Below are 57,229 nucleotides of genomic sequence, written 5' to 3' on the forward strand. Positions count from 1 at the left end.
TTTCCGCCGCGTCCCGACGTCACTTCCCGGCGCTTCCCGGCAGGGGCGGCAGATTGGCGGCGAGGCGCGTCACGCGATCGGCGAAGTCGAGGATGGTCGTGCGCTGCTGACGCAAGTCCACGGCGACGTTGACGTTCGTGGCGGCGATGCGGCTTTGCAAGGCGCGCAAGTCGCTCGTCTGCCGATCGGCGGGCACGCGGGCGAGGGTCGCGGCGGCGTTTTGCAAGTTCGTGTTCGCCGTACCGAAGTTGCGGCGATCGAGATCGGCGGCGCTTTGGTACAAGCTCGCCCGCGTGGACTGCACGAGGGCCACCACGCGAGCGTCGTCACGCTGCTTCGTCGTGTCGTTCAAGTTCGAGCGCAACCCCGCCACGGGTCCCTGACCGACGTACCAACCCGCCCCGAACAGCACCACGCCGAGCACGAGGGCGAGCAGCAGACGCATCGGAAGACCGTTGGTACGCCGAGGTTCGGTCGAGCTTGGGTCGGTCATGATGGCACTCTACCGAGCGAGGCACGACCTTGCCTACGGTGGGAATCTATTTGGAAGCTTCAGCTCTCGATCGGGGCTCGGAACGCGAGCCTTTCGGCCAGCCTTCGCGTTGCCGCGCGCGATCTCCGTCCGCCTCCTCCGTCTGGTCGTGAAACAGGATTTGCCGTGTCGGAAAGGGAAGATCGATGCCCTCGGCGGTGAGCGCGTCCTTGAGAGCGTGCAGCACCTTGTCCTGGGACGCCAGCGCGTCACGTCGCTTCGGCGGATCGACCCACCAGCGCACGCGCAAGTTGACGGTGGTCCCGTCGAGTCCCACGACGAGCACTTCGGGCTTCGGATCGCTCTGCACGCCTTCGACGCCCGCCATCGTCCGCAAGATGACTTCCTTGGCGTGCGCGATGTCGTCGCCGTACCCGATCCCGACGTCGTACTGCACGCGCCTCACCGGGTACGCGGTGTTCACCGTGACACGCTGCGTGAACAGGTCCGAGTTCGGAATGACGACCTTGCGGTTGTCGTAGGTGCGCAGGATCGTCGCGCGAATCTGAATGTCCTCGACGGTGCCTTCCGAATCGCCCGTGACGATCTGGTCGCCAATGCGAAACGGACGCGTCAGCAAGATCAGCAGACCCGCGAGCAGATTTTGGAAGATGTCTCGAAACGCGAAGCCGATGGCCACGCCGCCCACGCCCAGCAAGCCCAGCAAGTCGCCGGGCCCGACGCTCGGAAACACGATCGTGATGGCGACGAGGATGCCCAAGACGAGGACGGTGCCCGACGCGAGCCGTCCGAGGACCTTGGCGAGGTTTCTCCCGTGCTCGCGCCCTCTCAGCATGCCCTCCACGCCCGACCGCACGAGACGCGCCACGAGCCAGAAGAGCAGCAGCACCACGAGGGCGATCACGATGTTCGGCAGCGACGCGATAAGGCTGTTGCCGATGTTCGTGAGGCGCCGAACGGCCACCCCGATGTCCGCGTTCACGCTTCCAGGGTGGCCGTTTCGAAGTGACGCCGAGTTGAGGCGAATGTCAAGCGAACTTGAAGTTCAGGCGATCTTCAACGAACGGTGAGCGCGCCGAGGCACATCTCGTCCTCGGTCCCTTCTCCCCAGATGACGTACCGCTGCGGTTGCACGCGCGTGTTGTCCCACGTGCAGGTGAGACGCACGGTGTCGCCGACTTGCAGTTTGACGGGCGTCTTGTAGAAGTAGTTGCCTTGCCAGTGGAAGTCCCACGCGGGAATGTCGAGCAGCACCTTCTCGGTCGGCTTGCCGGGATTGAGGATCAGCTTGATGGCCTTGCCGCGCGTGTGCATGTGCAAGATCGCGCCGAGCGCCTCGCGATTGACGCTCACGGTGCGGTCGCACGAGCTCGTGACGTTGTTCGCCGGCTGCTTGGCGAGGTCCTCGGCGTTCGCTCCGCACGACACCAGCAATCCCTGTGACAAGTTCAGCGCGCCCTGCCCGCCCTTGCGAACCGCCGCCCGCAGCGCCTCGCGGCGCGTGCACGCGGCCGACTTGTCGGTCGCGTCGCAGGGAATCTCGACGGGGCCCGCCAAGACGAACAAGCGCAAACGGTCGAGGGCGGCGCCTTCGGGCGCGAGCTGCAACTTCACGGCGGAACGGTCGGGCTTGTCGCCCGCGGCGAGATTGTAGTGCACCTGCATCACGACGAGCCCCCCGGCGGGCATCAAGACGCCCGTGCCGTTCGGGAAGACGGTGGGAACCGTGCCGGGCGTCCACGTTCCGATCACGCCCGCGAGGCCTGCCGTGCCGCCCACCTCGGGGCCACCGAAGCACGTCCAGCCGTCACGACCGTCCTGCCCGTTCTTCGCGAGGGCTTCCTCGCGGACGTCGGCGCTCACTTGATACAAGATGACGTGATGCACTTGCGCGCCGACGTTCGGCAGGATGTCGTAGCCGGTCACGAAGCGATCCTTCTTCAATCCCGGGTCGAGGACGAAGCAGCGGTAGTCGTCGGTGAGCTTCTCGTCGGGCGCGTACGCCTTGGGCATGGTGAGGGTCATGTCGGCGCGTACCGCCACGACGTTGGGCTTCGGAACGGCCGCCGCCTTCGCGGGGTCACCGAGGGGCGCTCCCGCCTTTGCCCACGCCACGAGCGTGCCGATTTGGCGGGGCGTGAGGCGCCGTTCGTTTTGCAGGGGCGGCGAATCGGGGCCCGGCATCCACGGCGGCATGTGACCGCTCGACACGGCGGCGGCGATGTCGGGCGCCATGCGCTTGGCGAGATCCGCGTCACGCAAGCTGAACGGCGCGATGCCTCCGGGCATATGGCAGCCCGCGCAGTTCGCTTCCAGGATCGGGCGAACGTCGCCGTGGTACGTCGGCGTGGACGAGGGCAGGACCATCGGAAGCGTCTTCGTCGACTCGGGCGTGTTCATGCCGTGCGAATCGTGCGACGCGGGCGGGGTCGAGGAGCCTCCCTGCGCGAGCACGATTCCGACGCCGAGCGCGGCGGTCGCCGCGACGGCCGCGAGAATGGCTTTCTTCATGAAGTCATTGTGCGCGCACCTCGTCGCCAGTGGATGAACGCGCGGCGGAAATCTCGGGCTCCTTGGAGTACAGTGACGGCGACATGAAAACGCCGCGCGTTCCGAGAGTCAGCACCTTTTCGATCGTCGCCCGCGATCCTGCCAGCGGGGACTTCGGCATCGCCGTCGCCAGCAAGTTCCTCGCCGTTGGCGCCGTCGTTCCGGGCGCGCGCGCGAACGTCGGCGCGGTCGCCACGCAGTCGTACGCGAACTTGCGCTTCGTGCCTCAAGGGCTCGACCTGCTCGCGGCGGGCGCGTCTCCGCAAAGCGTCCTGGAGACGTTCCGGCGCACCGACCCCGATCTCCACACGCGTCAGTTCGGCCTCGTGGACGCCCTCGGAGAGGCGCTGACCTTCACGGGCGGCGGTTGCCATGATTGGGCGGGCGGCCTCACGGGCGACGGAGTCGCCGTGCAAGGCAACCTTCTCGCGGGCGAGGGCGTCGTGTCCGACATGCTTCGCGCGTATCAGGAAGGCGAGGCGGCGAGCTTTCCGCGCCGTCTGCTCGCCGCCCTGAAAGCCGGGGACGGCGCGGGCGGCGATCGGCGCGGGCGTCAGTCGGCGGCTCTGCTGGTGGTGGGCGCGGGCAAAGGGTACGGCGGCACCTCGGACGTCGCCGTGGACTTGCGCGTCGACGACCATGGCGATCCTGTCACGGAACTCGCGCGCCTCATGGGCGTTCACGAGTTGCTGTTCACGCGCCCGACGAGCACGCGCGCCCTGACCTCCGAAGACATCTCTTGGCTGCAAGGCGTCCTGAGAACCCACGGCCTGCGTGGAGGTGAACCGAGCGGCGAATGGGACGAGGAGACGCAGGCAGGCTTGCGGACCTTGTACGGCGCCGAGAACCTCGAGGAGCGCTTCGTGGAGGGACCTCACGTGGACGCCGAGGCTTGGGCGTACTTCCGCTCGCGGTATTGAACGCGGCCGTCGAAGGCGAAGTTGTCCGCGTCGCGGCGTTCGTGCGGCGGGTGAGTTCGGCGAACTTCGTGGTCGTTCCCGCTTGACGTCTTCGTTGGCACTAAGCTGAAGGCATGCGGCTTTCGAGTACGGACGTGTACGCGTTTCAAGCGCTCGGCTATTTGGGACTGCAAGACCTGGAGCGTTGGGTGAGCAGCGACGAGGTGAGCGAGAAGACGGGCGTGGCCAGGCCGTATCTGGTACGCATCCTGGCCGCGCTGAGCGCCAAGGGCATCGTGAAGAGCAAGAAGGGCATCGGCGGCGGATACAAGCTCGCCCGCAAGCCCAGGCTGATCTCCTTGTGCGAAGTCGTTCGGGCCGTGGACGGGCCCGTCGCGCCTTTGTCGTGCATTTCGCTCAATTGGCACGAGGATTGCGTGGAGCAGGATCGATGCCACGCACGCAACACGGTGTACGTGAGGATGAGGGACGCCATGCTGGCGGTGCTGCAAGAGTTCAGCGTGGAGGATTTGGTGATCGACGCCCGGCAAGGAGTGAGTTACGGGTATTGCCTGGAGCATTTGTTGCGTCCGAACGTGTGAGGCAAAAACGGGCGCCTCGGGTGCCGCAGCATCGCCGAGGTGAGCGGAAAGAGCCGCCTTCTCCCCGCCGAGCAGGAGGCTCGCCGTCGCGGCAAGGCGGCGCACTCCTCGAGACTCAGAGGTTCGATCCGCTTGAAACCCAGCGTCCATTGGCTCTCGTCAACGCCCTGAATCCGAGCGGCCGCCCGGCTTGACGGCTCGCGGGACGGTCGGTTGGTCTCCTCTCTTGGGTGATGCTTCGGCGGGCCGGGCGACTCCTCGAAGGGTCTAGACCTATTATTGACAAATCATGTCTCTTATTACAGCATAGGGGGCAACCCGCTTCGCGGGACCCATTCGATTCTTTCAGCGCACCTTTCATCGGTGCGAAGGTCAACTCTTGCCATCGGAGGCCCCATGTCGAACATCGAAGCTCTCAAGAAGGAAACGCCGCCGTTCGAGATCCTCGACGACATCTACCGCTGGGCGGCGGCGGGCGAAGTCGATTCCGAAAAGCTCGACTTGGCCAAGTGGTACGGCGTGTACCCTCAACGTCCCGCCGAGGACGGCTACCTCATGTTGCGCGTCAAGATTCCCAGCGGCGGTTACGACGCGCGCATCCTGCGCGTGCTGGCGGGCATCTCCGAGGACTTCGCGCGCGGAACGCTCGACGTGTCGGACCGCCAAGCGTTCCAATTCCACTGGCTGCGCATCCAAGACGTTCCCGAGATCTTCTCGCGCCTCGAAGCGGTCGGCTTGCACTCGAAGGGCGCGTGCGGCGACACGGTACGCGCCGTGATCGCCTCTCCGCTCGCAGGCCTCGACGCCCGTGAAGTCATCGACGTGCGAGGCGTGTCCGAGCAACTTCACCATCACTTCAGCGGCAACCCCGAGTTCGGTGACTTGCCGCGCAAGTTCAAGGTCAGCGTGACGGGCGTGCCGACCCTCGAAGGCATCCACCTCGTCAACGACATCGGCTTCCTCGCGCACGAAGTGAACGGTGAAGTCGGGTTCGACGTGTGGGTCGGCGGCGGCCTCGGCGCGGTCGCGCACCTCGCCGAGCGCCTCGGGGTGTTCGTGAAGGAGGACGAGGTGCTGGAAGTCGCGCGAGCGATCACGGCCGCGTACCGCGACCACGGATACCGTCAAAACCGCAAGAAGTCGCGCCTGAAGTACCTCATCGTCGACATGGGCGTGGAGCAGTTTCGCGAGGTCGTCGAGACGCAGTACCTCGGGCGCAAGATGGCGGACGGCCCGAGCGCGCCCGTGGCTCGCTTCGGTGGCAACGACGTGCTCGGCGTGCATCCCCAGAAGGACGGACGCTTCTACGTGGTCGTCGCGACGACGGTGGGACGCATCGATCCTTCGAAGGCGCGTCGACTCTCCGACCTCGCCGAGCGTTACGGTGACGGCGAGCTTCGCAACACGCCCTTTCAAAACATCCTGATTCCCAACGTCAAGGGCGAGGACGTCGATGCCTTGAGCGCCGAGCTGGCCGAGCTGAACCTCGCGCCGAAAGTCAGCATTCGCGGCACGACGATCGCGTGCACCGGCATCCAGTTCTGCCGTCTCGCCCTCACGGAGACGAAGTCGCGCACGGCAGCCCTCGTGGACTACCTGGAGCTGAAGTTCCAAGACCTCGACGTGCCGTTCACGATCAACATCACGGGCTGCTCGAACGCCTGCACGCGCTACCAAGTCGCCGACCTCGGGTTCATGGGCGCGCAGCACAGCGGCGAGGAAGTGTACAACGTGCACCTCGCCGGAAGCCTCGGCGAAGCGCAGCGCGTCGGCATCAAGCTCAAAGGTCGCGTGAAGGCGACGGAACTGCACTTGTACACCGAGCGCGTCCTCGCGGATTTCCGCGCGCACCGTCTGCTCGACGAGTCCTTCGTGCAGTTCGTGGACCGCGTTGGCAGCGAGCGCTTCTTGCCCGACGTCGTTCTCGGAGCGGTCCTCGCGTGAGCGACGCGTCGGGGCGAGTCGTGTGGCTCACGGGCCTCTCGGGCGCGGGCAAGACGACCCTCGCCCGCGCCGTGGAGCGCGAGTTGATGACGCGCGGCGTGCCGGTGGAGGTGCTCGACGGAGACGCCGTGCGCGAACACTTGTCCAAAGGTCTCTCGTTCACCCGCGAGGACCGCGACACCAACGTGCGGCGCATCGCGTTCGTGGCGGGCCTTCTCGCGAAGCACGGCGTGACGGTGCTCGTGAGCGCCATCAGTCCTTACCGCGACACGAGAGACGCCGTGCTCGCCGAGCTTCCGAACGCCGTGGAGGTGTTCGTGGACGCGCCGCTCGACGTGGTGACCGCGCGGGACGTGAAGGGCTTGTACGAAAAGGCCTTGCGCGGCGAGATTTCGCACTTCACGGGAGTCAGCGATCCGTACGAGGCGCCGCTCGCTCCGTCGGTGCACGTCAAGACCCACGAAGTGACGGTCGAGGAAGGCGTGGCGCTCGTCGTGGAGTCGCTGGGAGTCGAGCGTGAGCTTGCCGTCGTTTGAAGCGGGTACGTCTCCGCTGGAGGTGATCGCCTGGGCGCTCGAAACGCATCCCGACCTCGTCATGCCGAGCGCGTTCAACCTCAACGGCGTCGTCCTGATCGACTTGGCCGCGCGCGTCGGCTTTCGAGGCGAGGTGCTGTTCGTCGACACGGGCTATCACTTTCCCGAGACGCTGGCGACGCGCGACCGCCTCGCCGAGCGTTACGCGTCGCTCGACTTCGTGACCTTGAGCGCGGACCTTCCCGACGACCGGCTGTTTTTGACGGACGTGGACGGTTGCTGCGCGGCGCGCAAAGTGGCGCCGCTTCAAGCGTACCTCGCCGAGAAGCGTCCGAGCGCCTTGCTGAACGCCCGGAGCCGCGAGCAGACGACGGACCGCGCCGAGATTCCCTTCGTGGAGGAAGGTGCTCGGCGCAAGATCAATCCGCTCGCGCACATGACGCGAACGACGCTCGAGCAGTACGCGCGGCACCATGACCTGCCCGTGAATCCCTTGTACTGGGACGGCTTCTTGTCGGTCGGATGCGCGCCGTGTACGCGAGCGGTTCGCCCCGGCGAGGACGCGCGGGCGGGTCGCTGGGCGGGCCAGGGCAAGACCGAGTGCGGCCTGTGGGTCGGAGAGCAAGCTCTTTGAGCGTGAAGAAAGGACATTCGCTTTGACGTTGATCGCCGATTCGTTGCCGCGCCCCTTGGGCGGCTCGCTCGTATGGCGCGTCGGGGGCTTGGATGCCGCCGAACTCGCGGAACTTCCTCGGTTGGAACTCGGCGCGCGTAACCTCGCCGACCTCGAACTCATCGCGACGGGCGTGTACTCGCCCCTCACCGGCTTCATGGGTGAGGCCGACTACTTGGGCGTCATCGAGCGCATGCGTCTCGCCAGCGGCGTGCCGTGGAGCGTGCCGATCACCCTCGGCGTGAATCGCGAGGACGCGCGGCGGTACCGTGGTCGGGTCGCCCTCACGCGCGCAGGCGAAATCGTGGGCGTGCTGGACGTGCGCGAGCAGTACAGCGCCCGCAAGAGCGTCGAGGCGCGCGAAGTGTACCGAACGCAAGACGAGGCGCATCCCGGCGTGGCCGCGTTGTACGCACAAGGCGACGTCAACCTCGCGGGCGACGTGACCTTGCTGCGGCTCGACCGCGGGCCGTTTCCGTCGCATCATCACACGCCGAGGGAAACGCGGGACGCGTTCGCGGCGCGAGGTTGGCGCACCGTCGTCGCGTTTCAAACCCGCAACCCCATCCACCGCGCTCACGAGTACCTGCACAAAGTCGCGTTGGAGCAGGTGGACGGCCTCTTTTTGCATCCGCTCGTCGGCGAGACGAAGTCGGACGACGTTCCCGCGCGGGTGCGCATGAAAGCGTACGAAGCGCTGTTGGAGCACTACTACCCGGGCACGCGAACGCTGTTGAGCGTGTACCCGGCGGCGATGAGGTACGCGGGGCCGCGCGAGGCGGTGCTGCACGCGCTGTCTCGGCGCAACTACGGCGTGACGCACTTCATCGTGGGACGCGACCACGCGGGCGTCGGCAATTACTACGGAACGTACGACGCGCAAGAGATCTTCTCGGCGTTTTCGCGCGAGGAGCTCGACGTGGAGATCTTGAAGTTCGAGCACACCTTCTACTGCCGTAAGTGCACGCAGCTCGTGTCGCCACGTACCTGCCCGCACGACCACGGACATCACCTCGTGCTGAGCGGCACGAAGGTGCGAGAGTTGCTCCGTTCCGGAGCGTCCCTGCCCTCCGAGTTCACGCGGCCCGAAGTGGCCGAGGTCCTCCGCGCGGCGTACACCGAGAAGTGAGCGCATTCACCGAATCCTTCGTCGTCCGTCCTTATTGTTGACAAGTTAGATCACCTTTGGTGATCCACGGAAAGTACACCATGAAAAAAATTCTTAAAGTCACGACCTTGCTGCTGAGCGCCGCCCTCCTGGGCGCGAGCACCACGAACGCCCAAACCGCCCGCGTGGTTCGCATCGGCATCTTCCCGAACGTCACGCACGCCGCCGGGCTCGTCGCCATCGAGCGCGGCCTGTTTCAAAAAGAGCTCGGCAATGTGAAGCTCGAAGTGCGCGAATTCGCGAACGGTTCGCAAATCAACGAGGCGTTCGCCGCGAACGCCATCGACTTCGCGTACGTCGGCCCCGGCCCGGCCATGAACGGCTTTCTGCGCGGCCTGCCGATCAAGGTCATCGCGGGCGCGGCGGGCGGCGGCGCGGTTTTGGTGTCGCGCGGTGACGTCAAGATCGTGGGCGGCGTCAAGGGCCTCGCGAGCAAGAAGGTCGCTGTTCCGACGCGCGGCTCCACGCAAGACATCTCGCTGCGTCACCTGCTGAAGGAAAACGGCCTCGCGCCGACCGACTTCGGCGGCAACGTCACCATCGTTCCGATCGATCCCGCCAACATGCCCGCCGCCTTCGCGAGCAAGCAAGTCGACGCGGCCCTCGTGCAAGAACCGTGGGGCGCCGTCCTCGAAGCGCAAGGCGCCAAGCTCGTCTTGAACGAAAAGCGCATCTGGAAGGGCGGCGACTACACCACGACCGTCCTCGTCGGCAACACGAAGTTCATGGACGCCAACCCCGAGATTACCAAGGACATCTTGCGCGGTCACCTCGCGGGCATCGCGTTCATCAAGAAGAGCAACGCCGCCGCGCAAAAAAGCATCAGCGACGAGATCGCCGCCATCACGCGCCAACGCCCTGACCGTGACGTGCTCTTCAAGGCGCTCGCGCGCACGAAAGTCACGTGGGAAATCGACCTCAAGACGCTGGCCGAATACGCCCAGCTCAACAAGGAAGCGGGCTTCGCGCGGGACATCCCCGATCTCGACAAGTTCGTGGACCTCTCGCTCATTCGAAGCCTCGTGAAGTGACGAACTCGGGGGGCAGACGCGACGGTGTGTCCCCTTGGATGAAGCAAGCCTGAGCCGATTCGCAGCGAAAGCCGCACGTTCCAAACGCGGCGGTCGTGTTTTCTGAAGTGCAAGCGGGTCACGTACGGACGAGGTCCGATCGAGGAGGTCGAGATGCGACGAAGTTACTGGTTGACGACGATTTTATGCCTCACCGTGAGCGCGAGCGCTCAGCAGGCCACGACGGTGAGGCTCGGCTTTTTCCCGAACCTCACGCACGCCGCCGCCCTCGTCGCACTGGAACGCGGGTACTTCCAAAAGGAGCTCGGCAAAGTCAAGCTCGAAGCTCGTGAGTTCGTCGCCGGAACCGCCCTCAACGAAGCCTTCGCGGCCGGGCAGATCGACGTCGCCTACATCGGCCCCGGTCCCGCCATCAACGGCTTCACGCGCGGTTTGCCCATGCAAATCGTGGCGGGCGCGAGCAACGCGGGCGCCGTGCTCGTCGCCCGTTCGGACGTCAAGATCACGGGCGTCAAAGACCTCGCCGGGAAGCGCGTGGCCGTGCCCTCCCTCGGCAACACCCAAGACATCTCGCTGCGCCACCTGCTCAAAGAAAACGGGCTGCGCTCGCAAACGGACGGCGGCAACGTCACCGTCGTTCCGGTCGCGCCCGCCGACGTCGCCGCCGCCTTCGCCAGCAAGCAGATCGACGCGGCCCTCGTGCCCGAACCGTGGGGCGCCTTGCTCGAAACGCGCGGCGGGCGGGTCGTCGGAAGCGAAAAGACGATTTGGCGCGGCGGCGACTACCCGACCACCCTCATGATCGTGAACACCAAGTTCGCCGCGCAGAATCCCGACCTCGTCAAGGCGATGCTGCGCGCCCACCTCGCCGCCGTGCGCTTCGTGAACACCAGCAAACCGGCCGCGCAAACGGCGATCGCGCGCAAGCTCAAAGAGCTCACGGGCGAAAGCGTCGACGCGCGGGTGCTGCAACGCGCCCTCGCCCGAACGGAGATCACCGCGAGCTTCGACCTCGACGCCCTCAAGGAATACGGCGAGCTCAACAAGGAGGCAGGCTACACGCGCACCTTGCCCGACTGGGAAAAGCTCGTGAACCTCGAACTTCTCAAGTCGCTGGGGGGACGCTGAGTGACGACGCTTCCCGCACCCGTTCGGCGCCGATCGCACGGTTGGATTTCCCAACTCGTCGGCGTGGCCGCCTTGCTGCTCGTGTGGTGGTTTTTCACCAAGGTTCGGCCTCTCTTTCCGTCGTACGTCCTGCCCGCCCCGGACGCCGTGTTGAAAGAGCTGCAGTACGGCCTGTTCGGCGAGCTGCCCGACGGGCGTCTGGGAGTCTCCATCATCAATTCGCTCCGGCGTGTCGCGATCGGGTACGTGACGGCGCTCGCGCTCGGCCTCGGCTTCGGCATGGTGCTCGCCGCTTCGAAGAGCGTGCGTGACGTCGTCGGCGGGTGGCTGACAGCCGTTCAGAGCATTCCCAGCATCGCCTTCGTGCCGTTCGCGATCTTGCTGTTCGGCCTCAACGACCGCGCGGTGCTGTTCGTGGTGATCCTCGAGGGGTTCATTCCGGTGACGCTCGCCGTGTCGAGCGCCCTGCAAAACGTTCCGCCCGGCTGGCGCACGGCGGGGCGGACGCTCGGGGCCTCCAGCACGCAGTTGTTCACGAAGGTCCTGCTGCCCGCCAGCTTGCCGAACCTCGCGACGGGCGCGCGGCTCGCGTGGAGCTTCTCTTGGCGCGCTTTGATCGGGGCGGAATTGCTCACGGCGAATCCCGGGCTCGGGCAAGCGCTGGAAATCGGGCGCAACACCGCGAACATGGCCCTCGTTCTCGCGACGATCCTCATCGTCGGCGTGCTCGGCGGCTTGTTCGACGCCGTATTGCACGTGCTGGAAACGCGGGTGCGTCGAAATTACGGCCTGGAGGTGTTGTCATGAGCTTGGTGCAAAATCGAAACATGAACTTCGCGTCGACGAACGTCCCGACGGCGCGCCCCGCTTTGAGCGGCGTGGGCGTCTCGTACCGTTACGCGTCGAACGAAGGCATCGGTCCGCTCGACTTCGTGGTACCCGAAGGGCAATTCGTGGGCGTCGTCGGCGAGTCGGGCAGCGGAAAGTCGACGCTGCTGGGCCTCCTGGCAGGTTTCTTGAAGCCGCAGCAAGGAACGCTCGACGTGCTGGGCGAGTCCGCGCGCGGACCGGCGCGTGACGTGACGCTCGTTCAGCAGGAGCACGCGCTGTTTCCGTGGAAGGACGTGCTCGGCAACGTCGCCTTCGGGTTGGAAGTGCGCGGCGTGCCGAGCAAGGAACGCGAGGAACGCGCCCTCGAATCGCTTCGGCTTGTCGGACTCGAGGCGTTGGCGCGCCGCCGTGTGCACGAGCTCAGCGGCGGGCAACGTCAACGCGTGTCGCTCGCCCGCGCGCTCGCGGTGCGTCCGAAGGTGCTGCTGCTCGACGAGCCGTTCAGCGCGCTCGACGCGAGCACGCGCGAGGACCTCGGCGAGACGTTGCGGCGCGTATGGCAAGCACAAGGCTTCACGGTCGTTCTCGTGACGCACCACCTCGACGAAGCCCTCGCGCTCGCCGAGCGGGTCGTGGCTTTGCGCCGGGGTGCGGTCGTGCTGGAAGCCGAGGTGCGCGCCCTGGATCTCGCGACCTTGCGCGCCGCCTTGACGCACGATTGAAGGGCGTCTTGTAAGAGGAATGTCATGCGCCGCGCGTCATCATTCCTCACGTGAAGAAAACTCGACTTTTGAACGCCGTGCTGCTCACGGCGTTCCTTCTCACGCCGGGTGTCAGTGCCGCCCGCGTCAAGATCGCGCTCATCACACCTCAAAGCGGGCCGCTCGCGCCTCAAGGCGACTCGGCGAAGCTCGGCGCGCAACTCGCCCTCGCCGACCTCAAGGGCGAGCTCGACAAGGCCGACTTGCAAGTCAGCCTCGAGGTGTTCGACGAGCAAAATGCGACGGTCGCCGCGAGCGCCGCGAAGGACATCGCCGCCGATCCTTTGATGCTGGGCGTGCTCGGCCCGACCTTTTCGGGCGCGGCCATGCTCGTCTCGGAGGTGCTGCGGCCCGCCCGCGTGCCGATGATCACCGCTTCCGCGACGGCCAACGAGATCACCGACCGCGCCTACTCGAACGTGAACCGCCTCGTCGCGCGCAGCGACGCGCAAGGCGCCGTGATCGCGCAGTATCTGTCGGACGACACGGCGCGCCGCCGCGTTCTCGTCGTGTCGGACAACACGACCTTCGGCAACTCGCTCGCCGACGAGTTTCGCGACGGCGCGCGCGGCAAGAGCCTCACGATTCTCGGGCGCATCAACGGCCCGAAGGCGGACTTTTCCGACATCTTGGACGCCGTGAAGTCGAACCGACCGGACGCGGTGTTCTTCAGCGGCAACCCCGACGTCGCCATCAACTTCCTGAAAGCCCTCAAGGCGGCGGACATCAGCTTGCCTGTCGTGGGCGGAAGCACCTTCGAGGACCCGGGGGTGCTCCGCACGGCGATCGGCCTCGGCCAAGAGCTCACGTACACGACGACGTTCGGGACGATCAACCGCTTCAGCGCCGCCACGGAGTTCACGACCCGCTACCGCGCCGCCTTCGACAAGACCCCGAACATCTTCAGCGTGTTCATGTACGACGCGACCCGTACGATGTTGGCAGCGCTGCTCGACGCGCGCGCCCGCGCGAATCGCACGCCGACCCGCACGCAAGTCGCGGCCGCCGTTCGCCGCGTGCGCCTCACGGACGCCGTCACGGGATCCATCAGCTTCAACGCTCGCGGCGACCGTGCCGTCGCGCCGCTGTTCGTCATGCGTCTCGCCAAGGGATCGACGTTTCCCGACACGCTCGAAGTGCACCTCGTGCGACCGTCGCGCTGACCTTCCGGGCTCCACCCGCCTCCACCTTGCCCTCATCCGTTGCGGTGCTCGCCCCATGATGGTAGGAGGCATGATTACCGAACCGAACTTCGTTTTGTTGCACGGCCTGGGATCGTCGAGCCACTTGTGGGTGCATGTCGCCGAAAACCTCGCCGGCGTGCGTCCGCTTCACCCGGACTTGCCGGGTTTCGGCAGCGAGCAAGCTTCGCGCGCGCGTGACGTGGCCGGGTTGGCCGACTTCGTGGCAAGTTGCGTGCATCGAGCAGGCTTCGAGCGCTTCGTGCTCGTCGCGCACGACTTCGCTGCCGGAATCGCGGTGGAGGTCGCGGCGCGAGGGCTGTCGGGCCTCGTCGGCCTCGGCCTCGTCTCCCCTGCTCCGCTGCGCGCCGAGTTGCCGCGCGACCTGCTCGACCGTCTGATGTCGCTGCCAGGCGACGAGGCGGCCTTGCGCGCCTACTACCGAAGCGCCGTGAATCGCGAGTGCGCCTTAGAAGACGTGGAGACGCTCGTACGAGACGGCGTGCGCTGTGATCCGCACGAATGGCGCGCGTGGCTCACCGAGCGACGCGACTTGCGCGAAGAGGCGTCGCGCGTGACCGTCCCGACCTTGATCCTCACGAGCGACGCGGCATTCGACGAGGGCGACTTCTCGAATCTGAAGGAAGTGACGCGTCTGCACCTCGAAGGAGTGGGCGCGTACCCGGCGTTGGAGGCCCCGAGGCAGGTGACGAAGCACCTCCTGCATTGGACGAGGACGACGCTGCGTGACGTGACGGACGGCTCGAACGCTCAGTAGATCTGCAGCGCACCCGCCTCGACGCACGCGCGGAGGTCCGTCACCTCGCCGATGACGTCGCCGTCGAGGTGGGCGTGCGTCGGCGTCTGCCAGCGCAGGCGAACGTCCTTGCCTTTCCAGCAGCGCACCCGAGGATCGTCGAGGTGGGCGCCGCGCAGCACCATGCCCATGAGGCGCAGAAGCTGTCCGCGCGTGACACCCTTGCCGAGCACGACGTCGAGGCAGCCGTCGGACGGATCGGAGTCGGGGCTGATGCGAAACCCGCCGCCGTAACGCGTGCCGTTCATCACGGCGACGAGGGTGCACGGCCCCGCGTACGTGACGTCACCGTCGACCACCACTTCGACGTCGGGCGCCCGCAAGTCCTTGACGCCGTTGAGGGCGCTCCACGCGTAGCGGCCGAAGCCGTTCAACCACGCGGGCGCGTCGCTCATCTTGGCGGTGATTCGAGCGTCGAAACCCATCCCGAGGCCGTTGACGAGTACGCGCGAGCCCAGCGGCGTCTTGACACGAACCGCGTCGAAGGGGCGTGGTGGGCTCGAGAGGCGAGCGAGGGCGCCCTCGAAATCGCCGCTTTTCAATCCCAGCATTCCCGCGAAGTCGTTGCCGCTTCCGAGGGGAACGATGCCGAGGGGACGTCCCGTTCCCACGAGGGCGGGCAGCAAGGCGCTCACGGTGCCGTCGCCGCCCACGGCGAGCAGCGGTTGGGAAGCGGGCAGCTCGTGGACGCGCGCGAGCGCGGCGGACGGGTCGTGCGCGAGGATCACGTCGAAGGCGAGGCGGCGCGTTCGAAGCGCGCGTTCCAGCAACGGCCAAGTGCGCATCGCGAGACCGCGGCCCGCGTGAGGATTCAGCACGACCGCGAGCGGCACCGCGTCCACCTGATCAGATTGTGAGCGTTGGGACAAGGAGGCGCTCATGCGCTTTCAGTGTGACACGAAGCACATGAGGAGTCCTGAGCCGAAAGGCTCAGGACTCCTCGGCAACAACGACGATTACAAGGCGGGCGTGAAGACGAGGCCAGGCTGCCAATCGCGCGGCCGCTCCGAGAAGCCGAAGTACCACGCGACGGCTTCGGCGATGCGTCGGCCCGCGTGGCCATCACCGTAAGGATTTGCACGGCCCCGCATGTCGCCGAGTTCCGCTTCGTTCGACAGCAAATCGCTCAAAACGCGCGTCACCTCGGCGCGTTCGTTTCCGGCGAGCTTCAAAACACCGGCGTGCAATCCCTCGGGGCGCTCGGTGACGTTGCGCAGCACGGCCACGGGCACGCCGAGGCTCGCGCCTTCCTCTTGCAAGCCGCCCGAGTCGGTCGCCAGCAGATCGGACACGGCCATGAGCGCGGCCATCTCGTCGTAGGCGAGCGGATCGACGAGTTCGAAGTTCGGAACGCTCGACAAGGTAGGCACGACGGCCTCGCGCACGGCGGGATTGAGGTGCACGGGATACACGAAGTGCCGTTCGGGATGCGCGAGCGCCACGTCGCGCAAGGCGAGGGCGAGCTCTTCCATCACGGGCAGGTTTTCACGTCGGTGCATCGTGACGGTCACGAGGCGCTTGCCGCGCCAAGCTTCGCGTAGCGTGGAGCGGGCGGCGACGTCACGCACGGCGTCCACGGCGGTCTGCCCTGTCACGAAGATGCCTTCGGGCGACTTGCCCTCGTTCAGCAGGTTCTGCTTCGACAAGGCGGTCGGAGCGAAATCGAGCGTCGTGAGGACGTCCGTGAGCTTGCGGTTGGCTTCCTCGGGGAACGGCTCGCCCATGTTGCCGCTGCGCAATCCCGCCTCGACGTGCCCGACCTTGATGCCCGACACGAACGCCGCGTACGCCATGCAAAACGTCGTGGTGGTGTCGCCGTGCACGAGAACCATGTCGGCGTTCATCGCCGTGAGCTTCGCCGCCGCTTGCGGAATGATCTTCGCGCTGAGGTCGGCGAGCGTTTGACGGTCGGTCATGACGCTGAGGTCGTCGTCGGGTTGGATGCCGAAGACGTTGAGGGCCGAGTAGAGCTGCTCCTTGTGCTGCCCGGTCACCAGGACGAGGGTACGCAGGCCGGGCGTGGCGCGCAAGGCGGCGATGACAGGAGCCATCTTGGTGGCTTCGGGCCGCGTGCCGAAGGCGACGACGACCGTTTTGGAGTCGGACACTTGGGTCATTGAGGTGTTTCCTGAAGTTCGCGCGCGAGCGCCTTGACGCGCCGAAAGGCGACCCACGCGAGGCAGGCGGCGATCACTACGACGACGGCGAGCACGACGATCGGTTGCACGCTTTGCAGCAACATCCCGACGACGCAAAACGCCAAGGTGATCGCCCAGATGATGATGCTCGCGCGGCGAGCGCCGAAGCGCGAGAAGAGACGGTGATGAATGTGGGTCTTGTCGGGCTGGGCGGGCGACACGCCGCGCCGCAGACGCCCGATCACGACTTGCGTGGTGTCGAGGATCGGAAGCGCGAGGATCAGCAGGGGCGCGGCGAGCGAGAGGCTCGCGGAGAGCTTCGTCGTGCCGAGCAACGCGACCGCCGCGAGCGTGAAGCCGATGAGGGTGGCGCCCGCGTCGCCCATGATGATGCGGCTGGGATTGAAGTTGTAACGCAGGTAAGCGAGCGTCGAACCGGCGAGGCCCGCGAGCAGCACGACGGCCGCGCCGCGATCCGGGAATTGCGCGGCGACGGCGAGCATCACCATCGATCCGACGAAGCCGATGCCGCCCACGACCCCGTCCACGCCGTCCATAAGGTTCACGGCGTTCGTGATTCCGACGATCCACAGCCACGTCACGAACACCGACAGCGGACCGGTCATGCCGAGCAACTCTTCGGGCCAAAAGGACAAGGTGGTGAGGTCGATGCGCAGGCCGTTCACGATCAGCAGCAAGGCGCACACGGTCTGCACGAGGATGCGGAAGGAAGGCGGCAGTTCGAATTGGTCGTCGATGAAGCCGACGAGCACGAGCAGGGCCGCGCCGAGCAGGATCGCGAGCACTTGAATCTGCACGCTCACCACCCCGATGGGCCGCAGCGCCCACACGACGAGGACGGGCAGAATGAATCCCGCGAAGATCGCGAGTCCGCCCGCGTTCGGCAGAGGCGCCTTGTTGAGTCGCCGCTCGTTGGGCATGTCGGCCCAGCCGACTTTGATGGCGAACTCGCGAACGCGGGGAATGAAGCGCCACGTGAACACGGCGGCGGCCACGAAGGTCAGGGCGACGCTCCAAAAGCCCAGGCCCAACGGCTCGGCGACGCCGAGGGATTTCAGGAATTCCAGCATGAAGGACTCGACCGTACCTTACTTCGTGCCGTACAGGCGGTCGCCCGCGTCACCGAGTCCGGGCACGATGTACCCGTGGTCGTTGAGACGCTCGTCGATGGCGGCCGTGACGATCTCGGTGTCAGGATGCGCGGCGTGCACCTTCTCGATGCCTTCGGGCACGCTGAGGATCGACAAGAGCTTGATGGAGCGCGCGCCCGCCTCCTTGAGGGTGTCGATCGCGGCGACCGCGCTGCCCCCGGTGGCGAGCATCGGGTCGAGCAGGAACACGCGCCGTTCGGAGATGTCTTGCGGAACTTTCGAGTAGTACGCGACGGGCTGCAACGTCGCGGGATCGCGGTAAAGACCGATGTGGCCGACCTTGGCGGCGGGCACGAGGCGCAAAATCGAGTCGGACATCACGAGGCCCGCGCGCAGAATGGCGATGACGGCAAGTTTCTTGCCTTCGAGCATCGGGAAGTCGCCTTCGACGATGGGCGTCTTGAGGCGAACGGGTTGCGTTTCGAGGTCGCGCATCGCCTCGTAGGCGAGCAGGAGGGTCAGTTCGGACGCGAGTTCGCGAAACTCCTTCGGCCCGGTGGACACGTCCCGAAGGAGGCTGAGTTTATGCTGCACGAGCGGATGACCGACGACGGTGACGGGACCTGGCATCCTTCGTATGTTAGCAGGGCGGCGCCAAGCGACTCTTGAATGCCGCCCGACTCACTTCAATACTTCGAGGGCGTGCCGCGCGCGCGGCACCTTCTCGGCGCGTTGCTTGTCGAATTCGTACGGTTCGTGCATCAAAAACCAGTACAGGTCGTGCAAGTACGTGTGCGCGAGGTAGGCGCGCAGACGCGTAAGAGCGCCGGGCTCGTCGGGCAGCAGACTCAGTACCATCTCGACGCTTTCCGACGGGGGGCGCAAATCGAGGGTGCCGGTCTTGAGCAAGGCGAGGTCGCGAATCGGGTCGTCACTTTGAGCGCGCGTCCAATCGATCACGAGAACGTCACCCGCGTCGTTCAAGAGAATGTTGTCGGACCACAGGTCGAGGTGGCAGTACGCGGCCTTCACGGCGAGGTCGCCGCGCCGCAACGGCGTCTCGACTGCCTCGAAGAGGTCGTCGAGGCCGAAGCCGCTGAGGCCTCCGCGGAATCGCTGAAGGCGTTCGCGCAGTCGCTCGAGGTCCACCTCGCCGGCCCGTTCGGCGTGAAGTCCGCGCAAGAAGGTGCCGAGGTGCGGCAGGGCAAGCGGAACGTTCGCGGCCGTCACGGGCCGCCCCTGAAAGCGGCGCAGGATCAGGACTTGTGACCCGTCGGCTTCGAGGGCGTCCACGACCCACGTTCCCAATCCCGCGCGGCGCATGTTCGCGGCTTCCAATTCGTGCCACCCGAGTTGATTGCGATACACCTTCAAGACGTACTCGCCCGCCGCGTACACCCGCGAGTGTACGCCGCCGCCGAGGCGAGTGAGAGGGCCGCAACGCGCTTCGAGCGTCGGGAGGCCGGAGCGGTTCGTCACGCGCCTCATCATAGCGATTCGCGCCGGGAAGGGCGCGAATCGCGGGCACCGAACTCGGCGTTCAAGGCTCGTCTTTCAGAGCCTTTTCGAGCACCGCGACGAGGCGCGGGTCGAGCGTCTTGCCGACTTCGTTTTGCAAGGCGCCGACGTCGCCCTTGCGGACGTACGCGTCGGCGATCGCGACGATGCGCGCCAGCAGCGGAATTTCCTCGCCTGCCAGTCGGTCGGGCTCGCCGAAGCCGTCCCATCGTTCGTGATGATGCCGCACCCCGAGGCGAGCGTTGGTCAAGCCTGACACGTCGTGCAGCAAATTCGCTCCCAACATGGCGTGCCCATCGTCTCCGTGAAGCTTGCCGAGGTCGTGCAGGGTGGAGGCGTACCACAACTCGTCCATCTCGCGTTCCGACAAGCCTGCCGTCCGCCCGAGCTTGAGGGCGATCTCGGTCACTTTGCGCGAGTGTCCGACAGCATCGAAGTCGAGGCTTTCGACAGCCTCCACGAACACGCCGGACAGTTGCCGAGCGAGCGCTCGAGCGTCCTCACGCGCTTCGAGCAAGCTGACGAGCGGCGTGACGGCGGTCGCCCACCTCGTCACCGCCTCGAGTTGTAGCGTGGCGAAGCCACCTTCACCGTACCGATCCAAGACGATCGCGCCGAGGAAACGGTTGCGGTCACGCAGAGGAGCGATCAGGCTGCTTCGCACTTCGCGCATGCCGAGCAGATCGAGTTTCGCGCGCACTTCCGGCGGATTGGTGGCGAACAGTTCGGTCGCGCCGTCCGCCACGACACGCGCTCGCCCTGACGACCACGGGCCCGACAGCGGGCTGCCGACGAGTTCTCGGTCGTATCCTACGACCGCCGCGACGCGGTCCTCACCGGGACGCACCACGGCGTAGCCCTTGAGATTGCCGCCGCCCGCGAGTTCGATCGCTTGGTGAAGCGCCGCTTCCAGCACACCTTCCAAGGTGGGCTTGGCAAGAAGGTCCCCGAGTACCTTCCCGGGATCGTTCACGATGGGGACGGCGGCGGGCGCGGACGTAGCGGGCTGCTTGGCGGGTCTTCTGAACACGACATTCCCAGTATAGGCGCCTCACCCGCCCGACGTCATGACCTTTCTCATGCCCGTGACGATCAATGCCCATGAAAAGCCGCTAAAGTATTCACGCTTGGATACGACTCGCGTCACCACGGAAGTTCGGCGGGCCCTGCAACGCTTCGATTCGCGCGCCGCAACTTGGATCTCTCGCTACACGGCGAGGGGTGGCAAAGTCTATTGCGCGGCGGGCTGCTTTCGCTGCTGCGACATGCCGATTCGCGTTTCGCTCGCCGAGGCGCTCGTCGTGGCAGAGTCCTTGACGCCTTCGCAGTTCGAGGCGGTCGAAGCGCACGCGGAGCGCGTGTGGCTCAACGCGCACGAAAGCCGAGACGGCGACGAGTACGTCGAAAACCATCGCCGCTCGGTCGGATTCTGCCCGCTGCTCGACCGCGAGACGGGACGCTGCGGCGCGTACGAGGCGAGACCCGCGCGATGCCGCGACACCTACTCCGCCATGCCCGCCCGTTTTTGCGCGCCCGACGGCTTGTCGAGCTTGCGCCGCAGCGAGCGGCGCGCTTACGAACAAGAAGTTCGCACGAATCCCGTCATGGACGGCACGTCCCACTTCATCGCGCCTCTGGAAGACCTCAGCGTGCCGATTTGGGAGACTTGCGCGACCCTCATGCGCCGCGAACTGGGCTTCGAGGTGTGGGGCGACTTCTGGACGCTCGTGGCGTACAGCCGCGACGAACGCTTCTGGTCGGCGCTGCGAAGCCATTCGCCCCGCTCGGTGATCGCCGCTCTGAAACGCGCGAGGTTGTATCATCCGGAACTCGTTCAAATCGAGTGAGGCCGTAACGCTTTTGGAGCGTCCGTTTCGCCCGTTGGCTCCGCCCATCCCGACTTCGTGTGCTTCCCCTTCCGAATGACCCAGCAGGGCCTGCCGAACGGCCACGTACGAGTGATGCAAGCCTTGGAACTGGCGTGTCTCCGCAGCCTCACCGCCAACGTCACGAATGACGTCGAGCGGTTGCTCGGCCCTTCGCGAAGGTCGCACGCGATTACTCGCATTTCTGGAACCGCCCGCGTGTGCCGTTACGATCCTCGACGAGAACGAGGGCCGGTTCTCGACCGGCCCTCGTTCTCGCGCTCGTGTCCGCTTACTTGTTGCGCGCCTGCTCGATGAGGGCGGGTACGATCTCGTTCACATCGCCGACGATGCCGTAGTCGGCGACTTTGAAGATCGGCGCCTCGGCGTCCTTGTTGATGGCGACGATGAACTTGCTCTTGCCCATTCCCGACAAGTGCTGCACCGCGCCCGACACGCCGAGGGCGATGTACGCCTTGGGCTGTACGGTCTTGCCCGTCTGCCCGACCTGCTCGGAGTAAGGGCGCCATCCCGCGTCCACGACGGCGCGCGTCGCGCCCACGCCTCCACCGATGGAGTCGGCGAGTCCTTCGACGAGCGTCGCGAAGTTCTCGGGGCTTCCGACGCCACGACCACCCGTCACGACGACGTCCGCTTCGGCAAGCGGAACGCGGCTCGTCTTCTCGACGCTCTTGCCGGTGACGGCCACGCGCGGTTGCGGTAACTCGAGCTCCACGTCGTACTGCTCGCCGTTCATCTCGGGCTGCGCAGGCGTGAAGATGCCAGGCTTCACGGTCACGACGATCACGGGCGCGTCCGCCTCCACCGTCTCGGTGACGCGCGCGAGGAAGGTGTAGCGCTGCGCTTGCAAAGCGCTGCCCGCCGACTTCAGCGAGATGACGTCTTCGAGGAGGGGCGCGTCGAGCTTCACGGCCACCCGCGGACTGTACTCGCGGCCCGAGCGCGACCCGCCGATCAAGATGGTGTGCGCTTCGCCTTCGCGCGCGATTTGCGTCACGGCGGCGGCCCACACGGTCGCGTCGTACTGCGCGAGCGACGCGACGTCCCCCACGAGCACCTGCTCGGCGAGCTTCGACGCCTCGTTCGCGACCGCTTCGATGCCCGCGCCCAGCACGAGGATCGTGATGGGGCCCTCGCGCCCGGACTCACGAGCCGCCGTCACCATCTCGGCCGTGCTCTTCGAGAGCTTGCCGTTCGAATGTTCCGCGACGATCAAGATCATGCGAGCACCTTCGCTTCCGAGCGCAACAGCTCGAGCAGTTGCGCCGCCGCCGCTTGCGCGTCCTTCCCGTCGATGACCTTGCCAAGGCGGGCGCGCGCTTGAATCTCGGCGCCGACCACGCGGGCCAAGGGTTGCACGCCGTACTGCTCCAGCGTGTCCTTGCGCAGTTCCTTCTTCTTCGCCTTCATGATGTTCGGCAAGGTCGGGTAGCGCGGGTCGTTGAGTCCTTGCTGGGTCGTCACGACCGCCGGCAAGCTCACCTCGAAGCTTTCGTTGCCCTCGTCGACGTCGTGGCGTCCCACGAGTTTGTCGCCTTGCACTTCGAGGCCGTTCGTCCACGTGAGTTGCGGCCAGCCGAGACGCTCGGCCGTCGCCGCGCCAAGCGCTTGGCTGTCCCAGTCGGCTTGCTGGCCGCCCGCGAGGATCAGCGACGCATCTTCCTGGCTTGCGATTTGAGCGACGAGCTTGCTGAGGGCGATCGCGTCGAGCGCCACGTTCGTCTCGACGTGAATCGCGCGGTCGGCGCCCATCGCAAGGGCCGTGCGAAGCGCGTCCTCGTTGCGCTTGGGTCCGACGGCGAGCGCGATGACCTCGGTGCCCGCCCCCGCTTCCTTGAGGCGCAACGCCTGCTCCACGCCGTACTCGTCCATGCCGTCCATCACGAGGGTCGCACCCTCGAGGTCCACGGCACTTCCTTGGACCCGTACGCGTGCTTCCGCGTCGGGTACTTGCCGAATCAAAGTCAGAATCTTCATGGCAGTCTCCGAACAGTCAGTTTACTAGAGGTTACTTGAGGAGTTGACGGGCGATCACCACGCGCTGAATTTCGTTCGTTCCCTCGTAGATCATGTTGAGTTTCACGTCGCGCAGCAACTTCTCGACGGGATACTCGCCGACGTAGCCGTAGCCTCCGAAGACTTGGATGCCTTCGTTGGCGGCCTTGAACGCCATCTCCGAGCAGTACGCTTTGGCGATGGCGCTCTCCATCGAGTGCGGCATTGCGTTGTCCACGAGCCACGCGGCCTTGTACGTCATGTAACGGCCCGTTTCGATGCCCATCGCCATCTCGGCGAGCTTGAATTGAATCGCTTGGAACTCGGCGATGGGACGGCCGAAGGCAGCGCGTTCCTTGGCGTACTTGATGCTCTCCTCCATCGCCCGCCGCGCGATGCCGACCGAGCCGGCCGCCACCGGGATGCGTGTCTTGTCGAGGGTTTTCATGGCGATCTTGAAGCCGTCGCCGATCCCGCCGAGGATGTTTTCCTTCGGCACGCGCACGTTCTCGAACACGAGTTCGGAGGTGAGCGACGCGCGCTGACCGAGCTTGTGCTTGATCTTGTTGTACGACTGGCCCGGAGCGTCCTTCGGAACCACGATCGCGACGGTGCCACGATGCCCCTTGCTCTTGTCGACGCTGGCGAACACGACGGTGATTTCGGCGACGCCGCCGTTCGAGATCCACATTTTGGTGCCGTTGATGACCCACTCGTCACCGTCGAGGACGGCGGTGGTGTTCATGGCGGCGGCGTCACTGCCGTTGTTCGGTTCGGACAAGGCGAACGCGGCGAGCGACGGCTTGTCGAGCAGGGGCGACAAGAACTTCTTGTGCTGCTCTTCACTGCCGCCGACGATGATCGGCGTGATGCCGAGCTCGGACGCCATGAGGATGGTGTAGATGCCCATGCAGCCGTACGCGAGTTCTTCGGCGATGATCGACTCGTCGATCATGCCGAGACCGAGGCCGCCCGCGTGCTCGGGAATGGATGCGTTGAGGAGGCCGAGGTCGAAAGCCTTTTCGACGACCTGCCAAGGCAGTTCTTCCTTCTGGTCGTACTCGGACGCGATCGGGATGATTTCGTTTTTCGCGAAGTCGCGCGCGAGGGCTTGAAGTTGCTTTTGCTCGTCCGTCAGCGAGAAATCGATCATGCGTCTCCCAAAGTAGAGGCTCGAAAACCGAACGCTCGTTCGGTTGAACTCAGTCCAAAATAGCATCCTCGCTTGCGAAGGTACAGAGCGCTCACCCCCTTTAGATGACGTTAGGAAAGGATGAGCACAATGCCTCCTCGAACGGGAAGTTCGCTTTCCGAAAGGAGACTTCATGCGATACCAAGGCCTCATCGTCCTCACCCTCTCTGCCCTGCTTGGCGCTTGCGGAACCGCGCCCGGCTTCCCGAGGTTCCACGCGCCGACCGGCTTGACTTTCGACCGACGCGACGACGCCGTTTTGTTCACGGCAAGTGACGCCGCGAACGCCCTCGATTTCCGGCTTTGGCTGACACGTGACGGCACGACGAAACGCGTGCCCTTGAAGCTGACCGCCGACGAACTCGTGCTCGGCGCGGCCTTCGAAGACGCCGAAACCGCGATCGTCGCCATTCGTTCAGGCAACGAAGACCGAATCGCCCGCTTGAACCTCACGACGGGCGAGGCGACGACGCTGACAAGCGGTGAGAAGGCGGGATTCGGACTCTTGGAACTCGACAGTCTCACCGTCACCGACGATCGAGCCTCCTTCCTCGCCTCGTACGAGGGTTCGGAGCCCGAAGCGGACGGACACGGCGACGTACGCCAAACCGTCTTCGCGCTCGACCTCACGAGCGGTGAAGTCGAGCGCCTCGATCTCGCTTCGCAAGCGGCGAAGGACTTCGAGGCGAAGCGCGTTTCGAACGCCAAGAACGCGTTTCGAACGCGGGCCGTCGCGCCCGGCGTCGCGTGGCTCGCGTTTCCGAAAAAACTCGCCTCGCGCCCCGTGTACGGATCGCCGTATCACACGGGCAACGACCTTTACGCCGTGGACCTCAATCGTGGCGCGGGCGACGACGACTTGGGTGACGGCGTGATCGCGGCGGCGCCCGGCCAAGTCGTGTTCAGCGGCTGGAACAGCCAAGGGTACGGCAACCTCGTCATCGTTCGTCATGCGAACGGCCTCCAGACGTACTACGCGCACCTCAGCAAGACGGCCGTCACGACCGGCGCGAACGTCTACGCGGGCCAATGGATCGGCAACGTCGGAAACACGGGCCAGCAGAACATGGCCGCGCACCTGCACTTCATGGTGCGCGATCCGTCGCTGCCGTCGGGCTATCAAAGCGTGAAGGCCGCGACGACCAGCAACCCGACGATCGCCTTCGGGCCAAGCGTCTCGGGCAGCGCGAGCACGTGCCCCGTGAGCGACTTGATCGGCGACGTGACGTACGAGTACCGAGTCGGCTGCTGAATCGCACGAGGGCCGCGCATGTGCGCGGCCCTCGTCCTTCGGTCAAGAAGCGATGGTCATGCCACCCGCTCAGCGAATGATGGTGATGCGATTCTTGATCTGGCCGTCGAGCGTCGAACCCTTGGCCTTGAGGTAGGCGACCAGCGCGTCCACGTCCTGCAATCCCGGAAGCAGCACGCGGTTGGTGCCTTGCTTGAAGGGCGTGAAGGCGTCCCCACCATCGGCAAGGAAGCTGTTCATCGCGACGCGGTAAGTCGTGGTGTCGCCGAGGGGCTGGCCTTGGAAGGTCACGTTCGAGACGCGCGGTCCCGTGATGCCCGGGCGCAGGTCGATGGTGTAGCTGAAGCCTTCCGACACCTGCAAGACCTTGTTGGCGGTGGCGTTCGCACCGGTCGCGATCAACTCGAGCGCGGCCTTGACCTGGGCGCCCGTGAGGTCCATGACGACCATGGTGTTGCTGAAGGGCTGCACGGCGAAGACGTCCCCGAAGGTGAGGCGGGCGCCGCCGTTGGTGCTGGGGCTTCCAGGCAGGTTGCCGCGAATGCCGCCCGGGTTCATCAAGGCGAACTGCGTGCCTTGATCTTGCGTGGCGAAGACTTGCGCGTCGGCGATGACGTCGCCGAGGGCGCTCTCGACGTCCCGCACGTCGTCGGCCTTGGTCGCGTTGAATCCACGGCGAATCTGCGGTACCGAGAGGTTCGTGACGAACACGTTCTTGACGGCGTCGGTCTTGGCCTTCGCGGTCGTCAAGAGCTGCGTCATGTTGAAGTCCAGCGTGTTGTTCGCCGCGCGCTGATCGTAGTTCACGACGAGGTTGGCCGCCTTGGCCGAGACCACGCGGTGGTTGGCCTTGTCGACGGTCAGGTCGAGTCGCTGCAGCAGGTGTCCGTAGAACTCGCCTTGAATGACGATGCGGTCCTTGCCGTTCGGGTCAGGCACGAGGCAGTTGTAGCCCGTGTGGGTGTGCCCACTGATGATCGCCACGACGGACGGATCGACCTTGCGCGCGATCTTGTAGATCGGCGACGCGGTGTTGAGCGTCTTGCAGCCTTCGGTCGCGTAGGTGTCGGGCGAGTTCGTGCCCAGCGTGCCGCCCTCGTGAATCAAGACCACGATGGCGTCGACGTTCATGCTCTTGAGCACGGGCACGTACTTGTTGATCGACTCGGCCTCGTCGAGGAAGTTGATCTCCGCGATGCCGCTCGGCGACACGATCGTCGGGGTTTCGGTGGTCACGGCGCCGATGAAGCCGATACGCGCGCCGTCGGCGGTCGTCTCGACGTAGTAGGGCGTGAACGGGTTGGCGCCGTTGGCCTTGTACTCCACGTTGGCGCCGAGCCACTTGAACGTCGCGCCGCTGTAGTTCGGGTCGAACTTGCAGGCCTTGTTGGCGTCGTTGCTGGCGCAACCGCCGTTTTGCATGCGCAGCAATTCCTGCAGCCCCTGGTCGAACTCGTGGTTGCCGAGGGCGCTGGCCTTCATGCCGAGCTCGCTCAAGGCGTACACGGTCGGCTCGTCGCGCAGCAAGCTGGACGTGACCGGGCTCGCGCCGATCAAGTCGCCGCCACCCACGAAGATGGTGTTCTTGTTGGCCGCGCGGGCATCGGCAAGTTCGCCGCCGATGGCCTCGATTCCGCCCGCCTTGATGGCCGCCGCAGCGCCGATGGGCGTGAAGGTGGTCGGCTCGAGGTTGCCGTGAAAGTCGTTGAGGCCGAGGACGGTGACGTCGACCGGCTGAGGAGGCTTGTTGCCCACTTGAGTCGCCTGATTGCACGCGGCGAGCAAGAGGGTGAGGGTGGTGAGGGTCGCGATCCTCGAAAAGTTTTTCATATTCCGTCGAATATGTTAAAGCATCTTGCAGCAGAGCACCTTCATGAGCGGCTCGTCATGTCCGTCTCACGTGCTCACTCTGCCGCGAACTCTGCGAGCACTTGCCGAGCGATCACGACGTGCTGAATCTCGGAGGTGCCTTCGTAGATCTCGGTCACCTTCGCGTCGCGGTACAAGCGCTCCACCGGATACTCGCGGCTGTAGCCGTTGCCGCCGAACACTTGAATGGCGTCGCGCGTCACTTCCACGGCCGCGTCGGAAGCGAGGAGCTTGGCGATGCTCGCCTCCTTGCTGTACTTCTGCCCCGCGTCCTTGAGCCACGCGGCTTTGAGGGCCACGAGTCGGGCCGCCTCGATGCGCGCGGCCATCTGCGCGATCTTGAAGCTGACCGCCTGATTGTCGGCGATCTTCTTGCCGAACTGCTCGCGCGTCAAGGCGTAGCGCGTCGCGTGTTCGAAGGCCGCTCGGGCGATGCCGAGCGCCTGCATCGCGATGCCGACGCGGCCCGCGTCGAGACTGGATAACGCCACGATCAGGCCTTCGCCTTCCTTGCCCACCATGTTCGAAGCTGGTACGCGCACCTCGTCGAATTGCACGGTCGTCGTGTGCGCAGCGTGAAGTCCCATCTTCTCCTCCGGCTTGCCGAAAGAAAGCCCGGGAGCGTCTTTCTCGACGACAAAGCACGACACGCCGCGCGCACCCGAGCCGCCCGTCCTCGCCATCACGAGGTACGTGTCGGCTTGACCGCCCGACGTGATCCATGCCTTGCTGCCGTTCAGGACGTACTCGTCGCCGTCTCTGCGCGCCGAGAGGCGCAAGCTCGCGGCGTCCGAACCCGCGTTGGGCTCGGTGAGGCAGAAGGCGCCGATCTTTTCGCCCCGCGCGAGCGGCACGAGGTACGTTCGCTTGAGCTCGTCGCTGCCGTAACGAAGCAGCATCTGCTCCGGCAACCCGTTTTGCACGCTCACGATCACGGCGACGCTGGCGTCGGCGGCGGCGACCTCTTCGAGGCACAGCGCGTACGTGACGGAGTCGAGTTCGGCGCCTCCCCACTTCTCGGGCACGGTCGCGCCGAGCAGCCCGAGTTCGGCGAGTCCGCGCAGTTGCGGCCAAGGAAATTCGCCCGTCTTGTCGTACTGCGGCGCCAGGGGGGCGATCTCGGCTTGGCAGTAGTCTCGCACCGTCTGCACGATGAGGCGTTGATCGTCGGAGAGGGCGAAGTTCAGACCGCCGTGGGAAGCGGGATCGAGGACGCTCGTCATGCCTCTCAGTGTAGCGAACGATCGTTAGGAAGGCGGGGTCTCAGCGCACGAACGGACGGGGCGCGTCGGACAGGGCTTCGGCGAGTCGTGGAAGTGCCGTCCGCACGAGGTTCACCGGGAGCGCGCTCGCCTCGAAGAAGCGGACTTCGAGTGACACAGCGTCCGGCGAACCCCGAACTCCGCGACGGTCGCTTCGAACATCGTCGCCGCGAACTGCACGCGCCAGCCCGTCTCCTCCAGCACTTCTCGCCGTGCACACTGTACCAGCGTCTCGCCCACCCAAAGGTGCCCTCCGGGCAACCCATAGGCTGTTATCACTTCGACGTTGCAAAAGGATGCGCCCCGCCAAGTCGCGCACGATCATTTCGGCGGAGGAAGGCGTCACGAGGGCGCATTGTAGCGTCGTCCGGGACAATCCCCACTCTTCGCGCCTGTGGGGAGACTTTAAACTGTCTCTATCATGGTCGAACGCATCCACCTCGCCAAACCACGCGGCTTCTGCGCCGGCGTCGTCATGGCAATTTCTGCCGTCGAGAAGGCCGCCCGCACCGAGCAGAGGCCTGTGACGGTGTACCACTCCATCGTCCACAACCACACCGTCGTGGACCGCTTGTCGAGCGGGTACGGCGTGAACTTCGTGGAGACGCTCGACGACGTCGCCGCGTTGCCCTCGGGCAGCGAGACGGTGGTGTTCAGCGCGCACGGCGTCTCCCCCGTCGTACGGCAGCGGGCTCGCGAACTCGGCCTCGCCACGATCGACGCGACGTGCCCGCTCGTGACGAAGGTGCACACGGAAGCCAAGAAGTACGCGCGCGAAGGCTACTCGATCCTGCTGATCGGCGACTCGGCGAAGCATCAGGAGGTGATCGGCACGCGCGGCGAGGCGCTCGAAGAGACGATTCTCGTCGGCGTGCTCGGCAAGAGCGGTCCCGGCTTGCACGATCCGCACACCGTGGAGGTCCCGAATCCCGAGAAGGTCGTCGTGCTCACGCAGACGACGCTCAGCGTGGACGACACGCGCAAGACGATCGCGATTCTCAAGAAGCGCTTTCCCGCCCTCGTGATTCCGCCGTCCGAGGATCTGTGCTACGCCACCAAGAACCGCCAAGACGCCGTGAAGCAGATCGCTCCTCTCGTCGACGCTTTCCTCGTCCTCACGAGCACGCACTCCAGCAACGGGATGCGTCTGCTCGAACTCGCCGAGGAGACGTGCGGCCGAGCGTACCGCCTCGAAACTCGCGACGACCTCTCCCGAATCGACTTCACGGGCGTGAAGTCCATCGGCGTCACGAGCGCCGCGTCCACGCCCGACGATCTCGTGCAAGGTGTCGTGGACTGGTTCCGGGCGCTCGATCCGAACGTGCAGGTGATCGAGGAAGGCGAGTGGGAAAACATCGAGTTCCGCGAACCGAAGAAGGTCCTCGCCACCGAGGACCTTCCGAGAACTCTTCGGTAAACGACTTCGGCGAAGCAGCAAAAACCCCTCTCCCGATCGGGAGAGGGGTTCGAGTTGAACGAAGCTTACCAGCTCAGTTGGTACTCGGCGAAGCCGTCTTCGCGGACGCGCACGAGCTTGGCGTTCGCGGGCAGGTACTTCTGGGCGTTAGGGCTGGAGACGAAGATTACGCTGGCGCCGGGAATCGGGGTGAGCTTCCAGTTGTTGTCGGCGCTCGGGTTAACCGTGCCTTGCGCGGTGACGTACTGGATGAGCGCCTGGCGGTTCTCGTCGGGCGCGGCGAGAACGATGTTCTTGCCAGTGAGTCCGGGGAACGAGCCGCCGCCCGAAGCGCGGTAGTTGTTCGTCACGACGACGAAGCGCGCGGCCGGATCGATCGGCTTGCCTTGGAACTGCAGGTTCTTGATGCGCTGCGCGTTCGGGTTGGCGAGCTTGCCCGCGACGTCGTAGCGGCTGGGCTGCGTCACGTCGATTTCGTACGTCACGCCGTCGATCACATCGAAGTTGTACGTGGGGAAGGCGTTGTTGACGAGCTCCTGCGCGCCGCCCTTCGCCGCGTCGATTTGGTTGAACTGGCCCGCGCTGCGCTCGAGCCACTCTTTGACGTTGGCGCCCGTCACCACGACCGCTTGCAAGGTGTTGGGGTACACGTAGAGGTCGGCCACGTTCTTGATGGCGAACGTTCCGGCGGCGATGTCGGTGTAGTACGAGGGGCCCGAGCGGCCACCGGCCTTGAAGGGCGCCGCGGCAGACAGGATGGGCAGGTTCGCGTACTCCGTCCCCTTGAGGGCGTTTTGCGTGTAGGCGATTTGCGCGTTCGACACGAGTTGCACGGAGGGATCGTCTTGCACGAGCGCGAAGTACGAGTTGATGGGGGCGGCCAACTCGGCGACCTTGCCACGCACGTACGACAACGTGCCTTCGTGCGAAGTCGCCACGGCTGCCTCGACGGCCTTGTCAGGCTGCACGAGCGACGTCTTCGTCGCCACGTCCCAGACTTTACGGAGGCTCGACTGCGCGTTGAGGATCGTCCACTTGCCGTTCACGCGGTCGAGCGTGAGGTCGATGATGCCGAGGTCGTTGCCCCAGAAGCCCGCCATGACGACGGGCTTGCCGTTGATGGTGCCCTTCGTGAGGTCCGCACCGGGGATGTCCTTGTACACGGGCCCGGGGAACTCTTGGTGCGAGTGGCCGCTGAGAACCGCGTCGATGCCCTCGACCTTCGTGAGTTCGGTCGCGACGTTCTCCGCGCCCGGTTGGTAATCGGCGCTGATCCCGGTGTGGGCGACGGCGATGATGACGTCCGCGCCCTTCTTCTTCATCTCGGGAATGAACTTGCGAGCAGTCTCGACGATGTCACGGGTCGTGACCTTGCCTTCGAGGCTCGACTTGTCCCACTCCACGATTTGCGGCGGCAGGAAGCCGATGACGCCCACGCGAATGAGGCGCAACTTGCCTTCGGAGTCCTTGAGCCAACGCGTCTGGATGACGTACGGCGTGAAGGCGTTCTTGTCGTTGGCGGGGTTGGAGTCACCGTCGTCGACGTACACGTTCGCGCTGACGTAGGGCATGCCCGAGGACGCGATGACGTTCTTGAGGTAGTCGAGTCCGTAGTTGAACTCGTGGTTGCCGAGGTTGCCGACGTCGTACTTCAGCGTCGCCATGGCCTTGTGCATGGGGTGCTGCTCGCCGGGCTTCAGTGGATTGACGCGCGCCACGAAGTCACCGAGCGGGTTGCCTTGAATCAGGTCCCCGTTGTCGATGAGCATCGTGTTCGCCTTTTCCTTGCGCGCTTCGCGAATGCGCGTGGCGGTGTACTCGAAGCCGTACTCGCCCGTCGGCTTGTCCTGGTAGTAGTCGTAGCCCAGGGCGTTGGAGTGCAAGTCCGTCGTTTCGAGAATGCGGAGCTCGACGGGCGCTGCGTTGGCGGCACCGAGCGCGAGCAACGCGGCGGTCAAAAGGGAATTCTGCAATCGCACGAGGAAGTGTTATAACGCACGCGGCGTCAGAGGTATGTGACGGAGTGAAGCGCGAGGGCTTATGGTTTGAGGTATGTTTGAACTTTCCGGAAAACGGGCGCTCGTTACGGGCGCGAGCGCGGGCATCGGACTCGCGACGGCCGAAGTCCTGCGCGAACTCGGAGCGGACGTCGTTGTTGCGGCGCGAAGCGAGGAGGCCCTTCGCGAAGCGGCCGCGACGTTGTCGGCGTCGTACGTCGTCGCCGACCTCTCGGACGCTCGGCAAATAGACCGCCTGCTCGCCGAGGTCGGTCCTGTCGACATCCTGATCAGCAATGCGGGCGGCCCTCCGACCGGCCTGCCGAGCGCCGTGACGGACGAGGCGTGGCAGCGCGGATTCGAGCTGACGTTCATGAGCAGCGTGCGTCTCGCGCGCGGCGTCCTGCCGTCCATGCGGTCACGCGGTTGGGGCCGCATCATCGCCATCACGAGCCTCACCGTGAACCGTCCCTTGCTGGGTCTGCCCGTTTCCAACGCCTTGCGCGCGGGCGTCACGAACTACTACCGCTCGCTCGCCTTGGAGGTGGCGCGCGACGGCGTCACCGTGAACACCGTCGCGCCCGGATACACGGCGACCCAACGCCTCGCCGAGGTCTTCAAATCGCCCGAGGACGAGGCGCGCACGCTTCAAGAAATCCCGGCGGCGCGCCTCGGCACGTCACGGGAGGTCGCGTCGGCGGTCGCCTTCCTCGCGTCGAACGAAGCCGCTTACATCACGGGTCAAGAACTCCTCGTCGACGGCGGCTGGGGAATCTGACTCAAGCTCCCACGGGTTGCTCGGCCAGCTCGACTTTCACGTCGATGTTCGCGTTGAGGGTCGCGGCGACCGAGCAGTACTTCTCGTGGCTGAGGTGCGCGGCTTTCTCCAACGCGTCGAGCGTGACGCCCGCGCCGCCCGCGACGTGCGTCACGGTGATGCGCGTGTAACGTCGCGGGTGCTCGTCGGCGCGTTCCCCCTCGACGTCCACGCGGTACGTCGACAAGGGCGTCTTTCGCTTGTTCATGATCTGCACGATGTCGTACGCCGTGCAAGTCGCCAAGGCGGCGAGCAGAGCCTCCATGGGGCTCGGGCCCGTCTTGACGGCGCTGTTGTCGATCAGGATCTGCTGGCCGCCCTCGTTGAAGCCGACGTATCGTTGCTCACCGAGGTGATGAATCGTCATGCGCTTGATGTCACCCATGAGCTCAAGTGTCGAGGGTCGAAGTTCGGGGGTCAAGGAGCAGGCTCGCTATTGAGTCCTGCTCACGCTTCTGCCGTGTCGAGCACCTCGTCGTCCTCGTCTTCGAGCGCGGCGAGCACCACGCGGAAGGTCGCGCCTCCGCCGGGCGTGTCCAGCACGAAAATCTGACCTTTGTGCGCCAGCACGACCTGCTGCGAGATCGTGAGGCCCAATCCCGCGCTTCCCGCTTCCTTGCCGCGGTAGAACTTGTCGAAGATGCGCGGCTTCACGTCGTCTGGAACGCCCGGCCCGTGGTCCACGACGTCCACTTGAACTTCCGAGCCGGCCTTGCGCGCCTCGACATGAACGAGGTCGGCCTTGCCGCACACGCGGATGGCGTTCGTGACGAGATTGACGAACACTTGCCCGAGGCGCATGGGATCGCCGACGGCCTCCAAGCTCTTCGGAGCCACGACGCGCACGCCGTAGTCACGTCCGACTTGCCGCACGAGATCGGCGAGGTTGACGAAGTGCGGCTCGATGCTCTGCACGAGCTCACCGCGCGAGAGCTGAAGCAAGTCGTTCACCAGCCGCGTCATGTTCTCGGCGACGCGAATGGGATCGCCGAGCAGTTCGGGCTTTCCGATTTCGCGTTGGGCGCGGCGCAAGTAACCCAGAAGCGCCGTCAGCGGCGTGCGCAACTCGTGGCTCGTCTCGGCGAGGAAGGTCTTTTGCAGCTTGAGGGCTTCTTCGAGTTGCGCGGCCGTCTTCGCGAGTTTTTCGCCGCGCTCCTCGGCGAGGCGGTTGAGACGCTCGACTTCCTCCAAGCGCTGCTGCAACGTGCCGTTGAGCTGGCGAATCTCCGCTTCGGCGCGTTCGCGCCGCGCCCGCTCGGCCGCCTCTGTGATCGCGCGCAGCACGGCGGGCACGAGGCGCTCCAACCTCTGCTTGAGGACGTAATCCGTCACGCCTTCGCGCAGCGTCTCCACGGCGACTTCCTCGCCCATCGCGCCCGTCACGATCACGAAGGGCATGTGCGGATACGTCGCGCGTACATACTCGAACGCGGAGAGGCCGTCGTAGGACGGCAGCGAGTAGTCCGAGAGGACGATGTGCGGCGAGAAGTCCGCGAGGCGCGCTTGAAAGTCCTCCTCGGTGTCGACGCGCTCGATCGCCGTCGGCCACGGCATGTCCCCTTCTTCGAGCATGGCGCGCACGAGTTCGTGATCGAGAAGGTTGTCCTCGAGGTGAAGGACGCGCATCGTTCCTTGAATGGCGTTCGAATCGTAGTAATCCGTCATCATGAATTCATCGTCCCTTCCTGCGGTTGGCGCTCCAAAGGCAAGCTGAAGTAAAACGTCGCTCCTTCGCCGAGTCGAGATTCGGCCCACACGCGTCCACCGTGACGCGTCACGATACGTCGGACGTTCGCGAGGCCGATGCCGGTCCCTTCGAATTCCTCAGCGCGGTGCAGCCGTTGAAACACCCCGAAGAGCTTGTCGGCGAAGCGCTCGTCGAAGCCGACGCCGTTGTCCGAGATGGAAATGACCGCCTCGTCGTTCTCCTCGTACCAGCGAACGCGAATGACGCTTTCTTCGCGTCCGCGGCTGTACTTGAGGGCATTCGAGAAGAGGTTCGTGAAGACGAGCTTGAGAAGATTGCCGTCACCCACGACCGTCGGCAGGGACTCCACGTCCCACGTCACGCGCCGCTCGGCGAGGTCGGGAGCGAGTTCCGCGCGCGCTTCCGCGAGGACCTTGTCGAGGCGCACGGGCGCCGCGCGCATCTCCGTGCGGCCCATGCGCGAGAAGTTGAGAAGATCGTCGATGAGGGCGCTCATGCGTGTCGCGGCGTCCACCATGATGCCGAGGTAACGCTTGCCTTTCGGGCCGAGTTGACTTTCGGCTTCCTTCGTGAGCAGGTCCCCGAAGCCCACGACGTGTCTGAGGGGCGTGCGCAGGTCGTGCGAGACGCTGTAACTGAACGCCTCCAACTCGCGGTTGGCTTCTTGCAGTTCGCGCGTGCGCTGCTCGACGCGCGCCTCGAGCGTCGCGTTGAGGTCCTTCACCGCCCGCTCGGCTTCGCGGGCTTGGACGAAGAGGCGTTCGTTGTCGAGCGCCGTCGCGAGGCGCGCGGCAATTTCGTGGGCGAGTTCGAGGTCACGGTCGTCGGGCGTGCCGCGCACGCCGAGCAGCAGCACCCCGAAGGGGCGCTCACCGCGCGCCACGAGCGGCAAGGCCACCGCGCCGCCGAGGCCGAGCTCGAGCAACAAGTCGTCTTGCGGCCACACTTCGCTTTGCCCGGTCGTCAAGACGCGCTCCACGAACGCTTCCGTCGAAGCCATGGAACGCTCCACGCCTTCGAGGTTCACGTGCGGTTTGGCGGCGCGCGTCATCGCGTACTCACCGCCGTCCAGCGTCCACAAGGACGCACTTTCGAACATCCGCTCTACCAGCAAGCGCAAGATTTCCGAGACATCGCGCGTTTCGCCGAGCGGACGTGCGAGCAGTCGGCTCACGTCGGCCAGCAGGGAGGCCGCCGCTTCGGCGTACACCTCGTCCTCGACGTCCGTGAGAATCCCGATCCACTCCAGCACTCCGCCTTCGGGAGACAAGACGCTCGTGGCGCGCGCCATGAACGTCCGGTACTCGCCGCCCACCGACCTCAGGCGGTACTCGCCTTCGAACGGACGTCTCGTCGACACGGCGCGCTCCCAATTGACTCGGAAGGCTTCGCGGTCGTCAGGGTGCAGCACGTCCGGCGCGAAGCCTTGAGGCGCGCGCTGAGGCCCGACGTACTCGTCCCAGCGGCGGTTGAAGTACGTCACTCGTCCGTCGGGACCGGCGAGCCATACGATTTGCGGCATGCCTTCCACGAGGCTGCGGTAACGCGTTTCGCTTTCTCTCACGGCACGCTCGGCGGCGAGGCGCTCGGTCATGTCACGCACGACTTCCAATTGGCCGAGCAGCTCACCGCCCATGCCGCGTACTTCCGAGCGTTGCAGCTCTCCGACGAAGCGCGTGCCGTCCTTGCGCTCGAAGCTCGCCGACACACTCTCGGCGGCGTCGAAGTCGCCGGGGTCCTCGGCGTACAGGCGGCGCACGGGTTGGCCTTGCAATTCGCCGCTGGAGTACCCGAAGGTACGCACCGAGGCGTCGTTGGAGAGACGCACGCGTCCCGAAGCGTCCGCCAAGATGGCGGCGTCGTGCATCGCGCGGAAAATCGATTCGAACTCCGCGCGTGACTTGTCGAGCGATTCGCGCGACCGCGCGAGCCGAACGCTGAGCTCCTCGGCGCGGCGACGCGCGCTCACTTGGGTCTGCGTGCCGATGAAGGCGAACAAGGCGATGAGGAAGCCGAGCACCAGGATGAACCACGGAGTGAGGCTCAGCGGTCCGCGGCCGAAGCCGCTCGGCGCGGAGAAGGCGAGATTCCACGTTCGTCCCGCGATCGCCACGGAGCGGTCGGCTCCGAAGGTCACGTTGTTGGGAACGGCGCCGAACAGCGTGCCGGACGGGTCGCGCACGGTGACACGCAACGAGTTCGACCGGACGCCGAGCGCCGCGTTCAGAAAGTCGCCCACGCGAAAGGGCGCGTACACGAAGCCGAGGATGGCCGCTCGGCGTTCGGCGAGGGTGCGCAAGCTGAAGTTGTCGCGGTAGATCGGGATGTAGATCAGAAAACCGTTTTGCGGCGCTTGCTTACGGTCTTCTTGCACGAGGGTCACGCGGCCCGTCGCACTGACGTCGCCCGTGTCGCGCGCCTGTTCGATCGCTGCGCGCCGCGCCCGTTCCGACGCCATGTCGTACCCGAGGGCATACTGGTTGGCAGAGTCGCGAGGTTCGAGGTAGGTGACGGGAACGGCGAAGTCGAAGGGCGCGCCGGGCCGAATCGCGAAGTTCAAGGCGCCTTCGCGTCGCAACTGCTGTTCGAACGCCTCCTGACTCGCGGGCCGCACGTACTGCGCGAAGCCGAGGCCCTGGATGCCAGGATAGTTCCGCTCGAGTTCCAGCGCGTCCACGAAGCGCGCGAAGTCATCGCGCGACACGTTGGCGTACATGCTCCACAGTCCGCGCGTGGAACGCATCACCTGCACGTACCCGTCGAGACGCTCCTGAATTTGCAGCGTGGCGGTGTCCACCTCGCGTAGAAACTGCGTGCGCTGCTGGCCTACGACGAGTTGCTGCACGAACCAGGTGCTGAATGCCGTGAGCAGCAGCACGAGCAGCAAGACAACGTAGGCGGGACTGAAGCGAGCGCGCCGAGGCAAGGCGGCATTCGTCATGGCGGCACCTACTTTAGCGCTCTCGCATGAGCTTCCCGAGCAGCGTTCAAGAAAACCTTCACGGAGACATCGACGCCCGTCCACGCGAGGAAGCTCAACCGTGCCTGCTGCGCGAGCATCGACAATCCGCTTTCGGCCCGGCTGCCCGCCGCGCGCGCTTCGCGCACGAGCCGCGTGTCCTCGGGCGCGTATACCATGTCGTACACGAAGGCGTTCGAGGGCAAGGGCGGAAACGTGGGAAGCGGAGACTCGTCGGGCGCGTTCAGCCCCGCCGACGTCGCGTTCACCACGAGCGCCGCGTCGCTCCACGGCACGTCGCCGAAGGCGTTCCACGACACGCCGAACTCCTCGGCGAGCCGCGCCGCCTTGTCGAGGTTGCGGTTGCACACGTGCACCTCGAAGCCCGCTTCGCGCAGCGCGAACACGCCCGCGCGGGCGGCGCCTCCCGCGCCGAGGACGACCGCCAGTCCGCTCTTCGGCGCCCCCACTTCGCTCAAGGCCGCCATGAGGCCGGGCGCGTCCGTGTTGTCGCCGAGGAGCGTTTCGCCGTCGCGCACGATCGTGTTCACCGCGCCGACGCTTCGAGCCGCTGGCGTCAGGTCGTCGAGTAGCGGCACGACCGCCTCCTTGTGCGGCAGCGACACGTTCGCGCCGAGCACGTCACGGGTTCGCAAGGACGTCACCGCGCTTGCCAGTTCCGCGCTTGGGACGCGGCGCGCCTCGTAGGAGCCCGCCAAGTCCGCCGCCCGAAACGCCGCCGCGTGCATGGCAGGTGAACGCGAATGGGCGGCAGGATCGGCGAACAAAAAGGCACGCAGCATGAGTACAGTCTAGAGGCCCAACGTCGCGACGCCTTGAGATTCGCTTGCGATAAGCTTCAGCCGCACGAAAAACGCGCAAAGTGTGCGTTGGCGCACTTCACGGGCGCAGACGCCGCACCACAATACGGGCGAGCGCATGAGACACGCACTTTCCCGACCCGCTGCCACGCGCAGGGGGGTCACCGCGCTTTTGGAGACTCCTTGAAAGAATCTACACCCGTCACCGTCAACATCCAACTGCAAAACGCCGACGAGGCCCTCGCCCTGTTCGGTGCGGGCGACGTCAACTTGCGCAAGATGCGCGAGCTCAGCGACGCCCGCCTCGTCGCTCGCGGCGACACCGTCACCATCAGCGGTGACCGCAAGGAGGTGGAGGCCGCCGAGAAACTCGTACGCGACGCCTTGGGCGTCGTGCGAGGCGGAGGCGAAGTCAGCCTCGACACCCTCGAGCGCGCCGCGCGCCTCGGAGCGGAAGGGCGCAGCCTGAGCGCCGAAACGAACACCGGCGTGAGCCTTCCGCGCGGTCTGCGCGCCAAGACGCCCGGCCAGAAGGTCTACCTCGAAGCGATCGAAAACAACGACATCACCTTCGGCATCGGCCCCGCCGGAACGGGCAAGACGTACCTCGCCGTGGCCATGGCCGTCTCGTACCTCAAGGCGCGCAAAGTCAAGCGCATCGTCTTGACGCGCCCCGCCGTCGAGGCGGGCGAAAAGCTCGGCTTTCTGCCCGGCGACCTCCAAGCGAAGATCGATCCCTACCTGCGTCCCCTGTACGACGCTCTGTACGACATGCTGGAGCAGGAGCGCTTCGAAAGCTACCTGGCGAGCGGCACCATCGAAGTCGCGCCTCTGGCCTTCATGCGCGGTCGCACGTTGAACGACTCGTTCATCATCCTCGACGAAGCGCAAAACACCACGGGCGAGCAGATGAAGATGTTCCTGACGCGCATGGGCTTTTCCAGCAAGGTCGTCGTGACAGGCGACGTCACACAAATCGACTTGCCGCGTCACGTGACGAGCGGGCTCGCGATCTCGAAGAAGGTGCTGGGCAACATCGAGGGCATCGCGTTTCACGAGTTCACGGAAGTGGACGTCGTACGGCACCCGCTGGTCGGGCGCATCATCAAGGCGTACGAAAAGGTCGAGGACGCCGAAGAGAACCGTCGGGCGGCGAGGCGCGGAGAGCTCTTGTCGATTCGCGAGGACGAGCGCGATCCGCAACCGCACGATTGAAGGTCGAGCGTGATCGACCTCGTGATTCGCAAAAATCCGCCGCCCGGAGTGCGCGCCGCCCTCCGGGCGGCCTTGACGGCGGCCATGCGTCACTTCGACGTGCAGGACAAGGAAGTCACGGTCGTCCTCGTCGGGGACCGGGTAATTCGGCAGCTCAAGCGCGAAACGTGGGGTGAGGACGCCGCGACGGACGTGCTGAGCTTTCCGACGTATCAGCCGGGCGACCCGTTCGTGCCGCCGCATCTCGGAGACATCGTGATCAGCCTCGACACGGCGGCGCGCCAGGCGGCTTCGCGCGGACACGACCTCGCGCACGAGGTGGCGCTGCTCGCTTCGCACGGCTTGACGCACCTCGTCGGGCACGATCATCCGCACGCCGAAGGCCTCGGGTTCGAGGAAGGCGCGGTCGGCGAAGGCTGGGACGTGTTCCACGAAGCGTGGGAAGCGGCGCGGAGTTCCTTGCAGTCGTCTCGTGAGCGTGCCTCTGGTGTCTCCGAAGCGTGAGGAAACGGCGGCCGAGTGGCTGGGCGCTCGTTGGTGGCGTTCCATGCGCTTCGCCATGGCGGGCTTGTCGTTCGCGTGGCGTACCCAAGCGAACTTCCGCATCGAGACGGCATGCGCCGCCCTCGCGCTCGGCCTCGCCGTTTGGGCGCGCGCTCCTCTCGCGCCGATTCTGCTGACGTGCGCGCTCGTCTTGAGCTTGGAACTCGTGAACACCGCCATCGAAGCTCTCGTGGACCTCGCGTCGCCCGAACTTCACCCGCTCGCCAAAGTCGCCAAGGACGTTGCCGCCGCCGCCGTGCTGATCGCGTCGATCTTCGCGGTGATCGTGGCGCTCGCAGAGCTGATGCCCAAGATTTTGCTTCGGCTGTGAATTCCCGTTCCCTTCGAGCCAGGGAAGTCTTCGTCACGAAGTTCCCCGACCCGTTCGTGGTACACTCCTCGGACATGGAAGAGCCTCCCAGTTTTGGCTCGCGCGCCCTTTCCGCCGCGTGGCGGATGTTTGCTTTTGGGCGTGTCGTGAACGCGGTGGTCGCGTTCACTCCGAACGCCGCTCGTGAGCATCGTGGCGAGCGTGGCGTGGCGCGGAGGAGCGCGCCCCACAAATGAACGACTACCTCGGCCTGGCGGCACTCGTGATCCTGGTGCTGCTCAACGGCTTTTTCGTGGCGACGGAGTACGCGCTCGTGAGCGTTCGTCGCACACGCATCGATCAGCTTGCTCTCGAGGGCAATCGCGGCGCTCGGCGCGTGCAACACGTGCTCGAGAACCTCGACTTGTACATCGCGTCCGTACAACTGGGCGTGAGCATCGCGTCGATCGCGCTGGGCTTCGTGGCCGAACCGGCCATCGAGCACCTCACGCTCCCGCTGTTCCAAGCGATGGGGATTCCGGCGTCGTACGCGATCACCGTGTCCATCGCGTTCGCGCTCGTGCTCACGACGATTTTGCACGTCGTGTTCGGCGAACTCTTCCCCAAGTCGGCGGCGCTTCAGCGTTCCGAGCAAGTCGCGCTTCGCTTCACGCCCGCCCTCGTCGTATTCACGGCGGTCTTCCGCCTCGTGATTCTCGGTCTCAACAAATTGGGAGCCGGAGTGCTGCGCCTGTTCGGCTTCAAGCCTGTCGCGGGACATCACACGGCGCACTCGGAAGAAGAGATTCGCATGATCGTCTCGGCGTCGAGCCAAGAGGGCGTGCTCGAAGACGACGAGAAAGAGCTCGTCTACAACGCCCTCGACCTCAGCGACACCGCACTTCGCACCATCATGACCCCCCGCGTGGACATGATCACGATCGACGCGGGTTGCACGCTGCGCGCCTTCTTGCACGTCAACGACGAGCACGGCTACTCTCGCGTGCCCGTGTACCAGGATTCGCCCGACAACGTGATCGGCGTGGTGCACACGCAAGACGTTCTGAAGTACATCGACCGCCTCGACGACGTGACCGTCGGCAGCATCGCCCGCCCGACGTACTTCGCGCCCGAAGGCATGCGCGTCTCGGACCTGCTCAAGACCTTGCGCGAGCGCAAGACGCACCTCGCGGTCATCGTAGACGAGTTCGGCGGCACGGCGGGTCTCGTGACGCTCGAAGACGTTCTCGAAGAAATCGTGGGCGAAATCTACGACGAGACGGACGAAGTCGAGGAGAACGGGGTGCAAATCGTGCGAGAAGGCGAGTTCGTCCTCGACGCGACCCTCAGCATCGGCGACGCCGAGGAAGCGCTCGGCGTGGAACTCGACGGACTGGAGGAAGCGGCGGAATTCGAAACGGTCGCGGGCTTCGTGACAGAGCACTTCGGCTATATTCCGAACGTGGGCGAGCGTTTCGAGCACTCCGATTGGACCTTCATCGTGGAGGCGGCCGATCAGCGGCGCGTCACGCTCGTGCGGGCCCTCAAAGGAAGCTCGCTGCCCACGCTGGAAGGAGGCGCGAGTGTCAACCTCGAAGCCCGAACTTGATTCAACGCCCAACTCGAACGTCCCCGTCGACGAGACGTTGCTCGACCTTGCCAAAGCCACTCGCCTCAAGGCCTACACGCCGTACAGCCACTTCAATGTCGGCGCCGCCTTGCGCACGACGACGGGCCAAGTGTTCTTCGGCGCCAACATCGAGAACGCCTCGTACGGCTTGGCGCGATGCGCCGAGCAAAGCGCCGTGCAAGCCATGGCCTCCTCGGGCGAGCGAGAATTCACGGAGATCGTCGTGTACACCGAGGCGTCCCCGCCTGCCAGTCCGTGCGGCGCGTGTCGCCAGATTCTCTTCGAATTCTCGCCGGAAGCGCGCCTCGTGTGCGTCAACCACCTTGGAGAGACGATCACCGGTCAAGTGAAGGACTTCTTGCCGTACGGCTTTCGGCTCGAATCCTAAGCAGAGAAGAAGAGAAGCGCCCACTTCGTTCGGCGGGCGCTTCTCTTCTCTTTTGGGGATTCAAGCCGGGTAGAAGAACACCGCCGATCCGATGAGGACGTACACGCCGAGCAGCAGGGCGCCTTCGAGCCAGTTCGTCTCGCCGTCGCGAACGACCGAGTTGGCGATGATGACGGCGGCAAACACGGCGACCATTTCGATGGGGCTCACGACGAGGCTCATGGGACTGCCGATCAGCAAGGACGCGAGAACGAGCAGGGGCGCGACGAGCAGGGCGACTTGCACGGTGGAGCCCAGCGCGATCGTCATGGCGAGGTCCATCTTGTTGCGTAGCGCGAACAGGACGGCGGCGGCGTGCTCGGCGGCGTTGCCGATGATCGGAATGAGGATGAGGCCCACGAAGAACTCCGAAAGGCCGAAGGAGCGCGTGGCGACTTCGAGGCTTCCGACGAGGAACTCCGACATGAACCCCACGAGGATCGTCGCGCCGAGCAGCACACCGACCGCGCGGAGCACGCTCCAGTTGGGGCCGTGCTCTTCGCCTTCCTCGTCGGCGGTGGACAGCACGTCTTTGTGCGTGACGAGCGAGAAGACGATGTTGGCAACGTACAGCAAGATCAGCACGACCGCCGTGGCGTCCGAGAGGTTGACGTCGAGGCGCTCGACGAGGCCCGCCGCCTCCGTTTGCCGAGCCGCGAGGTCGAACACGGTCGGGACGAGCAAGGCGATGACGCTGAGGGTCAGCATGGAGGTCACGAGGCCCGCCGACTGGATGTTGAAGCGCTGCGTTCGGAACTTCAAGCCGCCCAGGAACACGGCGAGGCCCATCACCAGCAGCAAGTTGCCGAGAATAGAGCCGATGATGCTGGCCTTCACCACCTCGATCTTTCCGGCTTGCAACGCGAAGAAGGCGATGATGAGCTCGGTGGCGTTGCCGAACGTCGCGTTCAGCAGCCCACCGATGGTGCTGCCCGCGCGCGCGGCGAGTTCCTCGGTGGCGCGGCCCATCCATCCGGCGAGCGGCAGGATGGCGAGGGCGGACGCGGCGAAGATCAGGGTGCCGTTCGCGTTCGTGAACTCCAAGAAGAACGCGATCGGCACGAAGATCAGCAACAAGTTCAGGAACATGCGAAGAGTGTAAGCGGTCGTGAAGCGCCCGGCCTTCCTTCGATCTTGACCTGCCTCGGGATACGCTGAGAGCGTATCGGCTATACTCGGGCGCGATGGCGACGGTGCAGGAACTGCGCGACAAGTTGCGGCGCCCCTTGGAACGCGAGCTTCTGACGGGATGCCAGAATCGCGTCGTGGCGGGCGGCGTGGAAAAGCTCCTCGAAAACCTGGCGCGGCCCTTTCCCAACGTGCGCGAGATGCTGCGCGGCTACGCGGACATGAACTTGCCGACGCGAGAGGAAAAGTTGCGGGAGGCGCTCGCCTTGCTGACGGAGGGCGGCGCGGCGAAGAAGGCGGCGTCCGTCTCCCCCACCAAGAGCGTGACGATCGAGGTGGGCGGAAAGCTGCCGCCGAGTCTGGAAGTCGCGAAGCTCGACCTCGGGCCGGGCGGCGCGAAGAAGTTGCACGCCCTGGGCTTGCGAACGTTGCGGGACGTGCTGCATCACTATCCTCGACGTCACGAGGACCGCCGCGCCTTGCCGAACTTGGAAGAAGTCGAGGAAGGCCAGAAGCTCACCGTCGCGGGCGTCGTCGTCTCCAAGTCGCGCCGCACGCCGAAGCCCGGAATGCTGATTCTGGAGGCGGTGCTGCTCGACGAGTGGAACAACCGGGTGCGCTGCTCGTGGTTCGGGCAGCCGTGGGTGGAGCGTCAACTCAGGGAAGGCGCGCGGCTCGTCGTGACGGGACGCGTGAAGAAGTTCGGGCGATCCGTGCAGCTTGGCGTGGAGTACTTCGAAAGCGAGGACGACGTCAAGGACAGCCTCTCGATCGGACGCATCGTGGGCGTGTACGACGCCAAGGAAGGCACGTCGCAGGCGTTCTTGCGCAAGGTGGCGCACAAAGTCCTCACCGAGACGGACCTCTCGGACTACCTGCCGATCACGACGCGGCAGAAGGTCGGCCTCACGGACTTGCCGGACGCGCTCGCGGGCATGCACTTCCCGACCGACGAGTTTCATCTCGCGCGGGCGTTGGAGCGCTTGCGTTTCGACGAGTACCTCTTCTTGGAGCTTCGCATGCTGCTGCAAGGAGAGGACGGGGTGCTGCTCGGCAAGCGCATCTCGGCGACGAACGAGGACATCGCCACGTTCGAAGCGTCCTTGCCGTTTCGCTTCACGAACGCCCAGCGACGCGTTCTGCTCGAAATCGCGGACGACATGCGCGGCGAGCGGCAAATGGCGCGCCTCGTGCAAGGCGACGTGGGAAGCGGCAAGACGGCCGTGGCGGCATGCGCGCTGTACCTCGCGACGCGCGACTCGTATCAAGGAGCGCTGATGGCTCCGACGGAGATCTTGGCGCGGCAACACTTCGCGAGCCTCACGACGTACCTGTATCCGCTCGGCGTGCGCGTCGGACTGTTGATCGGCGCGATGACCGCCAAGCAGAAGGCGGACGTCGTGAAGGCCTTGGAGACGGGCGAGCTCGACGTCGTCGTGGGCACGCAGGCACTCATTCAAGAAGGCGTGAGCTTTCACAACCTGGGGCTCGCCGTCGTGGACGAGGAGCACCGCTTCGGCGTACAGCAACGCCGCAAGTTGCTGCAAGATCGCCCGGACGTCTTGGTGATGAGCGCGACCCCCATTCCGCGTTCCCTGGCCCTCACCGCGTACGGCGATCTCGAGCTGTCGATCATCGACGAGTTGCCGCCCGGCCGCACGCCCATCGAGACGAAGCTCCTTCAAGACACCCAGCGGCGCGCCGCGTACGGCTTCGTCATGAGCCAGGTGCGCGAGGGGCGGCAAGCGTACGTCGTGACCGCCCTCATCGAGGAGAACGAGAAGCTGGAGTTGCTCGCCGCGACACAGCTCTACGACAACTTGCGCGAGCTCTTGCCCGAAGCGCGCGTGACGCTGCTGCACGGAAAGATGAGCGCCACCGAGAAGGACGACGTCATGGCGCGTTTTCGAGCGCACGAATTCGACGTCCTCGTATCTACGACCGTCATCGAAGTCGGCGTGGACGTTCCGAACGCCACCGTGATGGTGATCGAGAACGCCGAGCGCTTCGGGCTGAGCCAACTGCACCAACTTCGCGGACGTGTCGGGCGCGGATCGCACAAAAGCTACTGCGTCCTCGTGGCGGGCGAACACTCCAAGAAGACGCGCCAGCGCCTCAAAGTCATCGAGAACTCCACGGACGGCTTCGTGATCGCCGAGGCGGACCTCAAGTTGCGCGGACCGGGCGAGCTGCGCGGCACGCGGCAAAGCGGCATTCCGGACCTCAAGCTCGGTGACATCGTGAGCGACGTCGAGATCATCGAGCGAGCGCGCGACCTCGCCAAGACCATCTTGAAAAGCGACCCGACCCTCTCGCATCCGAGGCTCACGGCCCTACGTGAAGAGCTGTCTCAGCGGGCATCGCAAGTCGCGTACCGGGAGGTGATTTGATGCTCAGGCTCGCGACGCGCGAGGACGTCCCCGCCATCTTGGAAATCTACAACGACGCGGTCGTGAACTCGACGGCTTCGTACGACCTCGCGCCGGTGTCGCTCGAAGACCGCCTCGCGTGGTTCGACGAGAAGACCGGGCACGACTGGCCGATCCTCGTGGCGATCGAAGATGGCGACGTCATCGGGTGGGGCACGTACGGACCGTTTCGCGCCAAGCCCGGCTACCGCTTCACCGTCGAGCACAGCGTGTACGTGAAGGCCGCGAGGCGAGGCGGCGGCATCGGCACGGAGTTGCTTCGGGCGTTGATCGAGCGGGCGCGAAGCGAAGGGCGGCACGTCATGATCGCGGGTGTGGACGCGCACAACGAGGCGAGCTTACGCTTTCACGAAGCCCTCGGGTTCAAGCGCGTCGCGCACTTTCGTGAAATCGGGCGAAAGTTCGGACGCTGGCTGGACCTCGTGTTTCTTCAGCTTCTTCTGGAAGACGCGAAAGCCGAGTCGTCCGCTTCGGTGTCATCCGATTCATAGGCACGTTCGCTAAATTATTGTCATGCTTCGCCGAACGCTCGTCTTGCTGTCCCTCGCCCTCGCCGCGTCCACCACCTTCGCGACTCAAAGCGCGCAAGCGCCGTCGACGGCGCCTGTCACCACGACCGCGCCGACGTGCCCTGATCCGTACGCTGTGGGAACGACCGCCGACGCGAACGCGAACGCCCGAACCCTCACGCAAGAGCAACGCGTGAACTTGTTCGACGCGTTCGTGAGCACGGCGCAAAAGTACTACATCGATCCGAAGTTCGGCGGCAAGGACTGGACCAAACTCTCGGCGGACGCGCGTGTCAAGGCGCTCGCAGCCACGACGGACGCGGCGTTCTACAACGAGATCCGCTCGCTCGTCTCCATCATCGATGACGCGCACTTCTACTTCCTCTCGCCGCAGGAAGCGCGCGAGGACGACGAAGGGCTGCAAAACCGCAACACGTACGGCGGCATCGGTGTCCAGATCGGCAAGTCCGAGGACAACAACTTGCTCATCTCGTTCGTGATGCCGGGCACGCCCGCCGAGAAGTCGGGCGTGCGCGCCGGGGAAGTCATCGTGGCCGTGGACGGAAAAGCGTGCCCGACCGTGCCGCAGGTGCGCGGTGAAGCGGGCACCACCGTCACCTTGACGCTGCGCTCGCCGAGCGGAAGCACGCGGCAAGTGCAAGTCGTGCGCGCAAGCGTCAACTCCAATCCCGCTCCGGCGGCAACGCGCCTGAAGTCGGACGAAGGCGTCGTCTATCTGCAGCTCAATACCTTCAGCTACCAGGGATCGGCGAACGACGCGCTGACCTTGCTGCGCTCCGAACTCGCCAAGGGGCCCGTGAAGGGCCTCGTGCTGGACTTGCGCGCCAACAGTGGAGGGCTCATCTCGGAAGGGCAGCGTTTCCTGAGCGCGTTCGCCAACGGCGTGTTCGGCGAGTGGCGTGACCGAGCGGGCCGCTCCCAGCCGTACCTGGCCCTCACCAATCCGCTGCGAACCACCTTGAGCCAAGTGCCGCTCGTGATTTTGACGAGCAACAACACGGCGAGCATGGCCGAGATCACGACGGCGGTGCTGCGTTACCGTCTCGACGCGAAGGTGCTGGGCCAGCGCACGTACAACATCATCGGAACGACTCTCGGCTTCCCGTTGCCCCTCGGCGCGCGCGCCTACATCACGCAAACGGACTTCTACTTGCCGAACGGGGTACGCGTCGGTGAAAAGGGAATCGATCCGGACGTCGACCTTCCCGTCTCCGCGATCATGTCGCCGAACGAGGATCCGGTCGTGACGGAAGCTCTGAAGGTGCTCTCAAGCGTTCGTGGAGCCAAGTAAAGTCAGTTGTCATGTTCGTGTGACACCTCTCGTGCCACAGTGATGTCAAGCGCAAGAGGAATGCGGGCCGAGTGAAGTCCATGCGCAGGGAGTTCGCCTAATTAGGCGAACTCCCTTTTTATGCCGCTGCCACGTTCACGCCTTCATGCTTTCACGGCCCACCCAAGAAGCGCTTGCCTTCGGGCCATGTTTCAACCGAGCGGGCGTCGTATCTTGTTCGGCATGACTTCATTCGCGCGTTCGGATTTGAATGGAAAAATCGCGCTCGTCACGGGCGGCACGAACGGCATCGGCCTCGTCGCGGCTCGAGAGCTCGCGCGCATGGACGCCCACGTCGTCATCGTCGGGCGAAGCGAGGCGAAGCTCGGTGATAGCGCTCGCGTGATCAAGGCCGAGACGGGCCGAGACGTCGAGACGATGAAAGCCGACTTGGAGATTCTGAGCGAGGTGCGCCTGCTCGCCGACACGTTCTCAACGCGCTTCGATCGCCTCGACGTCTTGTTGAACAACGCGGGCGCCTTCTTTCAACGACGCGCGGAAACGAGGGACGGCATCGAGCGTACGTGGGCCCTGAACCACCTCGCGCCCTTCGTGCTGACGACCCGTCTGCTGCCACTGCTGGAGCGGGCGGGCGACGCGCGCGTCGTGACGGTCTCGTCGGACGCGCACCGCTTCGGGCGCCTTCACTGGGACGACATCGAGTTTCGCCGCCGTTACTCGGCGTGGGGAGCGTACGGTCAAAGCAAGCTCGCCAACATCTTGTTCGCCCGAGAGCTCGCGAGGCGCACGGCGGGTACGGGCATGACTTCAAACGCACTGCATCCGGGCTTCGTTCGTACCGGGTTCGGCGGCGGTAGCGAGTCGAGCTTGAGCGGACGCTTGTTGCGCCTCATGACCCGCTTCGCGATCACCGCCGAGGAAGGCGCGCGAACGAGCGTGTACTTGTGCGCAAGCCCGACCGTGCATGGCGTGAGCGGCAAGTACTTCGAGAAGGAACGCGAGGCCGTGCCCGCCCCGCGAGCGCTCGACGACCAAAGCGCGCGGCGTCTTTGGGACGTGAGCGAAGCGATGACGAGCGTCTGAGCCGACAAAAACCGAACGCGAACAATCGGCGAGGGGGAATGGTGGCGTGGGAAGACGCCGCGGTTCCCCCTCGGGCAATTTTGTAATTCGATTGTCAGAATTGAAATGTTAGCTTCCTATTAGGTACATGAGGCGAAGAACACGCGACGTCGAAGCCGTCGCGCCGCTCGATATCGCCGACCACGGGAGGAACGCATGGAACACATGGCACACACCTGGAACTGGACGTACATTGCGTTGTCGTACATCATTGCCGCGTTCGCAGCGTACATGTCGCTCGAACTCGCGTCGCGCGCGGGCAAGACCATCGAGACGAGCCGCAACTTCTGGCTTGTCGCGCAAGGCTTCTTTCTCGGATATGGAATCTGGTCGATGCATTTCGTCGGAATGCTCGCCTTCGAAATGCCCACGTCGGTCTCCTACGACACGCCGCTCACGGTGGTCTCCGGTTTGGTCGCCGTCGTCTTCCTCATCGCCGCCATCTTCGTGATGAACGGCGGGAAGATGAGCGCTCGCAGGTTGCTCACGGCGGGCGCCATCTCCGGAGCGGGCATTGTCTTGATGCACTACGTCGGCATGGCCGCCATGCACGTGTCGGCTGCCAGAACGTACTCGTTCGTTCCGCTCGCGCTCTCGGTGCTGATCGCCGTCTCGGCCTCGTGCGTCGCCTTGTTCTTGTTCTCGCAAGTCACCGGAAAGTGGGCGCTCGATCGTGGCCGCAACGTCTTGTTCGGGCTCAAAGTCGTCGCGGGACTCGTCATGGGCATCGCAATCGTCGGGATGCACTACACCGGCATGGCCGCCGTGCAGTTCGCTCCCTCGGCGGACGCGGCGCTCGCTACGTTCGGCGGCGCGGACACGTCCTTGCTCGGCCTCGTCGTGTTGATCATCACCTTCATGCTCATGGGACTCGCCGTCGTCATGCTGCTCATGGACTCGGGCGCGCAAGAAGCGCTCGAAAGCTTCGACTGATTGTCCGTTTGCTCGCCTCCCCCGTCCTTCGCCCGATTCCTTCCGCGCTGGAGTTACTTATGGCCAAAATCGTAGTTGTTGACGACTCGAACGCCGACCTCAAGCTCATGGAGAGCATTCTCGTGGGAGATTCCCACACGGTGACGACGCTCTCGAATCCCGTGGGAGCCGAAGAGCAGATCGCGTCTCAGACGCCCGACCTCGTCTTGCTGGACATCGTCATGCCCACGCGAAACGGGTACGAGGTTCTTCGGGGCATCAAGCGCAACGCCGTCACGAAAGACGTCCCCGTCATTCTCGTGAGCTCGAAGTCGACCGATACGGACGTGCGTTGGGGCCTGCGGCAAGGCGCGAGCGAGTACGTCACGAAGCCGTACACGGCCGCGCAAGTTCTCGAAACGATTTCCAAGGTGCTGAGTTCGAAGGCGGTGAGTTGAGTGGAGACGAGCGCGACGTCGTCGTCCCGCGCTTTGCTCGTGCGCGTCGGTGGACGTGATGTCGCGCTCGAAGCGCGTTCGACGCGCGGCGCGGCCCTCGTCGAGCACGTGACGCCGGTGCCGCGCTCGTCCGAGATGCTGCTGGGATTGATCGCCGTTCGCGGTGACATCGTGCCCCTCGTGGACCTCGCGCGCCTGCTCGGCTCGGCGACGCCGGAGTTCGTGGGTCGGCAAGCGGTCGTCGTCGAGACCCGCGGAGAGCGCTTCGCCTTTCCCGTGGAGGACGTCTTCGGCTTCGCCAACGTCGTTCCCGCGCACGGTGCGCTGACCGCGCCGCCCGTGGAGGTCGGCGAGAGGGTCGTCGAGGCCCTCTCGCTCGACGAAGCTCTGACGGCGTTGAGCGAGCGCATTTCGCTCGTTTGACACACTCACTTCCCGAATGAAACGAGGGGGTCGCTCGATTCCCCATCGTGGTTCGAGATGTCCACTCTTCGATCTACACTCACCGATCAATAGGCACTGATCGGCACTTTTCCGGAGGACGTCATGGATTCACACGTGGATCAATTGGTAGGAGCTACGCTGCCCGGCGCGCCGAAGCGGCCGCGTATGAAGGCGGCGCGACGCGGTTCGTGGCTCGGCAACTTGCGCGTCGGTCAAAAGCTCGTTCTCATCGCCCTCTCGTTCGGCGTTCCGATCTCGGCGCTGCTCACGGCCCTCGTCGCGCAGCAGCAAGCCAACATCACGTTCACGCGCCAGGAACTCAATGGCGTGCAATTTTTGACGCCTCTCGAAGGCGTTCGCACGGCCGCTTGGCAGCACGCGGTGGCGGCCGTCGGAGTCAAGAACGGCGTGGCGAACGCCGATCAGGATCTCGAGCGCGCGGCGGCGAGCGTCGACGCCAACATCAAGGCGCTCAAAGCGCTCAGCGACCGCTTTCCGCGTCTCGGCGTCACGAACGACTTGGAAGAGCTCGAGCTCAACTGGAGCGCGCTGCGCCAGTCGGCCATCTTGCTCTCTTCTCGCGACGTGGCCGGAGCGCACGCCGCGTTCGACAGCCAACAACTTTCCAAGCTTACGCGCGCCGTCGCCGACCGATCGAACCTCACCCTCGACCCCTCGATCGCGTCGCGCTACACGATGGACATCGTCGTGAACAAGCTGCCCTTGCTGCGTCAGCAAAGCTCGTCGCTGCAATTGCTCGCCGATACCGTCCTGGCAAGCGGCGGGAAGTTCACGCTCGAAGATCGCATCAACTTGTCCACCCAAGCGTCGGCGGCCGAAGAACTCCTCGGCCAGACGATGGAAAGCGTGCAAGTGGCCACGGCGGCGACGCCTTACTTGAAGACCACGCTCGGCAAGACGGCGGACGAGGCGCGGAACAAAGCGCAGCCCTTCTTGCAAGGCATTCGTGAGCTCGTCGGTGGCGGCAACGTGAACCGCGCCAGCTTCGACAAGACTTCCCAGAGCTCCGCGCAAGCTTCGCTCGCCCTTATGCGCTCGGCCCAGTCGGCGCTCACGAACGAGTTGACCGATCGTTCCATGGCGCTCGAACGTCAGCGCCTCGTCACCTTGTTGGGCGTGACCGCCGTGTTGCTCGCCGCCTTCGCGATGCTCATCGCGATTTCGCGCGCCATTTCTCAGCCGCTCGGACAATTGGCAGGCGCGGCGCGCGCGCTCGGTCGCGGCAACCTCAATCTGCGCATTCCCGTGCGGTCGAACGACGAGATCGGCGTCGTCGCCGGGACCTTCAACGACGCCGTCGCGCAGTTGCGCGAAGTCGAGCACAAGAACGCCTCCGACCGTGAGGAAGCGTTGAAGCTGCAAGCGAACATCAGCGAGTTCCTCGACGTCACGATGGAGATCGCCGAAGGTAACTTCACGAAGCGCGGACGCGTCACGGAGGACGTGCTGGGCAACGTCGTCGACTCGATCAACTTGATGGTCGAGGAGCTCGAGGGCGTTCTCAAGCAAGTGCAGCGAGCGTCGGAAGCGGTGAACGTCGGGGCGGGCTCGATGCTCGAAACCACCGACGAGATCGTGCGCGGCGCGGAAGTCACCGCGCAGCAGACGGTGCGCGTGAACGAGCGGGTGTCGGAAGTGACGACGAACATTCGCCACATGGCCGAAAGCGCGCAGGCGTCGGCGAGCACGGCGACGGCGGCACTTCAAGCGTCTCAGCAAGGACAGCAGGCGGTGCAGGAAACGCTGGGCGGCATGCAGAACATCCGCCGCGAAGTGCAAGGCATCGCCAAGCGCATCAAGGGCCTCGGCGACCGCTCGCTCGAAATTCAAGAAATCGTCGATACCATCTCGCGCATCTCCAGTCAAACGAACCTGCTCGCGCTGAACGCCGCCATCGAAGCGGCAGGCGCGGGCGAGGCGGGCGCCCGCTTCGCGGTCGTCGCCGACGAAGTCCGCAAGCTCGCCGAAAACTCCGCGCTCGCCACGAACCGCATCGCGACGCTCATCAAGAACGTTCAAGCGGAAGTGCAGGAAGTGGTCGTGTCGGTGGAAGACGGAACGCGCGAGGTGGAAGCAGGCTACCGCGTAGCCAGCACCGCCGGTGAGCGCCTGTCCGAAATCGGACGTCTCGCTCAGCGCTCGGCGGACCTCGCCCGCATCATCTCGGAAGGGACGCAGGCACAGGTGCGCGGCGTGGAAAAAGTGGGCGAATCGGCCGGCGCGATCGCGCAGATCGCCGAAAGCTCGCGTCTCAGCGTGCAGGCAGGCCGCGAGGCCGCCGAGCGTCTGCGTCTGCTCGCCGAAGATCTCAACGGACAACTCGAGCGCTTCCGCTTGTCGTCGTGAGCACGCCGCATCGTAAGACACCGGAAAGGAGGCGAACGTGGATCAAGCAATGTCCGGCGACTTGTTCGAGAGTTTTTTGCTCGACTCGTGGGAAACGCTGGCAAGCTTCGAACGCCTCGTAGCAGCGCTGCGCGAGCGTTACGACGAGACGTCGCTGCACGACCTCGCCGTCATCGCGCACCGCATCAAGGGTACGACCGCTTTGTACGGCTATCCGCAGATGTCGCGCCTGGCAGAGCTCGCCGAGCGTCTGCTAGAACTACGCCCCAGGCTCGACGAGGAAGGACGCGAAGGGCTCATCGCCTTTCTGGAGCGCCTCGCGGTGTGCTTGCGCGGCGCGTTGGAACGCGTGAGCGCCCAAGAAGGCGAAGGCGAGCTCGGACTCACGTTCGCCGAGCTCGGCGGCACGGCCTTGCTGCAACAACTGTTGTCGAGCGCGCCCAAAGCGTTCGTTCGAAAGACGGTGGACGGAGCGGACGGGCGTCAGCAGAACTTGAGCGAACAGCTCACGTCCTTCGCCCGCAAGAACGCGGAAATCTGGACGTACTTCGCTCCCGAGGCTCGCGAGCACATCGAGCTGATGCGGTCGATCCTCGATCAAGGCGCACGTCGCGGCGAGGATCTCACGGGCCTGTTCCGTTCCGCGCACACCCTCAAGGGCTCGTCGTACATGGTGGGCTGCACGCCGCTCGGCGACCTCGGGCACCTGCTCGAAGACGTCTTGGGCGCCGCGCGTGAAGGGCGTCTCGATCTGCAAGGCGGCGCGGCCCTCGTGCTCGCCGAAGGCATCGATCTGGCCGAGCGCATGCTGCTCGTCGCGGAAGGCGAGGAGACAGACCTCACGCGCGTTCATCGCCACACGCGCCGCAAGCTGCTCGCCCTGCGCGGCGAGGAGGACGACTCGGCGAACATCGTCCCGGAGGCGACCGCCACGCCCGAGCCCGCTCCTGCCCCGTCCGCCGCTCGCGGAGCCGACGCGTCGTCGACCGTGCGCGTGTCGACGCGCAAGCTCGACGACTTGATGCGGTCGGTCGGGGAACTCATCGTGAGGCGCTCTCGCCTCGATTACCAACTCGAGCAATTCGCCGACTTGGAACGACTGCTCGCGGCGAGTACCGAGCGCCTCTCGCGCACGGTTCTTGAATTCGAAGAAAAGTACCTTCACCCCCACCTTCAGGCGGCGGGCTCGCCCGAGACCACGGACGCGACGGCCGAGCCGACCGCTGAGGCGCTCCGACCCGCGTCGAGCGTCACGGCGACCGTGAGCGAGCTGTTCGACGAGTTGGAATTCGACTCGTACGGCGACCTCAACGTCGTCGCGCGGGCGGTATCCGAGATGTCGGCCGACCTCGCGGAATTGCAGCAGAGCTTCACGACGAGGCTCTCGGTGCTGCGAGAGGAAAGCGAGTCGCTCGGCAAGTTGGCGCGCTCGGTACGAACGGACGTGTCGCGCGCTCGACGCGTTCCATTCTCGGGAGCGGCGGCGCGTTTGAAGCGCTGGGCGCGCACGCGCGGCGCCGACATCTTGAAGCTGGACGTGCAAGGCGAGAACGTCGAAGTCGATACGGTGGTGCTGGAGGCCCTCACGGCGCCGCTGTTGCACCTCGCCAACAATGCGCTCGCCCACGGCGTCGAGCCTGCGGCGGTGCGCGAAGCCCTCGGCAAGCCCCGCGAAGGGCAACTCCTCGTGCGCGCGGAAGCGCGAGGCGCCTTCTTGGACGTGGAGTTCAGCGACGACGGAGCGGGGATCGACCTCGCGACCGTGCGTGAAAAGGCGCGCGGCCGCGTGAACGACGCGCAGCTGAACGCCATGTCGGACGACGAATTGACCTCTTTGATCTTCCTGCCCGGCCTTTCGACGTCTTCGGAAGTGACGTCGGAGGCGGGGCGCGGCGTCGGGATGGACGTCGTCTCGGAAGCCGTTCGCCGTCTCGGCGGACAGGTGCTCGTACGGTCGGTGCGCGGCGTCGGCACCACCTTCACGTTGCGCGTGCCACTCACTCAGCAGATCACGGACGCGCTTGTCTTCACCGTCGGGGACTTGCTCGGCGGCTTCCCGACGGGCATGGTTCGCGCTTTGAACGAGGTGCCCGTCGGTTCGGTCCTCGTCACGGACGCGGGCGAGCAGATCGACCTCGCGGGTGAACGTCTCCGCCTCTATCGCTTGGCAGACCTCCTCGGCTACACTCCTCCTCAAGAGGAGGCCTTGAAGGTGATCGTGGTGGAGTCTGGAGGACGCAAGTCCGCCGTCGTGGTCGACGGGTTTGTAGGCTTGGAGGAATTGGCGGTGCGACAACCTGGCGCCCTGCTGGGAGACGTCGGGTATCTCGCGGGCGGCGCCCTCGATCGCGCGGGCAACGTCGTGCTGCTGTTCGATCCGCTCGGCGTGGAGCAGCTTTCGGGAGGGGCCGTTTCGACGGGGCTTCCGAAAGTCTCCGTGCGAGCCAGTGCCAAGCGCGTGTTGCTCGTCGACGACTCGGTCAGCGTGCGGCGCGTCGTGTCGAGCATGCTGTCGCGGGCAGGCTACGCCGTGAAGACCGCCGGGGACGGCGCGGAAGCGCTCGACTTGCTGCGCGTCGACTCGGACTTCTCGGCCGTGCTCACGGACCTCGAGATGCCGCGCGTCAACGGCTTCGAACTCATCGAAGAGGTGCGGCGTCGCCCGACGACCGCGCATCTGCCGATCGTCGTCATGACGACGCGCGCCGGTGACAAGCACCAAACGCTCGCGAAGTCGCTTGGCGCGACGGATTACTTCAGCAAACCCATCGACGAGGCACGCTTGTTACGCCGCCTCGCCGACCTCACGAGTGCCGGGATTCGGGCGTGAGGGTGGTGGCGCTCTGCTGCTGATCATGTCGAACAACGCACGTCGAGCTCGCCTTGCCGAGCATCTTCGCCTCGTCGGCGTGGATGTGCGTGAAGCGCAAAGCGCGCTCGAAGCGTTGACGCAACTCGAGCGGACGGTGCCGGACGCGATCGTGTGCGACGCGCAGTTGCAGGACATGACGGGCATGGAAATGCTCGACATCGTTCGCAGCGAACCCCAGTACTCGTCGCTGGTGTTCTTGCTGGTCGGCAGTGAGGAGCTTTCGAGCTTCGGCCTTCGAGATCTCGCCGTGTCCGCCGACGCCACGCCTTCGGACATTCTCCGCGAACTTCGCCTGATCCTCGACTTCAATCCTTTGGGCGTGCAGGAAGTGTCCGGCTCGTTCGAGACGTTGGGTTGGATGGGTGTGCTGCGCGCGCTCAACCAAGGGCGGCGCAGCGGCGAGTTGCGCGTGACGGTCGAATCGAGCGATTCACGCGTCTGGCTGCAAAGCGGACAGATCGTGCACGCCCGCTACGGTCTGCTGCAGGGAGAAGCGGCCATCACAGCTTTGCACGGCGGCCTCATGAACCTCGTGAACGCCGATTACACCTTCACGGCCGGAACTCCGGCCGTTCCCCGGTCGATCACCACTCCCACCCCGGTGTTGCTGGGCCGTGCGGCGCCGAGTGACGTGCTGCGACTCCCCGTCGACTGAATTCATCTTCTCCAGGAGTGTCAATGAAACAAGTTCTCGTCGTGGACGACAGCCTCAGCGTCCGCAAGGCGCTGGAAATCATCCTCAAGCCCTTGTCCTACACCGTTCGCATGGCCGATTCGGGCGAGGCGGCACTCGCCGCTCTCGGAGAAGCGAAGGTGGACCTCGTCATCGCGGACGTGCTCATGCCGGGTATCAGTGGCTTCGAGTTGTGCGAGCACATCAAGACGGATCCTTTGCACGCGCAAACGCCCGTCGTGCTGATCTCGGGCATCGTCAGCGACGAGGAGCGCGCGCAAGCGACGAGCGTCGGGGCGGTTCAGCTCGTCAAAAAGCCTT

The 57,229-nt window shown here is 65.2% G+C and carries 53 protein-coding genes (1 of these 53 only partly in view); 32 read left to right on the forward strand and 21 right to left on the reverse strand.

The features are described from left to right. Positions 1-19 precede the first annotated feature (19 nt). The 3 genes from DES52_RS01985 to DES52_RS01995 form a co-directional block, all read right to left on the reverse strand. Complete coding sequence (locus DES52_RS01985) at positions 20-493, reverse strand: hypothetical protein (RefSeq protein ID WP_146237162.1); 474 nt, start codon at positions 491-493, stop codon at positions 20-22. 46 nt (positions 494-539) lie between these two features. Continuing rightward, entirely contained in the window at positions 540-1,475 is a 936-nt protein-coding gene (locus DES52_RS01990) for a mechanosensitive ion channel family protein (protein ID WP_110885063.1), read from the reverse strand. 74 nt (positions 1,476-1,549) lie between these two features. Continuing rightward, complete coding sequence (locus tag DES52_RS01995; protein WP_110885064.1) at positions 1,550-3,004, reverse strand: monooxygenase; 1,455 nt, start codon at positions 3,002-3,004, stop codon at positions 1,550-1,552. 83 nt (positions 3,005-3,087) lie between these two features. Here DES52_RS01995 and DES52_RS02000 point away from each other — a divergent pair, with 83 nt between their 5' ends. From DES52_RS02000 to DES52_RS02055, 12 genes are all read left to right on the forward strand, one after another. Next, positions 3,088-3,963: a DUF1028 domain-containing protein gene (locus DES52_RS02000; RefSeq protein WP_110885201.1), complete on the forward strand. Its 876-nt coding sequence runs from the start codon at positions 3,088-3,090 to the stop codon at positions 3,961-3,963. A 113-nt stretch (positions 3,964-4,076) separates the two neighbouring features. After that, entirely contained in the window at positions 4,077-4,544 is a 468-nt protein-coding gene (locus DES52_RS02005) for an Rrf2 family transcriptional regulator (RefSeq protein ID WP_110885065.1), read from the forward strand. Between the two features lie 396 nt (positions 4,545-4,940). Next, on the forward strand, positions 4,941-6,488 hold the full coding sequence (locus DES52_RS02010) for a nitrite/sulfite reductase (RefSeq protein WP_110885066.1): 1,548 nt from the start codon (positions 4,941-4,943) through the stop codon (positions 6,486-6,488). Further along, positions 6,485-7,024 carry an adenylyl-sulfate kinase gene (cysC, locus tag DES52_RS02015; protein ID WP_110885067.1) on the forward strand — a complete coding sequence of 180 codons (540 nt, stop codon included), beginning with the start codon at positions 6,485-6,487 and terminating at the stop codon, positions 7,022-7,024. Before DES52_RS02010 ends, cysC begins: the two co-directional genes overlap by 4 nt. Further along, the gene (locus DES52_RS02020) at positions 7,005-7,658 is read left to right on the forward strand and encodes a phosphoadenylyl-sulfate reductase (RefSeq protein ID WP_110885068.1); all 654 of its coding nucleotides are present in this window, start codon (positions 7,005-7,007) and stop codon (positions 7,656-7,658) included. The genes cysC and DES52_RS02020 overlap by 20 nt, the downstream gene beginning before the upstream one ends. A gap of 22 nt (positions 7,659-7,680) precedes the next feature. Further along, entirely contained in the window at positions 7,681-8,826 is a 1,146-nt protein-coding gene (gene sat, locus DES52_RS02025) for a sulfate adenylyltransferase (RefSeq protein WP_110885069.1), read from the forward strand. 80 nt (positions 8,827-8,906) lie between these two features. Then, positions 8,907-9,896 carry an ABC transporter substrate-binding protein gene (locus tag DES52_RS02030; RefSeq protein ID WP_110885202.1) on the forward strand — a complete coding sequence of 330 codons (990 nt, stop codon included), beginning with the start codon at positions 8,907-8,909 and terminating at the stop codon, positions 9,894-9,896. A 153-nt stretch (positions 9,897-10,049) separates the two neighbouring features. Next, complete coding sequence (locus tag DES52_RS02035; protein WP_110885070.1) at positions 10,050-11,024, forward strand: ABC transporter substrate-binding protein; 975 nt, start codon at positions 10,050-10,052, stop codon at positions 11,022-11,024. After that, positions 11,025-11,831 (forward strand): ABC transporter permease, encoded by an 807-nt coding sequence (locus DES52_RS02040; RefSeq protein WP_110885071.1) that lies wholly within the window; start codon positions 11,025-11,027, stop codon positions 11,829-11,831. Positions 11,832-11,851: 20 nt separating this feature from the next. Continuing rightward, complete coding sequence (locus DES52_RS02045) at positions 11,852-12,577, forward strand: ABC transporter ATP-binding protein (RefSeq protein ID WP_110885203.1); 726 nt, start codon at positions 11,852-11,854, stop codon at positions 12,575-12,577. Positions 12,578-12,627: 50 nt separating this feature from the next. After that, entirely contained in the window at positions 12,628-13,779 is a 1,152-nt protein-coding gene (locus DES52_RS02050) for a branched-chain amino acid ABC transporter substrate-binding protein (protein WP_170130844.1), read from the forward strand. A 70-nt stretch (positions 13,780-13,849) separates the two neighbouring features. Continuing rightward, a complete protein-coding gene (locus DES52_RS02055; RefSeq protein ID WP_170130845.1) occupies positions 13,850-14,575 on the forward strand; it encodes an alpha/beta fold hydrolase in 726 nt (241 codons plus the stop codon). Here DES52_RS02055 and DES52_RS02060 read toward each other — a convergent pair. The 6 genes from DES52_RS02060 to DES52_RS02085 all read right to left on the reverse strand — a co-directional run bounded on the left by DES52_RS02060 (position 14,569) and on the right by DES52_RS02085 (position 20,412). Continuing rightward, positions 14,569-15,495, reverse strand: coding sequence for a diacylglycerol/lipid kinase family protein (locus tag DES52_RS02060; RefSeq protein ID WP_110885074.1), 927 nt, complete (start codon positions 15,493-15,495; stop codon positions 14,569-14,571). The two genes, DES52_RS02055 and DES52_RS02060, sit on opposite strands and share 7 nt — an antisense overlap. Positions 15,496-15,570: 75 nt before the next feature. Continuing rightward, a complete protein-coding gene (gene wecB / locus DES52_RS02065; RefSeq protein ID WP_110885075.1) occupies positions 15,571-16,731 on the reverse strand; it encodes a non-hydrolyzing UDP-N-acetylglucosamine 2-epimerase in 1,161 nt (386 codons plus the stop codon). Then, positions 16,728-17,843 (reverse strand): MraY family glycosyltransferase, encoded by a 1,116-nt coding sequence (locus DES52_RS02070; RefSeq protein ID WP_110885076.1) that lies wholly within the window; start codon positions 17,841-17,843, stop codon positions 16,728-16,730. The genes wecB and DES52_RS02070 overlap by 4 nt, the downstream gene beginning before the upstream one ends. A gap of 18 nt (positions 17,844-17,861) precedes the next feature. Next, the gene (gene upp, locus DES52_RS02075) at positions 17,862-18,494 is read right to left on the reverse strand and encodes a uracil phosphoribosyltransferase (protein WP_110885077.1); all 633 of its coding nucleotides are present in this window, start codon (positions 18,492-18,494) and stop codon (positions 17,862-17,864) included. Between the two features lie 51 nt (positions 18,495-18,545). Then, a complete protein-coding gene (locus DES52_RS02080; RefSeq protein ID WP_110885204.1) occupies positions 18,546-19,352 on the reverse strand; it encodes an aminoglycoside phosphotransferase family protein in 807 nt (268 codons plus the stop codon). Positions 19,353-19,404: 52 nt separating this feature from the next. Continuing rightward, entirely contained in the window at positions 19,405-20,412 is a 1,008-nt protein-coding gene (locus tag DES52_RS02085) for an HD-GYP domain-containing protein (RefSeq protein ID WP_110885078.1), read from the reverse strand. Between the two features lie 97 nt (positions 20,413-20,509). Between DES52_RS02085 and DES52_RS02090 the strand changes: the two genes are divergently transcribed. Beyond that, positions 20,510-21,229 carry a YkgJ family cysteine cluster protein gene (locus DES52_RS02090; protein ID WP_170130846.1) on the forward strand — a complete coding sequence of 240 codons (720 nt, stop codon included), beginning with the start codon at positions 20,510-20,512 and terminating at the stop codon, positions 21,227-21,229. 310 nt (positions 21,230-21,539) lie between these two features. Here DES52_RS02090 and DES52_RS02095 read toward each other — a convergent pair whose 3' ends face one another. Genes DES52_RS02095 through DES52_RS02105 form a run of 3 tightly spaced genes read right to left on the reverse strand, consistent with a single transcriptional unit; the run spans position 21,540 to position 24,416 of the window. Next, entirely contained in the window at positions 21,540-22,490 is a 951-nt protein-coding gene (locus DES52_RS02095; RefSeq protein WP_110885080.1) for an electron transfer flavoprotein subunit alpha/FixB family protein, read from the reverse strand. Next, complete coding sequence (locus DES52_RS02100; RefSeq protein WP_110885081.1) at positions 22,487-23,245, reverse strand: electron transfer flavoprotein subunit beta/FixA family protein; 759 nt, start codon at positions 23,243-23,245, stop codon at positions 22,487-22,489. The genes DES52_RS02095 and DES52_RS02100 overlap by 4 nt, the downstream gene beginning before the upstream one ends. Positions 23,246-23,276: 31 nt before the next feature. Continuing rightward, positions 23,277-24,416: an acyl-CoA dehydrogenase family protein gene (locus DES52_RS02105; protein WP_110885082.1), complete on the reverse strand. Its 1,140-nt coding sequence runs from the start codon at positions 24,414-24,416 to the stop codon at positions 23,277-23,279. Positions 24,417-24,588: 172 nt separating this feature from the next. Here DES52_RS02105 and DES52_RS02110 point away from each other — a divergent pair, with 172 nt between their 5' ends. After that, the gene (locus DES52_RS02110; protein WP_110885083.1) at positions 24,589-25,707 is read left to right on the forward strand and encodes a M23 family metallopeptidase; all 1,119 of its coding nucleotides are present in this window, start codon (positions 24,589-24,591) and stop codon (positions 25,705-25,707) included. A 69-nt stretch (positions 25,708-25,776) separates the two neighbouring features. On the opposite strand, the gene DES52_RS02115 is transcribed toward DES52_RS02110, so the two are convergent. From DES52_RS02115 to DES52_RS23670, 3 genes are all read right to left on the reverse strand, one after another. After that, on the reverse strand, positions 25,777-27,537 hold the full coding sequence (locus tag DES52_RS02115; protein WP_110885084.1) for a bifunctional metallophosphatase/5'-nucleotidase: 1,761 nt from the start codon (positions 27,535-27,537) through the stop codon (positions 25,777-25,779). Between the two features lie 74 nt (positions 27,538-27,611). After that, the gene (locus DES52_RS02120) at positions 27,612-28,799 is read right to left on the reverse strand and encodes an acyl-CoA dehydrogenase (protein WP_110885085.1); all 1,188 of its coding nucleotides are present in this window, start codon (positions 28,797-28,799) and stop codon (positions 27,612-27,614) included. A gap of 111 nt (positions 28,800-28,910) precedes the next feature. Continuing rightward, complete coding sequence (locus DES52_RS23670) at positions 28,911-29,117, reverse strand: NUDIX domain-containing protein (protein ID WP_110885086.1); 207 nt, start codon at positions 29,115-29,117, stop codon at positions 28,911-28,913. 142 nt (positions 29,118-29,259) lie between these two features. Between DES52_RS23670 and ispH the strand changes: the two genes are divergently transcribed. After that, on the forward strand, positions 29,260-30,255 hold the full coding sequence (ispH, locus tag DES52_RS02130) for a 4-hydroxy-3-methylbut-2-enyl diphosphate reductase (protein WP_110885087.1): 996 nt from the start codon (positions 29,260-29,262) through the stop codon (positions 30,253-30,255). 65 nt (positions 30,256-30,320) lie between these two features. Here the strand turns inward: ispH and cpdB are convergent, their stop codons facing one another. Continuing rightward, entirely contained in the window at positions 30,321-32,234 is a 1,914-nt protein-coding gene (gene cpdB, locus DES52_RS02135) for a 2',3'-cyclic-nucleotide 2'-phosphodiesterase (protein ID WP_110885088.1), read from the reverse strand. A gap of 73 nt (positions 32,235-32,307) precedes the next feature. On the opposite strand from cpdB, the gene DES52_RS02140 reads away from it, so the two are divergent. Further along, positions 32,308-33,030, forward strand: coding sequence for an SDR family oxidoreductase (locus DES52_RS02140; RefSeq protein ID WP_110885089.1), 723 nt, complete (start codon positions 32,308-32,310; stop codon positions 33,028-33,030). Position 33,031: 1 nt separating this feature from the next. Here DES52_RS02140 and DES52_RS02145 read toward each other — a convergent pair whose 3' ends face one another. The 4 genes from DES52_RS02145 to aroE form a co-directional block, all read right to left on the reverse strand. Further along, a complete protein-coding gene (locus DES52_RS02145; RefSeq protein WP_110885090.1) occupies positions 33,032-33,454 on the reverse strand; it encodes an OsmC family protein in 423 nt (140 codons plus the stop codon). 62 nt (positions 33,455-33,516) lie between these two features. Further along, positions 33,517-34,737 (reverse strand): hybrid sensor histidine kinase/response regulator, encoded by a 1,221-nt coding sequence (locus tag DES52_RS02150; protein ID WP_425451102.1) that lies wholly within the window; start codon positions 34,735-34,737, stop codon positions 33,517-33,519. Continuing rightward, entirely contained in the window at positions 34,734-37,718 is a 2,985-nt protein-coding gene (locus tag DES52_RS02155; RefSeq protein ID WP_245900568.1) for a CHASE domain-containing protein, read from the reverse strand. The genes DES52_RS02150 and DES52_RS02155 overlap by 4 nt, the downstream gene beginning before the upstream one ends. Before the next feature lie 8 nt (positions 37,719-37,726). Further along, positions 37,727-38,539 (reverse strand): shikimate dehydrogenase, encoded by an 813-nt coding sequence (gene aroE, locus DES52_RS02160; RefSeq protein ID WP_110885092.1) that lies wholly within the window; start codon positions 38,537-38,539, stop codon positions 37,727-37,729. Positions 38,540-38,740: 201 nt separating this feature from the next. Between aroE and DES52_RS02165 the strand changes: the two genes are divergently transcribed. The 5 genes from DES52_RS02165 to cdd all read left to right on the forward strand — a co-directional run bounded on the left by DES52_RS02165 (position 38,741) and on the right by cdd (position 42,643). Beyond that, entirely contained in the window at positions 38,741-39,772 is a 1,032-nt protein-coding gene (locus DES52_RS02165) for a PhoH family protein (RefSeq protein WP_170130847.1), read from the forward strand. 9 nt (positions 39,773-39,781) lie between these two features. Further along, a complete protein-coding gene (ybeY, locus tag DES52_RS02170; RefSeq protein WP_110885094.1) occupies positions 39,782-40,276 on the forward strand; it encodes an rRNA maturation RNase YbeY in 495 nt (164 codons plus the stop codon). Positions 40,277-40,319: 43 nt separating this feature from the next. Then, on the forward strand, positions 40,320-40,646 hold the full coding sequence (locus DES52_RS02175; protein WP_110885206.1) for a diacylglycerol kinase: 327 nt from the start codon (positions 40,320-40,322) through the stop codon (positions 40,644-40,646). 232 nt (positions 40,647-40,878) lie between these two features. Then, positions 40,879-42,234: a hemolysin family protein gene (locus DES52_RS02180; RefSeq protein WP_110885095.1), complete on the forward strand. Its 1,356-nt coding sequence runs from the start codon at positions 40,879-40,881 to the stop codon at positions 42,232-42,234. Then, on the forward strand, positions 42,209-42,643 hold the full coding sequence (gene cdd / locus DES52_RS02185; RefSeq protein WP_110885096.1) for a cytidine deaminase: 435 nt from the start codon (positions 42,209-42,211) through the stop codon (positions 42,641-42,643). The genes DES52_RS02180 and cdd overlap by 26 nt, the downstream gene beginning before the upstream one ends. 60 nt (positions 42,644-42,703) lie before the next feature. Here cdd and cax read toward each other — a convergent pair whose 3' ends face one another. After that, positions 42,704-43,771: a calcium/proton exchanger gene (cax, locus tag DES52_RS02190; RefSeq protein WP_110885097.1), complete on the reverse strand. Its 1,068-nt coding sequence runs from the start codon at positions 43,769-43,771 to the stop codon at positions 42,704-42,706. Positions 43,772-43,866: 95 nt separating this feature from the next. Between cax and recG the strand changes: the two genes are divergently transcribed. From recG to DES52_RS02245, 11 genes are all read left to right on the forward strand, one after another. Further along, entirely contained in the window at positions 43,867-46,200 is a 2,334-nt protein-coding gene (gene recG, locus DES52_RS02195) for an ATP-dependent DNA helicase RecG (RefSeq protein WP_110885098.1), read from the forward strand. Beyond that, a complete protein-coding gene (locus tag DES52_RS02200; RefSeq protein WP_110885099.1) occupies positions 46,200-46,730 on the forward strand; it encodes a GNAT family N-acetyltransferase in 531 nt (176 codons plus the stop codon). Before recG ends, DES52_RS02200 begins: the two co-directional genes overlap by 1 nt. Before the next feature lie 22 nt (positions 46,731-46,752). Further along, on the forward strand, positions 46,753-48,060 hold the full coding sequence (locus DES52_RS02205; protein ID WP_110885100.1) for a S41 family peptidase: 1,308 nt from the start codon (positions 46,753-46,755) through the stop codon (positions 48,058-48,060). 222 nt (positions 48,061-48,282) lie between these two features. After that, entirely contained in the window at positions 48,283-49,143 is an 861-nt protein-coding gene (locus tag DES52_RS02210; RefSeq protein WP_211317841.1) for an SDR family oxidoreductase, read from the forward strand. Between the two features lie 195 nt (positions 49,144-49,338). Further along, positions 49,339-50,115, forward strand: coding sequence for an MHYT domain-containing protein (locus DES52_RS02215; RefSeq protein WP_110885101.1), 777 nt, complete (start codon positions 49,339-49,341; stop codon positions 50,113-50,115). Between the two features lie 59 nt (positions 50,116-50,174). After that, a complete protein-coding gene (locus DES52_RS02220) occupies positions 50,175-50,552 on the forward strand; it encodes a response regulator (RefSeq protein WP_110885102.1) in 378 nt (125 codons plus the stop codon). Next, positions 50,553-50,975 (forward strand): chemotaxis protein CheW, encoded by a 423-nt coding sequence (locus tag DES52_RS02225; protein WP_110885103.1) that lies wholly within the window; start codon positions 50,553-50,555, stop codon positions 50,973-50,975. It abuts the gene before it with no gap. Between the two features lie 123 nt (positions 50,976-51,098). Further along, positions 51,099-53,363 (forward strand): methyl-accepting chemotaxis protein, encoded by a 2,265-nt coding sequence (locus DES52_RS02230; RefSeq protein WP_110885104.1) that lies wholly within the window; start codon positions 51,099-51,101, stop codon positions 53,361-53,363. A 37-nt stretch (positions 53,364-53,400) separates the two neighbouring features. After that, on the forward strand, positions 53,401-56,193 hold the full coding sequence (locus DES52_RS02235; protein ID WP_146237163.1) for a hybrid sensor histidine kinase/response regulator: 2,793 nt from the start codon (positions 53,401-53,403) through the stop codon (positions 56,191-56,193). 25 nt (positions 56,194-56,218) lie between these two features. Continuing rightward, on the forward strand, positions 56,219-56,890 hold the full coding sequence (locus DES52_RS02240; protein WP_146237164.1) for a response regulator: 672 nt from the start codon (positions 56,219-56,221) through the stop codon (positions 56,888-56,890). Between the two features lie 23 nt (positions 56,891-56,913). Next, positions 56,914-57,229, forward strand: the start of a protein-coding gene (locus tag DES52_RS02245) for a response regulator (protein WP_110885107.1). 440 nt of this gene lie beyond the right edge of the window; the window shows 316 of its 756 coding nt (coding positions 1-316); it begins with the start codon at positions 56,914-56,916; the stop codon falls past the right edge of the window.

The organism is Deinococcus yavapaiensis KR-236 (assembly GCF_003217515.1).
Classification (GTDB): Bacteria; Deinococcota; Deinococci; order Deinococcales; family Deinococcaceae; genus Deinococcus_A; species Deinococcus_A yavapaiensis.

What these genes read in the sequence shown, in the direction of transcription:
- DES52_RS02055 (WP_170130845.1), top strand. Translation starts at nt 13,850, where the DNA reads ATGATTACCGAACCGAACTTCGTTTTGTTGCACGGCCTGGGATCGTCG.
- DES52_RS02205 (WP_110885100.1), top strand. Translation starts at nt 46,753, where the DNA reads ATGCTTCGCCGAACGCTCGTCTTGCTGTCCCTCGCCCTCGCCGCGTCC.
- recG (WP_110885098.1), top strand. Translation starts at nt 43,867, where the DNA reads ATGGCGACGGTGCAGGAACTGCGCGACAAGTTGCGGCGCCCCTTGGAA.
- DES52_RS01985 (WP_146237162.1), bottom strand. Translation starts at nt 493, where the DNA reads ATGACCGACCCAAGCTCGACCGAACCTCGGCGTACCAACGGTCTTCCG.
- upp (WP_110885077.1), bottom strand. Translation starts at nt 18,494, where the DNA reads ATGCCAGGTCCCGTCACCGTCGTCGGTCATCCGCTCGTGCAGCATAAA.
- DES52_RS02215 (WP_110885101.1), top strand. Translation starts at nt 49,339, where the DNA reads ATGGAACACATGGCACACACCTGGAACTGGACGTACATTGCGTTGTCG.
- DES52_RS02045 (WP_110885203.1), top strand. Translation starts at nt 11,852, where the DNA reads ATGAACTTCGCGTCGACGAACGTCCCGACGGCGCGCCCCGCTTTGAGC.
- DES52_RS02105 (WP_110885082.1), bottom strand. Translation starts at nt 24,416, where the DNA reads ATGATCGATTTCTCGCTGACGGACGAGCAAAAGCAACTTCAAGCCCTC.
- DES52_RS02150 (WP_425451102.1), bottom strand. Translation starts at nt 34,737, where the DNA reads ATGATGACGGATTACTACGATTCGAACGCCATTCAAGGAACGATGCGC.
- DES52_RS02005 (WP_110885065.1), top strand. Translation starts at nt 4,077, where the DNA reads ATGCGGCTTTCGAGTACGGACGTGTACGCGTTTCAAGCGCTCGGCTAT.
- cax (WP_110885097.1), bottom strand. Translation starts at nt 43,771, where the DNA reads ATGTTCCTGAACTTGTTGCTGATCTTCGTGCCGATCGCGTTCTTCTTG.
- DES52_RS02155 (WP_245900568.1), bottom strand. Translation starts at nt 37,718, where the DNA reads ATGACGAATGCCGCCTTGCCTCGGCGCGCTCGCTTCAGTCCCGCCTAC.
- DES52_RS02100 (WP_110885081.1), bottom strand. Translation starts at nt 23,245, where the DNA reads ATGAAGATTCTGACTTTGATTCGGCAAGTACCCGACGCGGAAGCACGC.
- DES52_RS02180 (WP_110885095.1), top strand. Translation starts at nt 40,879, where the DNA reads ATGAACGACTACCTCGGCCTGGCGGCACTCGTGATCCTGGTGCTGCTC.
- wecB (WP_110885075.1), bottom strand. Translation starts at nt 16,731, where the DNA reads ATGACCCAAGTGTCCGACTCCAAAACGGTCGTCGTCGCCTTCGGCACG.
- DES52_RS02110 (WP_110885083.1), top strand. Translation starts at nt 24,589, where the DNA reads ATGCGATACCAAGGCCTCATCGTCCTCACCCTCTCTGCCCTGCTTGGC.
- DES52_RS02060 (WP_110885074.1), bottom strand. Translation starts at nt 15,495, where the DNA reads ATGAGCGCCTCCTTGTCCCAACGCTCACAATCTGATCAGGTGGACGCG.
- DES52_RS02070 (WP_110885076.1), bottom strand. Translation starts at nt 17,843, where the DNA reads ATGCTGGAATTCCTGAAATCCCTCGGCGTCGCCGAGCCGTTGGGCCTG.
- DES52_RS02035 (WP_110885070.1), top strand. Translation starts at nt 10,050, where the DNA reads ATGCGACGAAGTTACTGGTTGACGACGATTTTATGCCTCACCGTGAGC.
- DES52_RS02210 (WP_211317841.1), top strand. Translation starts at nt 48,283, where the DNA reads ATGACTTCATTCGCGCGTTCGGATTTGAATGGAAAAATCGCGCTCGTC.
- DES52_RS02080 (WP_110885204.1), bottom strand. Translation starts at nt 19,352, where the DNA reads ATGAGGCGCGTGACGAACCGCTCCGGCCTCCCGACGCTCGAAGCGCGT.
- DES52_RS02140 (WP_110885089.1), top strand. Translation starts at nt 32,308, where the DNA reads ATGTTTGAACTTTCCGGAAAACGGGCGCTCGTTACGGGCGCGAGCGCG.
- DES52_RS02175 (WP_110885206.1), top strand. Translation starts at nt 40,320, where the DNA reads ATGCGCTTCGCCATGGCGGGCTTGTCGTTCGCGTGGCGTACCCAAGCG.
- DES52_RS02220 (WP_110885102.1), top strand. Translation starts at nt 50,175, where the DNA reads ATGGCCAAAATCGTAGTTGTTGACGACTCGAACGCCGACCTCAAGCTC.
- DES52_RS02145 (WP_110885090.1), bottom strand. Translation starts at nt 33,454, where the DNA reads ATGGGTGACATCAAGCGCATGACGATTCATCACCTCGGTGAGCAACGA.
- DES52_RS02000 (WP_110885201.1), top strand. Translation starts at nt 3,088, where the DNA reads ATGAAAACGCCGCGCGTTCCGAGAGTCAGCACCTTTTCGATCGTCGCC.
- DES52_RS01995 (WP_110885064.1), bottom strand. Translation starts at nt 3,004, where the DNA reads ATGAAGAAAGCCATTCTCGCGGCCGTCGCGGCGACCGCCGCGCTCGGC.
- DES52_RS02230 (WP_110885104.1), top strand. Translation starts at nt 51,099, where the DNA reads ATGGATTCACACGTGGATCAATTGGTAGGAGCTACGCTGCCCGGCGCG.
- DES52_RS02200 (WP_110885099.1), top strand. Translation starts at nt 46,200, where the DNA reads ATGCTCAGGCTCGCGACGCGCGAGGACGTCCCCGCCATCTTGGAAATC.
- DES52_RS02240 (WP_146237164.1), top strand. Translation starts at nt 56,219, where the DNA reads ATGTCGAACAACGCACGTCGAGCTCGCCTTGCCGAGCATCTTCGCCTC.
- DES52_RS02095 (WP_110885080.1), bottom strand. Translation starts at nt 22,490, where the DNA reads ATGATCTTGATCGTCGCGGAACATTCGAACGGCAAGCTCTCGAAGAGC.
- DES52_RS02010 (WP_110885066.1), top strand. Translation starts at nt 4,941, where the DNA reads ATGTCGAACATCGAAGCTCTCAAGAAGGAAACGCCGCCGTTCGAGATC.
- aroE (WP_110885092.1), bottom strand. Translation starts at nt 38,539, where the DNA reads ATGCTGCGTGCCTTTTTGTTCGCCGATCCTGCCGCCCATTCGCGTTCA.
- DES52_RS02120 (WP_110885085.1), bottom strand. Translation starts at nt 28,799, where the DNA reads ATGACGAGCGTCCTCGATCCCGCTTCCCACGGCGGTCTGAACTTCGCC.
- DES52_RS02030 (WP_110885202.1), top strand. Translation starts at nt 8,907, where the DNA reads ATGAAAAAAATTCTTAAAGTCACGACCTTGCTGCTGAGCGCCGCCCTC.
- DES52_RS02115 (WP_110885084.1), bottom strand. Translation starts at nt 27,537, where the DNA reads ATGAAAAACTTTTCGAGGATCGCGACCCTCACCACCCTCACCCTCTTG.
- ispH (WP_110885087.1), top strand. Translation starts at nt 29,260, where the DNA reads ATGGTCGAACGCATCCACCTCGCCAAACCACGCGGCTTCTGCGCCGGC.